Genomic DNA, 57671 nt, shown 5'->3' on the forward strand with positions numbered 1-57671 from the left:
CTTCGACACCGCCCTTCGACACCGCTCAGGACAGGCTCAGGACAGGCTCAGGACAGGCTCAGGACAGGCTCAGGACAGGCTCAGGACAGGCTCAGTACAAGTCGCTCAGTACAAGTCAAAATAGCTAAAACCCTTTACCTGTAAAGTTTTCGGATTTATATGGCTAACGCCACGCTACGCTATCAGCAAACCCTATTTACCTCCTGCCTCTTGCCTCGCTCATGATCATAATGTTGGCACAATTCTTTACTAGCTGTGCAGCAAGTTCAAATTGAGGAAATTTTTACTAATTCGTAATTCGTAATCAGTATTTAATAGGTTCAAGCCTACATAAATTGTAATTGCGAATTATGAATTATGAATTATGATGATATGTTTTTTATGATCAAATTGAATTTTACCTTGTTGTTGGAACTGACTCAGTAAGCGTGTAATTGTGACTCTGGTAGTACCACAGATATTGGCAATATCTTCATGAGTGAGGCGAAAACAAAGGCGTGTTCCTTCAGGTACTGGTTCTCCAATTTGCTGTTTTAAAAGTTCTAATAAATGCTGTAATCTTGCTGGTACTTTTCGCTGACCAGCAATAAATAAAAAAGATTGTGTTTGTTGTAATCGCTGTTGAATTTTAGGTAATAGGATTTTATTGAGGTTGGGTGTAGCTGCAATTTCTGAAAGGTAAATTGGTACTACTTCGACATCTGCAATGGCTGTGGCTTGGTAAATGGGTAAAGATGTCATACTAGAGCCAAAAATCATGCCTGGTTTTGCTAACCCTGTGATTATTTCTGCACCTGTTTCACTAAATGCAGTGAGTTTAACTAAACCATGACGAACAAACCAAATTAATAAAGGAATGAGGGTAATAATTTCTCCTTTGGAATGTTTATGTATAGGACGATTTTCAATTAGGTCGGTGAAATTTTTAACATCTGTTGATTCTACTGGCTGATAAGCAACACTTTTATGTATTAACCAGTGTAATTTCGTCTGTTGCTGATTGGCAACAGATTTGACTTTCAAAGAGGCATCAAATGAATCATCATGACGTGGCTGTAATCGTAATAATATTTCTCGGATTTGCTCAGATTTAGATATCTGATTAATTGTGCTGAAAAAGTAGGAGTGTTGTTCTTGTGAAATGAAATTTGTTATTGGTTTTCCAACTAGAACATTTTGGTCAATGTTTAGTAATTGTGATGCTAATCGGTTGGCTTCTTGGATAATACCCTGTTGATCAGTTACTAAATAAGCTGCTGGTGCAAATTCAAATAATTCTTGGTAATGTTGGCGTTGTGTTTCCAGCAAGGTGCAATTTTGCATGAGTTCTTCGTTTTGCTGGTAAAGTTCCTCAGCTGCTAATTGCAACATTTTTGAGGTGCTATGTAGTTCTTTAAATGCTTGGGGTAGTAGATCAGAGGGAATCCAGGGTAATAAGGTAGCAGTTTGGTATAAATCTGCTAAATACTGGTGTAATGCTTCTGATCGTTGGATAAATAGTTGTATGTTCACTTTTAATTCCCGCCTTTATATGGATATTGAGTCAAAAATTCCATTACTTTAAATTTGGGAAACTTTTTTTATACTCTTTTTAAGGTGTTAAAAAATGAAAATTTATTATATTTTAAGTTTTACTTAATCATTTGGTAATTTGTTTTAACGTTTTATTATTCATATATATATATATATATATATATGAATAATAAGTTTATTGTATTAAAACTGTTTATTTTTTAGCTTTTCTATGTTTACTTGTAGTTTACATTATAATGCTTAATTGATGCAAATAACCAGATTGTTGATATCTGACGCACCCTATTAATGTGCCAGTTGCGTAAGTCGTCCACTGATAACTATATTTGTCTATAGATTGTGCAAATTTGTGGGATACTGAGATTGGCGATCGCCTGATTTTTTGTGAGCTTTGTTGCCATTTTGCTGATCATGCTGGGTTTGTATCTCATACCATTCACTCATGCAATATTCTGACCAACAAAAGCAGTATTCATACCAACAAAAATCACATAAGTTGGAATCTGCTATTTGCTCTCCGTTGGATACAGGTTTGACGCTATTATGAGGACAGTGAATATAATTACTCATTGGTGTTAACTCCTTTTTTGAATGAAAACAACAGCTTTATTAAGTTATTTGTATTACTCAGTTTCTAGACAAATTTGCTTATGAAGCTTTCCAGCAATTTCCCAAGTAAAGTTAGTTTCTATAAATTATCTGGCATTATGAGAGAGTTGATTTATAAGTTGTGAATCTTCAAAAATTTGACTAATAGCTTTTATGTATTCTGCGGGTTATTTTGCTTTTAATGCTCGTCGTGGTGTGTTGATACTATCTACAGCAAGTCCTTCTAACCCGCGATCGCTTCCCACCACTGGAATACCTGCGGACATCGCTTCTAGTACCGCTTCGCAGAAGTCAAAAGTCAAAATTCAAAACCAAGACAGCATAGGATTGTCGGAGATTGAGAATGGTTGGTTTATTTACGCCGTGCTGTACTAGATTTACTAAGAGATTGACCAAAATATCATAGCACCATGTTCCTTTAGAGACTAAAATAAATACAACAACCAAAGCTAACTTTTAATAGCTTATTCAGGAAGCAATGACTAGAAATTTTCATAATAGTTTAGTGTTTAGTGAAAAATGGTACAGATTAGGGTTAACATAATAAAAGTGTGTCAATTTTTCTCTTTTTAACCTAGATTAGTCATAGTTCGCAGCCAGCAACATTAAGCACATGGATACTAACCAGTTAAAATTTGTATTAAAACTATTGGGATGTCCCAACTACCGCGCTGGGTTAAGTTCCAGTGTTTTTGACGCTTTTAAAAAAGATAAAAACAAAATTTGCAGAGATTTGAAAGCACTAGAACTGGTAGACTATTCCCAAGAGATTGCCACAGTAAAAATCAAGGATGCTGGACAGGCTTTGTTAAAATTAGATTCCAGTCAATTACCCATCAGTGATAAAGAACTGAAAGTATTGGAAAAGATCGGTAAAAGTTCTAAAAAAATCGCCCCCAGTGAAATTAAAGTTTCTGGTTTGAAATCAGATGAACGAGAGACGATATTAAACGTATTAACTGGAAGGGGTTTGATTGAAATAGAAATCAAGATGAAAAGAGTTAAAGCTGAAGTGTGGTTAACTCCAAGGGGAATAGAATATTTGCGGGATGAATTTATTACCAATCAGGGTAATAAGCCCACTATTAGTTTAGACTTATTGGGTAATTATATCCGGTTTTTGCGGAAAAATTTACGTCATTCAGAACCAGTTGCTTCTGTAGTATCTATCAGTGAAAATTCGGAAATAGAAACTATCAGTAAACCTAGTGATCAACAGGTTTTAGAGACTATTAAAAAATTAGATTATGAACTGGGAACAGAGAATTATTTACCTATTTTTCATTTACGAGAAAAGTTACAACCACCTTTATCAAGGGATGAATTAGATCAAGCTTTGTATAGGTTGCAAAGAAATGATCTAATTGATTTGAGTTCTTTACAAGAACCTATTGCTTACACCCCAGAACAAATTGATGCTGGTATTCCTCAAAATCTTGGTGTTTCACTGTTTTTCATAATAGTGAATTAACACATTTTCATATTATTTCATTTTTTCATTAGTTCATCCTCTCACCAAATTTTATTTATGACAGACATAAACAATATTATTAAACGTGAAGTCAATCCTTTTGACCGGCTAAATTTGGCAGTTACTAATTTTTGGGCTGACAAGCAAGATTCATCACTAATGGTCGAATCAATTCATCAAGATGCTATAATTCAGATTGAAGATTTACTCAAGTTATTAACTATAGATAATCTTAGTCGTACAATTTTACTAAAAGGTGAACCTGGTTCTGGTAAAAGTTATTTATTAAGTCGGCTTAAACGTAATCTAAATAACAAAGCATTTTTCGTATATATTTTATGTAACTGGGTTGATAGTAATAATATTTGGCGGCATATTTTACGCTATACGGTGGATAGTTTGATTCAAGTTCCTGAAGGTGAGAAAGAATCACAATTGATGTTATGGCTAAAAAGTTTATCAGCCTTTACAAGAAGTGATATCAAAAAAAGAATATTTAATGATAATTTTTGGGAAGTCTTACAAAGTGATCGCCAAAAATTTATTAAACATCTCAGGAAGACCTATAAAACAGCAGGTATTTATAACCCTGAAATCTTTTTTGGTGTGCTGCACGATTTAGCAAATCCCGAATTATATGATATAGCTTGTGAATGGTTGCGAGGAGATGATTTAAGTGAAGAATCAATGAAAGCAATCAAAGTTAGAAACTGTATTGATACAGAAGATGCAGCTAAAAATATTTTAACAAATTTTGGCAGAATTTCCACACAGACGCAACCAATTGTTCTATGTTTTGATAACTTTGACAATATGCCACTTTCATCTGAAGGTTTTTTAGATGTACAACCTTTCTTTAATGTTAATACAAGTTTTCATGCTGATAATCTAAAAAATTTTTTAATTATTATAAGTGTAATCACCCAAATGTGGAATCGCAATTTTGATCGAATTTTCAGAGCTGATCAAGCTCGAATAGACAGAGAGATTAAGTTAAAAGATATTACTATAGAACAAGCAGAAGCACTTTGGGATTATCATCTCAAACCATTACATCACTTAGCAAATCCTCAACCTGAATCTCCTATTTTTCCCCTAAATCGGCAAATTTTAGAAACCAATTACCCTGGTGGTAAAACCACGCCGAGAAATACATTAACTCTGGGACGTGACGAATATCAAAAATATAAAATTGATATCATCAGTGGTCATATCAAACCTGAACCTGTAGCACAAACAAAAGTTACCATACCCCAACAAAAAGTTACTCCTGATCCCATAATTACTATTTCTTTATCTGTAAGTGATCCAGAAACAACTCAAGCAGAATTTGAATTACTATGGCAAAAAGAATATAAGAAAATTCAGGGTAAAATTACAAAATTATCTCTGTTATCATCATCTGACTTAATGCAGATGTTACAACAAGCTTTATCAGCTTTACAAATCCAGGGAATTAAGCCTAAACTTTTAACTGGAAAATATGCTACTTATTCATTGAGTTATCAGCAGTCTCAAAAACAAGAAAGAGTAGGAATAGTCTGGACAGAAGATTCAAACATGACTACTTTTTTTCATGTTATGAATGCTTGCAAAAATGTAATTCATAACAATAGCTGTAAAACTCTTTATTTAGTCCGTGCTGGAAATGTAGGAAAACCAAATCTTGCAGGAAATCAACTTTATAGAGAACTTTTTACACACACTCATCACCAACACATCAAACCAAGTCTAACAGCAGTTCATTATTTAGCAACATACCAAAGTTTTGTCAATTCTGCCAAATCTCAAGAATTAGTCATTGGTGGGAAAACGATTAATTTACAAGGACTAGAATCTTTAATGCGTGAATCTCAAATCTTGCATAACAAATGTACTTTGTTACATGATTTAGGTCTTGTTGCTACAACAGAACAAGATACAAATGGTAAAGTTAGAAGAGATTACAGACCTGTAAAAGATTTTATCTTAAATCTCATCAAAACTCAAGGATTTATGGGAGTAAATACGTTAATTTTCCAAACAGCTAGTCAATTTGCTGATGTTCAAGAAACAGAAATTAAAATGTTAATTGATCTATCATGTCAGGAAAAGAAAGCTAAAATTATGAACCCAAAAGCTAAATTACAAGATCAATTAATTTCTTGGAATCCTCAACTATAATATATATATCAACTAATGCACTACCTAACCAAAGATGCGGAAATATATCAGCAAATTTCCCAAATATCCCGACATAAAACTCTATGGATAGATACAGAAATTGCTGATTGGAATACTCCCTACCCCAGATTATCATTAATTCAAATATTGGCTGATCCTACAGACTTAACTGGTGAGTCTGCTTTAATTTTCGATGTTTTAGATAAACCTGATTTGACCGATTATTTTATCAATCAAATCATGGTAAAATCAGAAATTGCTAAGGTTTTTCATAACTCTGGATTTGATGTTAAATATTTAGGTAAAAACCTAGCCCAAAATATTATCTGTACATACCAATTATCTAGAAAAATTACCCGTGAAAAACTACAAGTAAGTAATTTAAAACTCAAAACCTTAGCTGTAGAACTTTGTCAATTTTCTGATGTAGATGTAGAAGAAGGAACAAGTGACTGGGGAAAACGTCCTCTCACTCAAAAACAGCTAAACTATGCAGCAATGGATACAGTCTATTTAGCTGCTGTCCATCGTCGCTTACTACAAATATATCAACCTGAAGCTATTAATGAGATTTTTAATATGGTAAATAATACATCTGAAAATTCATCTTTAACACCGACTAAAGTTAGAGTAGCGTTTGAATGTCCGCGGTTATTTTATCTCAATCATCATTTTGATCATAAAGCAATATTTTTTCCTAAAAATTCCATTTCCGGTATTGGTAATGTTTTTCATAAATTAGCCGATGATTTGATAGAATTAATCAAGATTAATCCCCAAATTAAATCTTTATTAATTGCCGATGTAAGTAGATTAAATTTAGAACAAATATCATCGGAAATTCAACAAATATTTTATACAAATCAATTATTCCCTTATTTACAAAATATTATCAGTCAAGATGACAGTAAAGCACCTGCTTTATTACAAATTTGGCAAGGAATACAAGGACTGATTAAAAAACTCACAGAGTTATTAATTATCAATCGGCATTATTGTAGTGCTGAGACAGTAATTAAAAATACTTTTATTCAGGAAGAAAGAACTTTAGAATATTATTTTAATTTACCTGATGGTACACAACAATTAGTTAGAGGTGAATTTGATTGTTTAGTTTTTAATTTTGAAGTTAAACGCCTGTGTATGATAGAGTTTAAAACCTATCACCCTGTAGATCCAGCAGCACAGTTAGCACAGGTTTCTCTGTATAGTTATATGTTATTTCACAAGAAAAAAGCGGCGGTAGATTCTGCGGTTTATTGTGTTTTACCTGAATTTAAAGATTACCAATATTCCTGGGAACAATTAGAAAATACAGTTCATCAATTAATTCCCTACAAACTATTACAAATGCAGGAATGGTTAAAATGGGAATCTCCCAACCCCAACCCACCACCTGCGACGACTCAACCTCATTTGTGTGAAATTTGTCCTCAACAACAAAAGTGTCAGACATTTTTTAATCCTAATGTTCTTAAAGAATGTCTAGAGATGATGATAGATTTATGTGATCGATTAACAATTAAGTCAACTATTAATGCTGATGAAATAGGGGAATCTGATCCCCCCCAACCCCCCTTAAAAAGGGGGGAGAGTTTACCTATTATTAACTATGATGAAATTGGAGAATTTGATACCCCTCACTTAAAAAGGGGGGAGAGTTTACCAAATATTAATGCTGATGAAATTGGGCAATCTTTAGTTACAACTTTGGCATCTTTTAAGGTTAATGTAGATTATTATGGTGCTGATGTAAGTCCGGCATTTATTCGGGTGAAAATTAAACCCCATTTAGGTATAAAAGTGCCTTCAATTTTAAAATTATCTGCTGATTTACAAGTGCAATTAGGGTTAGAATATCCTCCTTTAATTGCGCCCCAAGCTGGTTATGTCAGTGTTGATTTACCACGCAAAGATAGACAAATTGCTAAATTTGAAGATTATATTCAAAAACAGTTTTTACCAGCAAATACACCTGTAAAAATTGCTGTAGGAATAGGTATTGATGGTAATTTATTGGAAGCTGATTTATCTGATCCGAATACTTGCCATTTTTTAGTAGGAGGAACAACAGGAAGCGGTAAAAGTGAATTTTTAAGATCCCTACTTCTCAGTTTATTGTATCGTCATTCTCCCCAACATCTGAAAATTGCCTTAGTTGATCCGAAAAGAGTGACATTTCCCGAATTTGAACAAATTCCCTGGTTATATTCACCAGTTGTTAAAGATAGCGATCGCGCTATAGAATTAATGGAAGAATTATTGATAGAAATGGAATCTCGCTATCAAAAATTTGAAAAAGCTAAATGTAAAGATTTAACAGATTATAATCACAAATTTTCCCCACCTTTACCCCGGATAGTATGTATTTTTGATGAATATGCCGATTTTATGGCAGAAAAAGAAATTCGTACTGCATTAGAACAAAGTATCAAACGTTTAGGTGCAATGGCAAGAGCAGCAGGAATACATTTAATTATTGCTACCCAACGTCCAGAAGCGGGGATAGTCACCCCTATTATTCGCTCAAATTTACCGGGAAGAATTGCTTTAAGAACCTCCAGCGAAGCGGATTCTAAAATTGTTCTTGGTGGAACACAAACAGCAGCAGCATATCTGTTAGGTAAAGGTGATTTACTTTATCAAGTTGGTTCTCAGTTACATCGTTTACAAAGTTTATTAGTAAAAAATATGAAACTACCTTAAAAAAGTCCTTAACTTTTTTCGGGGTATAACCGCATAAAGGAGAAAAGATAGCCCAAAGCAAATTTTCGCATCTACCAAAAGACTAAATTAACCAAAGTTAAAATCTATTAGATAATATGTACGCTACATTAATGGGAATGCGTCAGCAGAGGAAATAAAAATGGGATATGTAATTGCAACTGCAAACATGAAAGGTGGAGTGGGTAAAACTACGGTTACTGTTAATTTGGCCACTTGTTTAGCAAAAAATCACGGAAAAAAGGTATTGGTTCTCGATTTAGATAGTCAAATTAGTGCTACCCTCAGTTTAATGTCACCGATGGAGTTTGCTAAACGTCGCAAACAAAGAAAGACTTTTAGATATTTGATAGATGAAGTTATTAACCCATATCCCAATGCTGAATACAAGATTCAGGATATCATTCAAGGTGAATTATGTAAGCTGCCGGGATTGGATTTATTGCCAGGAGATATCGACTTATATGATGAATTTGTCGTTTCAGAAATGCTGCATAATCAAGCATTAGCCTTGGGTGAACAAGATTTTGAAACTATTTGGAATCGTTTTGAAAGAGTCTTAATTAGAGACATTTTAAAACCAGTTCGGGATGAATATGATTTTATTCTTTTAGACTGCGCTCCTGGTTATAATCTCATGACTCGTAGTGCTTTAGCAACTAGCGATTTTTATCTTTTACCTGCTAAACCAGAACCTTTATCTGTGGTGGGTATTCAATTATTAGAAAGACGCATTGCTAAGTTAAAAGATAGTCATGAACAGGAAGCAAAAATCAATATCAAAATGTTGGGAATTGTCTTTAGTATGTGCAATACTAATTTATTGACTGGCAGATATTATAAACAAGTAATGCACCGAGTTGTGGAAGATTTTGGTGTAGAAACTATTTGTCAAGCACAAATTCCCGTTGATGTCAATGTAGCGAAAGCTGTTGATAGTTTTATGCCGGTAACGTTAATGAGTCCGGGTTCTGCTGGTGCGAAGTCATTTATGCAGTTGACTGAGGAATTATTGCGGAAGTTGTAAAGGCTATATAATAGATCCTCGATTGATTAAAAAAGTCGGGGATCTTGGTATGCTCACATTATGATTAAATTTGCTATAATATATTCTGAAATTTCATGCACATTATTTCTCGTAAAGCTTTTCGTCAATTTTGTGAACAGTATCCTGATAGTGAAAGTGCATTGACTCGCTGGTTTAAACTTAGAATGGGGCTAATTTTGAAACTTTTGATGAATTGCGCTCTGTTTTTCCTAGTGCTGATATGGTAGGTGATTTAATTGTATTTAATATTGGTGGTAATAAATATCGTTTAATTACTTCAATTCATTTTAATCGCCAAAAAGTGTATATTCGCAAGATATTAACTCATTCAGAATACGACAAAAATCTATGGAAAAATTAACTACATTGCCCCCTGATATTAATATCCATTGGACTGCTATTGCTCCTTTGCTTACAATTCGTAATGAAGAAGAATATGATCAAGCTATCGAAAGATTAAATAATTTACTTGATGAAATCGGTACTAGTGAACAGCATCCTCTTTATAATTTACTGGATACGTTAGGAACAGTAATTGAGGCTTATGAAAAAGAACATTATGCTATTCCTAATTGTCATGGAAATGATATATTAGCTTATTTAATTGAAGAACACAAATTGAGTTTATCAGATTTACCTGAAATTGGTACAGCAGAAACAATAAAGGCTATTTTGAACAAAGAACAAGCATTAACTTTTAATCAAATTCAACAGTTAGCACAACGTTTTCATGTTCCCATTCAAGTATTTATCAGTTAAACTCTAATTTATTGGTACTTATTTTTTACCAAATTTCTCTTAAATCTAAAACAAATCCTGGTAAGATATCTTCACCATTTAATGTTTGAGGATGATCTAATTCTTCCACAGGTTGACTAGGACGATAAATATATACTTTCTGTTGTTTCCTGTCAATTAACCAAGCTAATTTCACACCATTTTCTATATATTCTTCCATTTTTTCTTGTAGTGTTTTCAAGCTATCTGTTTCAGAACGCAACTCTACTACAAAATCAGGACAAATTGGCGCAAATTTCTTTCTTTGTTCTGTGGGTATTGCTTCCCATCTTTCCTTTTTTATCCATGCTGCATCAGGAGAACGCACAGCACCATTAGGTAACGTAAAACCACCACTAGAACCAAAACCTACTCCTGTACCATCTTTTTTTGTCCAAATACCTAATTGCACAATTAAATTAAAATTACGTTCATCTGTTTCTGATCCGGTAGGTGACATAATCAATAAATCTCCAAATTGGTTACGTTCAATTCTAAAATCACGGTTTAATTGACAGAAATCGAAAAATTGATCATCAGTCATGATGATATCTGGCTGCATTTTTATCACCATTGGCAAGATTTCTGTAACTGTGGGTGTTTGTGTGTTCATAGGTTTATTTTTGGATGTGGAAAATGAGGATGCAGATCCGTTGATTGATTAATCATTAATTGATTACCAAATCTCTGTTAAATCTAAAATAAATCCTGGTAAAATATCCTCTCCATTTAATGTTTGGTGATGATCTAATTCTTCCACAGGTTGACTAGGACGATAAATATATACTTTCTGTTGTTTTCTATCAATCAACCAAGCTAATCTTACACCATTTTCTAGATATTCTACCATCTTTTCTTGTAATTTTTTTAAACTATCATTTGGTGAACGTAGTTCAATTACAAAGTCAGGTGCAATGGGAGCAAATTTTTCTTGTTGTTCAGGTGTTAAACTTTCCCAGCGTTCTTTTTTTACCCAAGCAACATCAGGAGAAACATCTTTTCCATTAGGTAATTTAAAACCCGTGGAAGAATCAAAACCTTTACCTAATTTGGTTTTTTTATTCCAAATTCCTAATTCTACAACAATATCAAAATTACAATTTCCTGTATCGCTACCTGTTGGTGGCATAATTATTAATTCCCCTGATGCTGTGCGCTCAAATCTTAAATCTCGGTTATTGCGACAAAGTTCTAAAAATTGATCATCTGTTAAATTGAGGTTTAATGTTAGTCTAGGAGGTAAAGTTGTTATAGCAGTGTTCATGATGTTTACCTCAATATGTTAGGTTTTGATTGATCCAGTTGATAATCTTGTGAAAAATGAGGATGCAGATCCCCGACTTCTGATGTGAATTTATCATTTGTTTACAAGATTAAAAAAGAAGTCGGGGATCTTAACCACCTACATTATATGATACTAAAATTCACCAGCTAAGGCAGGAACACAGCGTTCACAAAGTAAAGGATGTGCTTCTGATTCTCCTACATGAGTAGAATAATTCCAACAGCGATCGCATTTCTCACCGTCTGCATTTACTACCCCAATAGTCCAATCTTCTGTGGTTGCTGTATATTTCACATCAGCAATTTTGGCAGCATCATCTACTATTTCTACCTGAGATGCTAATAATAAATATCGCAACTCATCCACACCATTACCCTTTTCAGGATTGAAACCTTTGATAGCTTTACATAACTGTTTGTGAGGGATATTTAATAACACCTTTGCTTCCAAAGATGAACCGATCATTTTTTCTATCCGCGCTTGTTCCATCACTTTATTAACATCAGTGCGGAGTGAACGCAGAGTATTCCAAAATTCTGCTAATTCTGCATTGTCCCATTCATCCTTAACCTTAATCCAACCAGCTTCAAACACTGATTTATAAGGAGTTTGATAGGGGATAAATTGCCAAATATCTTCCGCAGTATGACACAAAACGGGTGCGATCGCTCTTGCTAAATTTTCCAATGCAATCTGCAAAACCGTTTGACAACTGCGACGACGGAAACTATCAGCAGCACTGATATATAATCTATCTTTGGCAATGTCTAAATAAAAGTTCGACAAATCAACAACACAGAAATTCTGCACTGTTTGGAAAAAGCGGAAGAATTGGAAGTTATCAAAAGCAGTTGTCACCTCATTAAATACCTCACGGATACGGTGCAACATATAACGATCCAAATCAGGTAATTCTTCAAAATCAACTGCATCTTTTTGAGGATCAAAATCATGCAAACTTCCCAACAAAAACCGTGCAGTATTGCGGATTTTATTTCTCACATCAGCTAATTGTTTAATGATGTTACCACCCAAACGCACATCACCAGAATAATCAACTGAAGAAACCCACAACCGCAAAACATCTGCACCATAAGCAGGTTCTTTTTTCTGATCTTTTCCACCATTAATAATGATTTGTGGATCAACCACATTACCCACAGATTTACTCATTTTCCGGCCTTGTTCATCTAACACAAAACCATGAGTTAAAACTGTTTTATAAGGTGCAATTCCATTTACCGCAACACTGGTTAACAGCGAAGATTGAAACCATCCCCGATGTTGATCAGAACCTTCCAAATACATATCCACAGGATAACCTAATTCTGGTCTTTGCTTCGCCACAGCCGCCCAAGACGAACCAGAATCAAACCACACATCCATCGTATCTGTACCCCGGCGGTAATTGCGCCCATTACTGCGGTAAGGTTCGGGTAACAACTCCTCAACAGACAACTCCCACCAAGCATCAGAACCCTTCTCTGCAATGATAGCTTGGATGTGGTTAATGGTATCTGCATTCAGCAACGCTTCCCCAGTTTCCTCATCATAGAACACAGGAATGGGAACACCCCAGGAACGCTGACGAGAGATACACCAGTCAGAACGTTCTGCAACCATCGGTGTAATTCTATTCTCACCTTGTGCGGGAATCCAACGCACAGATGCGATCGCCTTTAAAGCATCTTCCCTAAATCCTGCCACAGAAGCAAACCATTGTTCAGTAGCGCGGAAAATCGTCGGTTTCTTGGTTCTCCAATCATAAGGATATTTATGAGAGTATGCTTCCTCTTTCAACAAAGAACCCGCTTCTGTCAGCGCGTCAATAATTGCTTGATTACCATCACCCAACACATTCAAGCCAGCAAACTTACCAGCCTCATCCGTGAAATTACCATTATCATCCACCGGTGCAAGAATCGGCAGACCATAACGCTGACCCACAATGTAATCTTCTTGACCATGACCAGGGGCAGTATGCACCAAACCAGTACCAGAATCAGTAGTGATATAATCACCACCAACCACCACCGGACTTTCACGGTCAAAAAGCGGATGACGATAAGTGCAGTGTTCCAAATCCTGACCCGCAAAAGTCGCCTTCACAGTCAACTCAACATCCAAAGTTGCAGTCAACCTTTCTACCAACTCCGCCGCCACGATCAGATACTTGCATCCTCTCTGCGCCTCTGCGTCTCTGCGTGCCACCTCAACAACCGCATAATTCAACGCCCCATTCACAGCCACCGCCAAATTACCCGGTATCGTCCAGGGAGTAGTTGTCCACACAGCTACGCCCAAATCAGGCAAGAACGGCTCTAAAACAGATTTTAGCTTTTCGGACACCTTCACCACCGGGAAAGCGGCGTAAATACTCCTAGAAACGTGACCTTCAGGATATTCTAACTCAGCTTCTGCTAAAGCGGTTTTAGAGCTAGGACTCCAGTGTACAGGCTTTAAACCACGATAGATATATCCTTTTAAGTACATTGCCCCAAAAACGCCAATTTGCGCGGCTTCGTATTCTGGTTTTAAGGTCAGATAAGGATTATCCCAATCACCCCACACCCCATAGCGTTTAAAGCTTTCTCTTTGTTCATCTACGGTTTTAAGGGCGAACTCTTTCGCTTTTTGGCGCAATTGCAAAGGTGTAAGATTTTGCCGTTCTGCTTGTTTCATATTTTGCAGAACTTTTAACTCAATGGGTAATCCGTGACAATCCCATCCTGCAATGTAACGAACTTGACGACCTTGTAGGAGGTGGTAACGGTTAATAATATCTTTGAGAATCTTATTTAAGGCATGACCAATATGCAACTGACCGTTAGCGTAGGGTGGTCCATCGTGCAGTATAAATATTTCGCCTGGGTTTTCTTGGGAGAGGCGAGAATAAATGTTGTTTTCTTCCCAGAATTTTTGAATTTCGGGTTCGCGCTTGATTGCGTTTGCCCGCATATCAAAGTTAGTCTTAGGGAGGTTAACGGTATCTTTGTATTTTCCAGTTTCGGTCACAGTTTCATGCCTAAGATATGTTTGCAGTTATTTGATCAATTATAAGAGATGGTATGATTGTGGGATGAGGTGAGCGATCGCTTATTGCTGAACTGAGGAAAGATTAATGACAAAAAATTTAGATATTATTAAAGATACAAGAGTGGATTGTTACTCTGTAATTGTACAGTTCACGGTAGGAGATTATCTGAATATGGTACAAAAAGCCTTTCATAATAGAAAAGGAGGCTTAGAAGGACAAAGAGATACATTAAAAACAAGAACCGCAATTCGTATTCGTAAGAGGATGGAGAAAGATATAGCATTGGGAGCAGTATTACCTCCAATTGTAATTGGGGCTATTGTTTCTACAAAAGAATTAACAACAATAGAAACAATAGAAGATAAAGACGAGTTTTTGCAGTTTGTTTACCAAATACCACCAGATAATATATCTATTATAGATGGTATGCAAAGAACCACAGCTTTAAATGACGCATTTAATAAAGCATTAAAAGATAATTATGAAATTGCAACTCGTAAAATTCGGATAGAATTTTGGATTGCTTCACAAATTAATAGTTTAACTTATAGAATGTTGGTACTAAATACCGGTCAAGTTCCTTGGAATTTAAGAAGACAAATCGAAACCGTATTTCAAGTCATAATTAAAGAAATACAGCAAAAATATCCAGATATAGAAATAATCACAATTAATGATGAAGGAAGACGTACTAAACCTGGACAATTTCACGCCAATAATGTAATTGAATTATTTCTGGTATTCGGGGCTAGAACCGAAAAAATTAATCTTCCAGAAAGACTAGCGGACGAATTTACAAAACTAGATTTTATAGAATCAACTTCTAATGAGAACTTTACAAATATTTTTTATGAAGTTATGTCTTATCTGTGTAAATTTGATAATGCTTTCGACCGTGCTGAATACTGTCAAATTCCAAATACAGAAGAATATTTTAATTTTAAACAAGGTAAAGACTTATTTAGCAGTCAACCAGTTTGTATTGGTTTTGTAACTGCTATAGCTTCAGCAACATTAGGTAGACCTGGAAATGAATACACACCAGAAAAGCAAAATCAAAAATGGCAGGATATAAAAACAAATGCTGATAAGCTATTGGAAAAATTAGGAAGTTTCAATAGTAACCAAATGCAAGAATTTTTGTGTTTTGATACTTTGAATGAAGTTGTTAGCAAGAAAATAACAAAATCGAATGAAAGAGAATTTTTTCGAGGAGCTTTTAAGGTGCTAATTGATGAAAATTTTGAAGTTGAAAATATGAATCCATGCTGGAGTTACTAATATTATTATGTCCAGAAGTATGAAAGAGGCTAATAAATATATATTTGAAGTATTAGCTAAATTTGTTGAAGATAAAAATGTTGAGCGTCCTATATTTGCTGATGCTATACGATATATTACAACAAATGAACGTGAAAAAGAATGGTTGCAGAAATTAAAAATTCAAGATACACAAAGAATTTTGCCGACATTTAGAACGGCATATTTTGAATTTGAAAAACAAAAATACTTTGTTACCATTGGTTCGACAACTCAGTTATTAACAGAACGAGAAATAATACAGGAAGAACAATTAAATGGAGGAATATTTACAGCCTTAATATCTGAACTCAAAATTCCCGTTAAACAAACTGCTGATGTGAGTTATATTGAAAATGAAATTTTTTATGAAACTGAAGAAGAAAAAATTGAATATAAACTTAGTCAAGTACAAGAGTTTTTTGAACCTATTTTTGTTTATAAAATTCAATATGACTGTCTGTTTATTGATATTGATACAAAGAATAAAACTAGTGTTAATATTCTAAATCTAAAATTATCTGGTTTTTATATTACTCATAATCCTCAAATCATGTCTCTAGAATTTGACGAAGAAACTCTTATAATTTTCAGAAGATTGTTTCTTGAAGGTGCGAAAAATATACCTTATGATAATCTAGTTTTTAGTTTAGTATCTGTTTATTGGAGATATTCTTTTCTGGATGTGTACAGATGTATAGAAAGATTATTTTCATTATCATTTTTAGAAGAATTGCATCAAGATTTAGGAATAGATAATTCATTATCGTTGCTCCAATTTTCAGCCAAGATTGAAAAATATATTGGTTGGAGAGCAGAGGAAAGTAAAGCTATTAATAAATTGATACATAATTCACCTCAAGATGCTATTGATATTTTACAGGAAGTTAAGAGCTTTATTGACTCTCGGCAAGCTAATACACTACCCAGTAAACTTGGTGAGGTAATTTATACAATTCGTAATTCTATAGTTCATTTTAGACCTGCAACTCAGTTAGAAATAATAAATGTAATTGATAATGAATATTGGAATAAACTGATCAGAGCATCTTTATTAATTATTAAGGATTGGTATCATAAATATGATGATCAATTAAATATATAAATACATTTACCTTCTAACATAGAAGTTAACCACAATTTTTATTATTGTTCATTCTGTTCCTGATTTTTCAATATTTCAGCTTGAATAGTTCGCGCTTTCGCAATCGTGCGACAATGATTAATTAACTGATAAGCTGGGTTTTTTCCTCTATCAACTATTTCCTGTAATAAATCTTCAACTGCTTTATTCCAAGTTCCTCTTTCCGCAGCTTCATACAACGCTTTCAATAAATATTTATGTGCTTTTTTCCCAGTCTTAACTTGATCAATATGTTGCGGTATCTGATATTTATTTTCAACTATTTGACTATTGATGTTATTATTAACTATGGGTAATTCTTTTTTAAACTCCACATCAAATAATTGAGCAAATTGTTTTGCCATTGCATCTATTGATGAAGCGAAATTTGTCCAGACTATCGCAGGAAGAAATGGAATTTTTCTGTCTAACCATAATTCCTTGTATATTTGCCAATCTTCTTTCGCTTGTATTTCACTAGATTTAATTTGTAATGGATAATGTTTATCATTAACTTTAACAATTAAATCCCATTTAAACTTAATATCAGCAATACTATTTTCACCTGTGGGATATGCTGTGATATTTTCTAATTTTTCTAAAGCTAACATCACTCTTTTCACTGAAGCATCACCAATTTCATATTCAGGTGTATCTGTAGAATATAAAGTATCAGCACTATAATCTTTACAAACAACATCTAATATTCTTTTGGGTATAGGATAAAGTTGATCATTTCCATAAAAACCAAAATTACCTTCTGGATCTTCATATCTGGGAAATTGTAAAGGTTCTGGGAAATTGTAAAGGTTTTCCTGCTTCTGGAAGCCAATAAATTTCTTTCTTTAGTTCAAAGAAAATCGGATTAATAACTATGTTTAAATAGGATTCTTCTTTGATTTGAATAACTTGGTAATTACTGCTGTTAATTCTTGATATATCAAAATATAAACTCAGCGTTAATTTTTCATCCATGTTTTCTAGTTTTGATACTAGATTACGCCATTGCGAATAATTACTATCAATTTTATATCTAATTTTAGTAGGTAAATAGGTTTGATGATTATAAACTATTGGCTGACTTAAATCTAAGACTTTACCATTTTGTAAAGCCAGTAAATTATTAATGATTGGTTTATCAATATATTCATTATCAATAATTTTCTGAAAAGGAATAATTCCACTATAAGTAGTATCTCCTACTCGATTTTCTAATGTGGAAATACTACCACCTGCTCCTTTAAATGTGCAAATAATGTTTCTTTTACCTCCATTGACAGTATTACGACTTTGATTTGAGTTGGGTTTAATTCCTAATCTCAGTTCAACAATGTTATCTAGCATAAGTTAGTTAAGCGAATGAAATTATATACAATCCTTATTATACCATAAAATAAACAAGTAATTTATATGTCAGAACAACCGAGATTGACTCACAGTGAGCAAGAAAGCAAAAGTATGATCATTGATTTGTCTAAGATCACAGAAAAAACACAAATACAGAATATTCATCTAGCCTTAAAATTTTTAGCCTATCTCCCAACAGAAGCTTATACAGCATTGCAAAATATAGAAGAAATAGCTTCATCTGAAGATTGGCAAAAACTCAGTTATCTAATAGCACGTACTTTAGTAGATGCACAATATGAAATTACTCATCGTCAAATTATAGAACATATAAAAGTGGATAATTTGGATGACATGGAATCTGATGATGATATTTTAGCTGCTGCTGTGAAAATTACGAGTTGTAGATTGGGTTAAGCAAAGCGCAACCCAACACCACATCTTGAATATTATTATCAATGTTGGGTTTCACTTCATTCAACCCAACCTACATTTTTTGATTTTCCAGGTTTACAGGTATTTAGATTTTCATGGTAATTTATTGCGATCAAAATACTTAAACCCGCCATAAGTCTCACACTAATAGATCAAGTGTTGAGATTAATGACGGGTTTCTCTATCGGCTTCAAGGTACTGGTAATAACTACAAAAAAACCTAAACCTTAACTGGCTGTTTGACGGTTTCTGTCGCCTGATAAGGATGAGAATTGTTAATAGGTTGTGGTCCTAAGAAAGCTTCCTTACCTGTAATCAATCGAGAACGACGATTACGAGTAATATAATTCCATGCCCACTGAATTACCACTACCATCTTAGTATCAAACTCAATTAAGAAATAGATGTGAATTACTAGCCAAAATACCCAAGCAATAAAACCTGTAAGTTTCAGAAAACCTAAATCTACTACCGCTAAATTTTGCCCAATCATTGCTAAACTACCAACATCGGTGTAATGGAATGGTGGCAAAGTATGACCATGAAGCCGTAGTAAAATCAACCCAGCAACATATTCTCCTTGTTGTTTAGCTACAGGTGCAACACCGGGTAAAGGTTTACCAGTTTGATGGGAGAAATTAGCTAAATCTCCAATCACAAAAATGTTTTTGTAACCCTTAACAGTTAAGTCTGGTTCTACAACTACTCTACCAGAGCGATCGCATTCTACACCAGTACGATCTGCTAAAACTTTCGCCATTCCAGAAGCTTCAACACCAGCAGCCCATAATACAGTTTTGGCGCTAACTTGTTGTACTTTATCACCTTGTTTGAAAGTAACAACATCATTTTCAATATTTGTCACCCTGGTTTGGGTTTGAACCATCACACCCAATTTTTGTAAAGATTCTGTTGCTGATTGCGATAATTCTGGTGAAATATGAGGAAGAATGCGATCGCCACCTTGCAATAATAAAATTTTCGCTTCTGAAGTGTCGATATTGCGGAAATCTTCTTGCAGGGTTTTATATGCCAACTCAGCGATCGCACCCGCTAATTCTACCCCAGTAGGACCACCACCCACAATCACAAAAGTCAACAAAGCACGGCGTTTTTCAGGATCAGTTTCATTTTCTGCTGCTTCAAATGCAGAAAAAATCCGCCGACGCATTTCTATCGCATCTTCTACAGTTTTCAAACCAGGAGCTAAGTCTTTCCAATTATCTTTCCCAAAATAAGAATGGTTAGCACCTGTAGCCACAATTAAAGTATCATAAGGTACGATTTTATCACCCACAAATACCTTTTGTGTCTTCGGATCAATATTATTTACTTCTCCCAGCAAAACTTTTGTATTTTTACTTTTTCTGAGAACAGCACGCAAAGGAGAAGAAATATCAGCAGGTGATAACGTACCAGTGGCAACTTGATATAAAAGAGGCTGAAATAAGTGAAAGTTCCGTTTATCAATGAGAGTAACCTTTACATTTCTATTAGCAAGAGATTTTGCCGCATACAGTCCACCAAAACCACCACCAATGATGACAACCTCATGTTGTTTATTCTTTTCAAGTGAAACAACCATAAGAAAATATTCCCTTTTGTTAAGAAGCGTGTAACTTTTCTTAACAAATATGTAACAAAGTTATAAGATAGTTTGCCGTTTCTTAGAAAACACTTGACAAAATAATAAAAGTAGTTAAAGTAACTAAATTTGTAATAATTCAGTATTCAGGAGTTTTTTATTTTGGATTTTGGATTTTGGATTTTGGATTGTTTTTGTTAAGTCCAATCTAAAATCTAAAATCTAAAATCTAAAATCTAAAATTTTCTTCCCCAGTCCCCACTCCCTGCCAATACCTAACTACCAATTCCTTCACTGGGTGGTAATTTTTCCGGTGGTGCTTCTGCTGGGGGAGCAAGTACAGCATCTGGGGCGACTTCCTCAACAGAAATATGTGGTTTTTCCTCGGTTTCCTCTTGCGCTTGTGCGACTAACTCAGGAGTCGGAGGAGTTGGATGTGTCACTTCTGAAACAGTTTCAATTTTGGCTTCAGTTTTGGTTTCAGTTTGACTAACTTCCTCACTGACTTCTGCTGTTGGTGTAGCCGTTTCAGATGCAGGAACAGTTACCACTTCCATTGGAGATGTTGTTTGGCTTGGTTGTTCTGCAACAAGAGTAGTCTGATCAACAATTGTCACAACAGGTTTTTCTGGAGGTGCTACTGGTTGTTTATTCCCTACTTGTTGTACCTTACCTTTAACACCACTAAAAACATTAGCAATTAACGATGATAACTGTCCCAGCTTTTCCTGTAAAGAAAACTTAGATACCTGTTCTTGAATACTCACTTTAACTAACTCAGGACTGGGAATAGGCGTTTGTTGTACCTCTGGTGTAAGTTGACGACGCAGAGAAAGAGTTTGCCAACCAAACCACACCAAAAGCGCCACACTAGCTATATGACCCAGTAATAAACCCCCAGTAATGCGTGATGCAAAAATCCATAACACCAAAGCGTAAAATAAACCTACACCACTCCAGATAAAATCATTCTTGCGGTGAATTTCCGGGAAAAAGAAAGCAGCTATGTAAATAGCTACACTGCCAATTCCCACTACTAACGCTAGGATATAGGCGAGCATTTTTTTAACTCCTTACAGTTTCTCATCTGCCGTATTTCCATTTTGCGAATTTTGTTATTGATTTGTCATTGAATTGTTGACTCAGATACAAATCAAAACCAATTCTTGGTGTTAGATGTGATTTTTGCCATTTACCTCAACTCTTAATGTCTTCTTTAGGAGTGAAGCCAAAATCTCGGATTACCCTTAAAGATGAAAGCATCTGCAAGAGTTAGCCAAACCCAAAAAACATTTGAACTATGACACTACAAAGCTTTGGTGTGATTGGATTAGCCGTTATGGGCGAAAATATCGCTCTAAACGTTGAGCGTAATGGCTTCCCAATTGCAGTTTACAACCGCTCTCGTGAAAAAACCGATGCCTTCATGGCCAACCGCGCTGGAGGACGGAATGTTAAAGCAGCTTATACCCTGGAAGAATTTGTCGCTTCATTAGAACGTCCCCGCAAAATCTTAGTCATGGTGCAAGCTGGTAAACCTGTTGATGCGGTAATTCAACAGCTTAAACCCTTACTGCAAGAAGGTGACATCATTATTGATGGTGGTAACTCTTGGTTTGAAGATACCGAAAGACGCACTCAAGAATTAGAACCCACTGGTTTACGCTATATCGGTATGGGTGTGAGTGGTGGTGAAGAAGGCGCGTTAAATGGTCCTTCTCTCATGCCCGGTGGTACAAAAAGTTCCTATGAGTATCTATCCCCCATTTTCAACAGAATCGCTGCACAAGTTGATGATGGTCCCTGTGTAACCTATATTGGACCCGGTGGATCTGGTCACTATGTAAAAATGGTTCACAACGGCATTGAGTACGGCGATATGCAGTTAATTGCAGAAGCCTACGATTTGCTGAAAAATGTCGGTGGTTTGAATGCTGCACAGCTACATCAAGTATTTGCAGAGTGGAATAAAACCGACGAACTCAATTCATTTTTGATTGAGATTACCGCGAATATTTTCCCCTACGTTGATCCAGAAACGAAGATACCTTTGGTTGATTTAATTGTTGACGCTGCGGGACAAAAAGGAACTGGTCGTTGGACCGTACAAACTGCTTTGGAATTAGGCGTTGCTATTCCTACAATTACTGCTGCTGTTAATTCCCGGATTCTCTCTTCTATTAGAGAAGAACGGATTGCCGCATCTCAACAATTAACTGGTCCTGCTCCCACAATCTTTAAAGATACAAGAACTTTTGTGAACATGGTGCGGGATGCACTTTATTGTTCCAAAATCTGCTCTTATGCTCAAGGTATGGCGTTAATTTCTACCGCTTCTCAAGCCTATAATTGGGGTCTGAATTTGGGTGAAATGGCTCGAATTTGGAAAGGTGGTTGTATTATTCGCGCTGGTTTCTTGAATAAGATTAAGAAAGCATTTGACGAAAATCCAGCATTACCTAACTTATTGTTAGCACCTGAATTTAAGCAAACAATTCTGGATAGACAAGCTGCTTGGCGGGAAATAATTGTTACTGCTGCTAAAATGGGAATTCCTGTTCCTGCTTTTAGTGCTTCTCTCGATTATTTCGATAGCTACCGTCGCGCTCGTTTACCTCAAAACTTGACTCAAGCACAACGGGACTACTTCGGCGCTCATACTTACAAACGTATTGATAAGGAAGGAACTTTCCATACTGAGTGGGTTCCCATTGCTGAAGCTAAGAAGTAAGTTGTTTTTATTTAGTTACGATTGATGTTAGGGGCGGTAAAACCGCCCTTAGTTGTTAGATTTGTATTGAGTATGATGTATAATAAGTTAATTACTGGGTTATTGCTACTGCAAGCGATCGCCTCTAAATAAAGATTTTCTAATCTAATAAAATAATCACAAATTAGGAAATAGTAAAATGCACATTAGTTATAGATTGAATGCTAAAGAACTGAATAACAATTTTCTGGATAGTTTATAAAAATTTATTAATGATAATCAAATAATAAGCAAATTAAATTAACGTAAAATTACTGATATAAATTCAACGCAAAATTTAGGAATTACTTAGTATTTCCTCTGATTGCTACTGTCGGAAATGATCACTAAGCCAAAAAATCAATATATTTTTAATCTTTAAGCTTGATAAATTGTAAATTTACTTAAATTTTAAAAACACAATTAAACAAATTGGACAGTATTTATAACTAGATTGCAGCAATCAACACTTCGGTTTTTACTGAAATAAACTTAAAAAGCAACTAAAAAATTACCTCAAGAATCAGCTATGATGTGCTTGCAATTATGGTGAAATGTGATTATCATGACATTAGATAGGTGAATTGCGACATCAAGCAATAAAACACATATCAGTTATAGCAGGAGTCAGGAGTCAGGAGTCAGGAGTAAAAACCTCTTGTGGTCAAAGTTTGATAATAATAGACCTCTCCGAAAATAATGGTAGGGACAATTCATGAATTGTCCCTACAAGGATTTCAGGTGATGCAGATTTAATTAACGGAGATGTCTAATGATAATAAATTGATGTCCTAACTACTCTGTATACAGCTATAAAAGACCATTGGCGAAAACAGGATAAATCATATCTTGCAGTATTCCCAATCATGAAAGAGCAAATAAGTTCACAGTCAAGATCACATTAATACGATGAATAATCCAACATCCAAACCCATAATCAAACGTCAAGAAGAGACTGTATTTGAACGTCCCAAGAAAAAAGGGGATAAAAGCAATTTTCGCTCTTTAAAGGAAGCATTTGATCTAGAAACTTTAGAAAAGAATCCTTGGGGACAATTTTTATTATTTATAGAAGAAAAATATAAAGATTTTACACCCCGACCTTATGAAGAATTGGCACAGAAAGCGAAAATCATCCAAAACGCTATTCGCATCTTGATCGAACATCATCAAGAGTCTTGGGGTGAAATATTAAGTATAATTCCCCAATCAGAAAAAGCGGAAGCAGATGAATTTTATCAGGAGATTTCCAGATATAAAAGACTCACCCCCCAGGAAGTTTATCAAGCATCACAGACAGCTATTCAAGTTATACTTAATCACGATAAATATGGTTTTGTAGATGGCAAGATAGATGCTGAGAGAATTAATCGTAAGACTCAACTGAATGAAGCGATAGATTACTTTCATAACAATCAAGATAAAACTTATTTTATTATTGCCCAACTACCAGAATTAGTTCCTGAAGATGCTAAACCAATGTTTGCAGCATCAAAAGCTTTTCAGCAAATAATTGCCGCCGGTCTAAATATTAAACTTGAAGAGTTTAGCATGGCTTTGATGAGGCGTTTTCGATTAACCCGTGCTGACATAAAAGATGACTATGCTCAATTTAAGGATCAAGAGAAGGATCAAATTGAGAGAGACTTGAGAACTCAAATTAATATTTTACAACAAGAAAAATTAGCACTAGAGGAGGAGTTAGAACAAACTCGTAACCAAGCACGTCAAAAAGCTGTAATTGAAATCGCTAATTCTCTACAAAATGGTAGACAACCTGCTTTAAATCAAATACAGCAGATGATTAGTTTATTAGAATCACAAGTTGAAGAAACTGGAGAACCGGAACTTGATTCTGATCAAGCTTTGACTGTTTTTATTATCCTCCGTAACCTGATGAAAATATTTCAGGAATTAGGAATTGAAAGTTATCCTAAATCATTAAAAGCTAAATTACAAATTTCTCAAAATCAGCTTTCAGAATATGCCTATATCGAAGGAAAGCCTTTTGCTAATGAGGAGGAAATTAAACAAGTAGAGTGTACTCAACCAGGATGGAAAGTAGGAGAAACAGTCATCACACCAGCAAAAGTTAGAGAGTTAAATAGCGATCAATAAAGGAAATTTTATCTTCAATATCCTAAAATCTAGAACACGGATTCATTAATCGTAAGGGCGAAGCATTCGGGTGATAACCTATCGCTGAAACCAATTGATATTCTGTCCGAATGCTTCGCCCCTACTGTCAACGTTCTAGTCGGTTTTAACCGACTTTAGCTATCAGACAGGGAATTTATTTCCTGGCTTGCTTCCATAACATATAATTCTGGAACTTCTGGAACATATACAGATTTTCAATCACCAAATTACCCATAAATACAAGGGAGAAAAAAAGATGTCTAATGTAGCTATCTTACTTGATCTTGATAATATTAAACCCGAACTGCAAGAAATAGAAGATATTTGTAGACAGTATGGCAATATCAAAGAACGGCGGGCATTTTCCAATACCCCAGCGTTACGAGCCGTCTATGGTAGTAGATTACGTGCTTTAGAATACCGCTTTGAATTAACTCCAGGAGTTGATATTGTTCGTCAAGAAGTTGATAATTTAATTTTCCGTACTGCGGAAGAATTAATTAATAATTCTCTTTTAAATATTAAAATCATTGCTGTAGTTAGCAATGATAATGACTATGCAAATTTATTTGCATCTTTGAAAAAAAAGGGAATTAAAACTGTAGCTATTGGTAATAACCAGATTGGAAATAGACTGCGAGAAACCGCAGACTATATTGAATTTCTGACTAATGTCCTAAAACCTACCTATTTGGGTATTGATTTAGGAACTACTAATACAGTGATAGCACAGGCAAAGCAAGCACTAATACAAAAATTAGCAGTCAATGCTATTGGTGTTTCTGTGAGAGGTGAAAATGGTGCATTACAACAAACACAATTGATTCCTTCTTCTGTGCGGTTTTCTAAATTAGATAATTCAGAAATTGGTAAGCACGTCCGTAGTCAATACTATGCTTTTAGAGATCAAACAATTTTGGCTTGGAAACATGATATTGGTACTCTCAAAGATGGTAAACCTTTTGAATATGAATTGACTATTGGTAAAATTAAACCAGAACAAGCAGCCAGCGAAGTTTTAAAATTTTGTCGTAAGAAGTTACTTGACTTTCAAGTTGATCTGGGGGGTGGTGTAGTAATTACTCATCCTGCATCTTATGAACCTGATGCGATCAAAGCCACAAGAGAAGCGGCTAAATTAGCTGGTTGGAAAGAAGATGATATTGTCTTATTACCAGAACCAAAAGCAGCTTTATATGATTTTCTTCACGGATTGCTAAATGGAGATATTTTTGCTGATTTAGATACCAGTCGCCCTTTAAATATTCTTGTCTATGACTTAGGAGGAGGAACATTAGATACTTCCTTACATAAAGTGGAATGGAATAGTCAGATTTCTCAGTTTTTAATTGATGATATTGCTATTGGATCTCGCACCAGAGTTGGTGGTGATCAGGTTGATGAAAGAATTGTGGATTATTTATTTGCTAAAAATAGCAAAATTCAGAAATTATCTGCACCTGATCAGAAAAAACTCTGGCATGAATTAAGAATTTATGCCGAGAAATTTAAGCAAGTTTGGGGGGCAGAATATCTTTCTTATCCAGATAAAGAAGAGTTTAGCTTGCCATTTGATTATATTGCTTTAGATGGTAATTTTTCTATATTCTATAAGATCAACTATCGGCAGATGCAAGAGGCATTGAAAGACCTTTTGTGTTTAGATATTAAACCTGAGCTAATTGAAAAATTAGATCCAAAAACAGCTTTTGATGAATCTCCATTTACAGATCGGCGTGATACTTTTGTTGTTCCTGTTTTGGATGTGCTATTAAAAGCGAAAGATCGGTTAGGAAGTTTACCAAAAGTAGATGCTATTTTGCTCAATGGGGGGATGACTTATTTTCCCTTAATTCGGGAACGTTTAGAAAGACTTTTACCAGGAACTCTGATTTTATCACAAGGAAATCCAGATTTAGCTGTTGCTCGTGGTGCGTCACTTTACGCTTCTGGGACAATCAAAGGTGAAAATATTAATCCTACAAGTATTTGGCTGGAAGTACAAGATCCCAATAGTCAAGAATCAAAACTGGAATTATTAATTCCTCATGGTCAAAAATATCCTTATCATGCAAATTTAAGTGGATTTCGTTTACCAGAGGAAACAGGTTTGATTGAATTTAAAGTTTGGGTAGGTGAAGGTTCAAAACCAAACCAAAATACAACTTTACAACGCAGACGCTACGTTAATACCGATGAAATTAGGGCTGCTAATATTCAACCTGGAGATTATTTAAATCTGGAAGTTGAATATACATTTGATGAGCAATTGTTACTAACATTGGTACATCGTGATCGTCCAGATTGTCGGTTTAAATTAGTAGTTGCGGATGAAATAGAAAGTATAGACACAGAAAAATCTACTCCCACAGAGGGAAATGATAAACCTGTTATAGGTATAGATATCCCCAAGATTCTCCGCGCACGTATTGGTATTGAGATAGATCCTAGTATTCAGGTACAATTTACTCAATGGGGTAGAGTGTCATTAAGCCTTTCTCAAAATCCAGGTGGGAATGTTTATGATCAAATAAATGACCTAGAAAAGCAAACTCTTAAAGCTGCAAATCGTCTATCAATTGTTCAAAGTTTGTTGCAATGGTTGGAAATAGGAAATAATAATACTGACTTACAAAAAACAAGGCAAACATTGGCAGTCAGGGCTTTATCTAATATTATTCAAGCTCTACCTTCTGATGCTAACTTTGAAAGTAGAGAGTTGGAGCAAAAATATCATAGTTGGATTTTGCGAAAATTTGAGTCTGGGTTATCTCAATTTCTATCTAATGATGAACTATATTCAGCGATCGCCCACACTCCTGGTAAACTTTTGTGGTCAGATTTTGGCGAGTTAATTTACCAACAATTCTCAGAAATATCAAACCAAGCCCGCGCTGTTTATTTACTTAACTCTTTTGGCATTTGTGCTGAACCTTCTAGCAGAAATATCATTAGATTACAGTCTATTATCCAAGCTAATCAACATTTAGCGTTACGTCAAAAAGCTTTTTGGGCTTTAGCGAGAATTATCAGTCTTGGTCAACCCAAGGAATGGCGAGCTACAATACATGATGTGGAAAAAGTAGCATATTTTGTTTTAGATCAGCTAAAAAATCGCATCACTGAACCACAAGTTGCTATTGATGCTTTAGTTTGTTTGAGTCAATGTTTGTTGTGGCATCTTAAAGGACATTTATTACATGAGAGAATTGTCAATGATATTTCATCACTAGGAAAAATTTATCTACCTTGTAAAAGTAAGATGATAGATTTTCCCCAAATTGGAAAGAACTTTCATAAATATTTGGTTCTGATAGAGAAAATGACGAATATCGAAACAGTTACGGAGGAAGATGGACCGGAAATAAAACGTTTTTTAGAATTGGTAAATAAAACATAATCTCAATAAAGTTTGCTTTTTATACCCCCGAATATCTTGGGAAAAAGGGACTAAATTTCTCAAAGTCACTATTTTCCCAGGGTATAAATAAAGGTATTCCCTCAAGAGATATGTTTCCTATTGTCTGAATTATGCATCGCTTTCCAAGCTCTTTTCAAAACTTTCTTAGTAGATAGTGAAAAATCTCCTTTGTTTATCATCCAGTCATAATAACCGGGATCTTTGAAAAAAACTTCTAACAAACTTTGACCTTTATATTTACCAAAGTTAAACAAAATAGCTTGCTTCTGTTCATCATAAATCAATTTATTACTAGGATCTAAAAAATTAAATGTAGTCAACTGACTTAAAACTTTAATATCATTAGTAATTGGTACAGGAACAGGAGAACCATCATTACTATATTCTACATTTTCATAACGTTCAATTTGTGCTTTAAAAACTTGATAGGTAGCACAAATATCAATTGCTGCATTATGCGCTCCCTCTAAATCTTGACCACAATAAAACCTATAAGCTGCTCTTAAATTGCGTCGTTCCATGATGTGAAAGATAGTTTGCACATCTACTAAATTTCTCCCTGATAATTTTAAACAAAGTCCTGCACGTAAAAATTCTTCTACCAGCAGAGGAATATCAAATTTATTGGAATTAAAACCAGCTAAGTCACTATCATCAAGAAAATTTAAATAGTCAACAGCAATTTCTGAAAATGTCGGTGCATCTTTTACATCTTCATCATAAATTCCATGTACTAATGAAACAGTAGGAGGAATAGGAATTGTGGGATTAATTATCTGGTTTTTCAGTTCTTCCCTTCCATCGGGAAATACTTTGAGGATAGCAATTTGTACAATTCTATCTTTGATTATATCTACTCCTGTGGTTTCTAAATCAATAAACGCCAGTGGTTTTAATAAGTTAAGTTTCATAAGGATTTGGGATTATATAGAATTGATGTGTAATAATTGGTGTTTAACTTGACAAATAGATTATACGCAATTTGCACTTCCACTAGAACGTCGATTCAGTAATGCTAGGTAATCTGTTTTTACCTTGTAGGGGCGAAGCATTCGGGTGATAACCTATCGCTGAAACCAGTTCATATTCTGTCTGAATGCTTCGCCCTTACGGTTATTCGCCCTTACGATTAATGAATCGGTGTTCTAGGAAACTAATTAGAAAATAATTATATCACATTCCGTTATAATCAAGATCATACTTTACCAGGTTGTGAAGTTTTAAAAATATGAGTAATGAAGATAAAGCAAGGATGGATAAAATGGAAAATCAGCTTATTGATATGCGATTAGCGGTAAGTGCTTTATTGGAAACTGCTACTCATCATCAGCGTAATTTTGATACGATTCAGCGTAATTTTGAAACTATGCAGCGTAACTTTGATACTTTGGTCTTGGAAATTAGAGATATGCGTTCTGATATGATGCAGATGCAGTCTGAGATTAGAGAAATACAGATGGATGTGCGGGGTTTGCAAACTGAAAATCGGCGGATTCTTGATATTTTGCAAAATCGTCCTCCTGAACAGGAATCTTAATTTTTAGTGAATTTTAAATTAGTGAATTTTAAATTAGTGAATTTTAAATTAGTGACTTTTAAATATGTATTTTTAGATCCCTGACTCCTTTAAAAAGTTGGGGATATTTTTAATCACAAATCATATAACTCTTTAAACCAATTGATAAACCCCTGCACTTTAGGATTGTTGGGATTTAAAATATTATACTTTATAGCTTGATGTATTTGTCTCCCTGGTTCTATGAGATCAGAAGTAATATTTTCATAACCTCCACATTCTTGAATTGATATAATTGCTTCTTCTTTCTTATTACCCCAGAAAATCCCATTTTTTTCAATTAATTCTGGTATCACTCGTAAATCATCTTGACCTTCAACTAATAATTTTTTAGGTTTATCATTTTTTGCCATTGCTAACGTACCTCCAATTCTCTTTCCGCAGCAATGACCATTTGAGATTCATTGAAAACTATACTTTTTGATTTATCTTTCTCAATTCTATGAATCCTAATACCATCATCAGTGACATTTTCTTGTTCTGCAATTTCAGCTAAACTTTTCCAACAATCACTATTATGGGTAGTTGCAAAAACCTGGACATTTAATTTTTTCGCTGTATCCCAAATCATTTTCCACATACCGGACATTGTAGTAAAATGAAGTCCGGTATCTATTTCATCTACAAATAAATAACCATCTTTAGCTGATACTATAGATAATGCAAGTCCTAATATTCGCCACACACCATCACCCATACTTCCAATTGGTACACGCTGTTTTTTATCACTAAGACGGACAAAAAAACCAGTATGTGAGTCAGCAACCGCAGGACGTAATCTCGCTATCTTATTAGTTTTTTGGACATTTGCTGTAGCAATACGTTCAATTTTTGGATCAATTATTTTCAATGCTTCTGTTGCTAGTTCTTCTTCAGGAGTTAATACAACTTCCTCAAATAATTCTTTCATATTTGTAGTATTTAGAGAGGAAGCATTGACAAATATTGTCTTATTCAATTGATTTTTTTTGTCTCGGCTAGAACGTTTAATCAGTCTCAAGGATAAGCAATTATTATCTAACAGAGGCATATTTACAATTTCTTTAGCTTCATTTTCTCTATTCCAAATTACTCGGAAGTTTAGGCTTTTGAAATTACTTGATAATTCTTCAATAAGTTCTCTTTTTTTTTCTTCGTCTAACTCTTCTAACTCCTCTAAATCAGCATCAATATGTAACTTTATACTTCCTATATTGACAGAAAACTCTTCTTTAACATCGTCGTTAATTCCTGAAATAGAAAATTGACTATCAATATCAAATTGATGGTCATAAAATAAATGACAGACATCAAGTTCACGCTCTTCTCTTGGATCATCACTCCAAAAATACTCACCACGGTTAATCATTATTTCACCGAGTGGTTCAAGATTAGTTCGTGAACATAAAAGCTGAATAGCTTCTAATATAGACGTTTTACCGCTATTGTTTTCACCCACTAGCAGATTAATTCTACCTAGTTGTTGAAGTTCAAAAGATTTAAAGCAGCGAAAGTTCTCTATTTTTATACTTTTGAGCATAGTTTTTAATATGAAGATAATAGAGAAATAATGACTAAGTTGATTATATATCAAATCCCTGACTTATTAAATAAGTTGACCATATAAATGGAAAGTTTAGTGAAAGTTCTATATCATTTTATTGATCCCGCAAAGCCGCATAGAACAATGCTTCATAAATATCGGCTTCTTCCAAGTAGGGATAAGCTTTGATAATGTCATTTAAACTGTGCCCAGATGCCATTAAACCAACGATAGTACCAACGGTCATGCACATTCCTCGGATGCAGGGTTTAAGCTGTTGTGCATTTAATTTGTATAAGTGGAACAGGCATCTTGCCTGTTAAACAAGAGTTCAGAATATTAGGATTATACAATTTAGCTGTGTAACAGCTTACCACCCATTACTTCAGGGTTACGGGTAATTCTTGTAAGTTTTTGCATGGTTGATTAGATTGGTAAATTTTCTAATAAAGTTATAATTATGATTATGATTAAAGAAGCTATAGAATTGTATTTGGAAGTATTGAAAGAAGATGGAAAACTTATACCAGAACCTTCTACAATTTTTGGTAAAGTTGCAGTGAATATATAAGTCTAATTACTTTATACTTACTGCTGAATTTGATATGATATTTATTGATAGTTAGGAAAAGGTAAAAATCCAATGACAATTAGAGAACAAATTACGCAGGAGTTAGAAAGACTACCTGAACCTGTGTTACAAGAGGTTTTAGATTTTGTGCAGTTTTTAAAAACTAAACAACAACAAAAAGAGATGTTAAAAATTACGATTATGAGTGAATTTTCGCTGGCACAAGATTGGTTAAAACCAGAGGAAGATGCAGCATGGCAGAATTTATAAAAGGTGATGTTTTAAAATATTTTTAACTATTAGATTCATAAATACTTTGTAAATGTGGCGGTAAATCTATGTCCTGATAATTATCAACTGGAGCAGTCGAAAGACCACTTAATTCAGATAAATCTCTTATTTTTCTAGTTAATACTTCAATCAAAGAACCATTTTTAGTTAATTCAAGTAAATCCTCTTTTTCTAAAACAACTATTATCTTATTGGTTTTAGCATGAAAAACTACTTGTGTAAGTCTACAATCACTAGCTTTCCTCTGACGTGAATCACCTCTTTTTGGAAAGCCTGAAGCTCCATTTAATGTAACAAAAATTCCCAACCCAGCACCTCTTAAATGATGTTCCATTATGCTACATAGTCGAGCAAATTGTTTATGAGGTAAAGGTTCTCTTGTAGCTTTTGCTTCAACTACTATGTCTCTCTGTTCCCATTCAAGATATAAAGTCTTGCATACTCCTTTCCAAGCAATATCATCACCACTGACTAATAAATCATATTGAGGTCCAGCAGATTGAAAACTTTTAATACTTTGTACACCTTTTAGACCTTTAAATAATAAAAGTACAATTTGTTCGAGAAGTTTACCTGCTTCCTGTGTTTGCGAGCGTGTGGGGTTTTCTAATTCTGTATATATTTTAAGTTTGTCTAAAAATTCAGGTAGTTTATCATCTGCTTTATATAAATAAGAAGCTAATTTATTTAATGCTGGATTTCCTGATTCTAGAGAATCCATAGCATTAATTATTAATTCCACAAGCTCATCTTGACTTGGCATAATTCAATTAAACAATTTCAGGTGTTTGTTTGGATTTTGCCATCAGATCAAAAGATAGCTCATCATAACTTTCTACAGTGTTTTCACAATGAGGACAAGTCCACGGTAAATCAGGAAATCCAGTACCGTAAGGAATTGCATCTACTGGGATATCTGGATCACAATTATGATATATGAGAAGTTTCATGTCACAAATCCCTCTAGCTTCAAGGTCTGCTAAGATGGCAAGAGCTTCAGAGTATTCTATACCTAACTGCACAGCAAGTTGATGCGGCATTACATCACTGGTTGATGCCGTCATAAAATGCTTACTTAGTTCAGCCTTCTGATTTTCAGATAAGATGTCCACAGGACTCTTGTGGATGAAGCTAGTCATGGCTTTAGCCTTAAAATCCAAGCTCTTTTAGCAGAAATTCAAGAACAGAGGTACTACTACCATAGCATTTTAGATGTAGAAAAGAGTCTTGGGTTTTGGAATTTGGTTTAAGTCCAAAATAGCAGTGTGTTTTAATGAGAGGTTTTCTTGTAACTTTTTTTAATGTTTCTGCCTCTAGTTCGCTTGGTGTTAGTTCTCTATCCAACTCAAATTCATAGGATTTAGTACCCCACTCTTTAATCAAGGTTAACAAAATTGCATCTTCAGCATTACTCATTTTTTCAGGATCACCTACCAAACCCAGTTTTTGTAAAACCGAATTAGCTAGTCTTTCTGACAAAGCTTGTAATCCTCTCACATCAATCTCTGAAACTCCAGCACTGCGAGCATTTATGGCCAATCCTGATGCTTCTGCCCTAATGCGTAAGTGTTTCCATTTATAAGCAATGCCATCTATTGATTTATTAAGATATTTATCCCACATATCATGGAGAACAAGTTTATGAAGATTAGGAAGTTTCCAGTCTGCTTGACAATGATTAGCTAATTCATCAATAAATTCAGGAATATAATGCCAAAATGGAAATTGAATAGCTTCTATACGTTCACTAATTGTTGAACTCAAACTAAATCCATTCCAAAATAAAGCTACATAATCTTTTGCTACTTCTGCAATAACAGACCAACGAATATCACGTTTATCTGCTCGATTACTTGAATCATCAATTTTATGAGTTCGGATATACCATTTTTTATGGGGTTGATTTGCTTCCTGAATTGGTCCGTACCAACCATCATCCCCAAACTCTTTTAAAAATAATGCAGCAGGTTTTAGATTTGGTGTAAGAACATGAGTACCCAATTTCAAGCTCAACCATGTTTTTCGCTGTTTCACATATTCCAGTAATATTGTTTCTGGAGTAACCTTACCTTGTTCAAGTGCATTGGCTATCTCGGCTGCTAATTCAGCTTTTTTGAGCCGACTAGAACCTAATAAAATAGGTTGGAGGCTTTGAAGAGTAAATTCAGGACTTAACAGAAATTGCTCACAAAATTCTCTACCTGGAGCATACCCATTATCAACAAAAGCGTCAATAGTCATAAAATATTGGTCAAGATGTTGCGTTGATGCACTAGAAAGAATGTAATAAAACAGCATAACAAAAATTTGGGTAGGCAATATACCTACCCCATAAAATCCTATTTCAACCCTGCTAATAAATCATTTTTCGCAGTTTCCAAAGCTTGCGGTAACTTACTTGCATCCCTTCCCCCAGCTTGCGCGAGATTGGGTTTTCCACCACCACCACCACCGCAAATTTTCGCTACAGCACCTACAAATTTTCCTGCTTGGATTCCTTTTTTATTCACTTCCGAACTAAAAGCAGCAACGATACTTACTTTTCCCTCTTCAGGAATAGAACCTAAAACCACAGCACCATTACCAATTTTTTGCAGTAATCTTTCTGCAGCAGCTTTTAATGATTCTGCATCTACATCTTCCAGTTGAGAAACAATTATTTGATGTTCTCCTACGGTTTCCGCAGTTTGCAATAAACTGTCAGATTTCACTATTGCAAGTTGTGATTTTAGGGTTTGAATTGTTTTTTCACTGTTGCGAAGTTCGGTTTGTAAAGTTGTGATTCTGTCGGGTATTTCTTCCGGTTTAATTTTAAAGCGAAAACACAAATCTTTAGTTACTTGATCTCGCACGTTCAAATAATCTAAAACCGATGCACCAGAAACCGCTTCTATTCTTCTCACTCCTGAAGAAACTCCCGCTTCAGAAATAATTTTGAAAACGCCAATTTCCGCAGTATTATTAACGTGAGTTCCCCCACATAATTCCATGGAAACACCGGGGAAATCAATTACTCGTACTTCCTCACCGTATTTTTCACCAAACATTGCCACTGCACCTCTAGCTTTTGCTTCTGCTAAAGGTAATACTTCAATTTTAGCAGCATGGGCTTCAGAAATCCAAGTATTTACTAATTCTTCAACTTGTTGAACTTCATCCGCAGTTAAAGCGCGAGGACAGTTAAAATCAAACCGCAAGCTATCAAAAGAAACTAAAGATCCTGCTTGGGAAATTCCTTCATCAACAACTTTCTTTAATGCTGCTTGTAATAAGTGGGTTGCTGTATGGTTAGCTTGAGATCGACGACGACAAAAAGTATCAATTTGGGCGGTAATTTGATCACCGATTCTAATTGTACCTCGTTCTATTTTACCAAAGTGAACAAAGAAATCAGATTCTTTTTTCACATCTTCAATTCTGATTAAAATTCCATCACCGGAAATATATCCTTTATCTCCAATTTGTCCCCCTGATTCCGCATAAAATGGGGTTTTATCCAGGACAATTTGTACTTCTGTACCTGCTTCTGCTTCTTCTTGGGAAATACCAGCAACTAACAAAACTTCTATTTTTGCGGTTGCTGCTGATTGATTATATCCTAAAAATTCGGTAGAGTGGATATGTTCTGCTAGTTTATCCAAAGAACCTTGTACAGTTAAATCAATGGTTTCATGTGCTGCTTTTGCACGTTCTATCTGTTTCTGCATTTCTGCTTTGAAACCATCAACATCAACTGTTAAATTCTGTTCTTCAGCAATTTCTTGAGTTAGTTCTAAGGGGAATCCGTAGGTATCATATAAGGTAAATGCACTTTCTCCGCTAAGGTCAGTTAAACCTTTTTGTTTTACCTCTTGGATGATTTCTGCTAACAGCTTCTCACCTCTTTCTAAGGTTTTCAAGAAATTAGCTTCTTCTCTGGCTAATTCTGCTTTAATAGCTGCTTCCCTTTGGCGCAAATTGGGGTAAACTGATTCAGAAAGAGAAATTGCAGTTTCTGCAACTTGGTTAATAAATTCCCCAGAAATTCCGATTAATCTACCATGTCTAACCACGCGACGAATGAGACGACGTAAAATGTAACCTCTACCAACATTAGAAGCACGAATTTGATCAGCAATCATGTGAACTACGGAACGAACATGATCACCAATTACTTTTAAAGAAACTTTGGTTTTTTCATCACTTTGATGATAGTCAATTTTAGCAATATTCGCCGCAGTTTCAATAATCGGGAAAATCAAATCTGTTTCATAATTATTAGGAACTTTTTGGAGAATTTGCGCCATTCTCTCTAAACCCATTCCGGTGTCAATGTTCTTATTTTGTAATGGGGTGAGGTTTCCTTCTGCGTCCCGATTATATTGCATAAATACCAAGTTATAAAACTCGATAAATCGGGTATCATCTTCTAAATCAATGTGATCATCTCCCTTTTCTGGGTGAAAATCATAATAAATTTCTGAACAAGGACCGCAGGGACCGGTGGGACCAGAAACCCAGAAGTTATCATCTTCTCCCATGCGTTTAATGCGTTTTTCTGGAACTCCAATTTTATCCTTCCAGATGTTAAATGCTTCGTCGTCTTCTTCAAATACACTAACTACTAAACGTTCAGGAGGTAAACCAAAAACTTGTGTGGAAATTTCCCAACCCCAGGCGATCGCTTGTTCTTTAAAATAATCACCAAAGCTAAAATTACCCAACATCTCAAAAAATGTATGGTGGCGTTTTGTCCGTCCCACATTTTCGATATCATTGGTACGGATACACTTTTGAGAAGTGGTAGCGCGTTTAAATTCCGGTGTGCGCTGTCCTAAAAATATGGGTTTAAATGGTAGCATCCCCGCTATAGTTAGCAGTACGGTGGGATCTTCCGGTACGAGGGATGCACTGGGGAGGGGTTGGTGTTCCCGTTGGGTGTAGAAGTCGAGGAATAAAGCGCGAATATCGTTACCGCTAAGATACTGGGGAGTTGAAGACATGAGTGTTTACGAAATCAATTTTAATTAGTTGGTCAGTTCTGCAAAAAGCATCATTACTATTTATTAGTTATGCCATAAAATTAGAGCTATGGTTAGCTTTCACCATCTTTTGTATAGAGTGTTCTATTGCTCCTTGGTATCAAATTAACATCCATTGAGATACCTTGATAATATTTATGTTCAAAAAATGCCTAAAAAAATCAGAGAATTAAAAAGTCTACTTAAAAAAGCTGGGTTTATTTACCGTTCAGCAAAAGGAAGTCATACTGGTTGGTATCATCCTTTATTACCAGAAGATCCTATTACTATTTCTGGAAAAGATGGAGATGATGCTAAACTGTATATAGAAAAAGAAGTTAAAGAAAAATTAGCGAAATTAAAATCAATTCAAAAAGAGGAGTCAGAACAATGAATTTACCCTATACTATCATTATTCACTGGAGTAATGAAGATCAATGTTATTTAGTTCATTTACCTGAATTTCCTACTCAAAAATATCATACTCATGGTAACACTTATGAAGAAGCTGTGAAAAATGCTCAGGAAGTAATAGAAATGTTGGTCTCTGAATATCAAGAAGATGGAAAACCTTTACCTATTGCTAAATCTTTAGAACAATTAATTAATGTGGCTTAATTTATGCAATTAGAAAAACTTTCTTCTATTGATGCAGCTATCATTTTAGAACATTTACCAGAAAGAATTAGAACTGCTTTAATTAACCATGCAACAGAAATTGAATATCCAGTTGAAGCTGTTTTAGAAATGGCTATAGCCGGTTTTTTGGATACAGAAGCTTTAGGTTTTGCAGACTGTAAACCAGGACGCGGACAATAAAAATCGTGATATCCAAGATCCCCGACTTCTTAATTTAATCATCTCAATAAATTATGATTTCTTGGTAGAAGTCGGGGATCTGAATTTTTAATCTATATCAGGTTCAACACCTAAAGCACGTAATTGGGCAATTAATCTTTCTGTTTTTTGTCTCTCCTGTTCTGCTCTTTGTCTTTCTTGATCTGCGCGTTGTCTTTCAAATTCTGTGGGAGTTAATACCCAATTACCATCTTTATCATACCACCGCAACCAAGGCATATTGACATTTTTATAACTACCTTCCCAAACTCCCAAACCTAATTCTATGCTGGGGATCCAAAAACGATTATCAGTTAAGGTTGCTTCGGTATAGCGATTCTCTTTCAGAGACACTTCGTGAACGCCATTTAATTGAAACATCCTAAATTCAGATTGATAACGATCAAAAATGGCGTAATAAGGTACTCTTAAAATCTGCTCGTAAATTTCCCATTTACCAGGTGGTTTTTCCACATCTCGCAGTGTTTGACCTAAATCTTCTTTTTCTGTTCCTGGTGATAGTAATTCTACCACAATATAAGGATTAACTCCTTCTTGCCAAACTACATAACTTAATCTTAAATCTTTTTGATCACCATATAAATATGGTACACCCAAAACCGCAAACCAATCAGGACGTTTATAACACAATGGATGACGAGAATCATAATACAGATTCATTTCACTAGCTGTAAATATTTCCTCCATATTATAATTACCAGGAGTAAAAGTTTCTGATAATAATTGTGGTTGTAATAAATGAAATTGATCTGGCAAACCTTTCTCCTCTGGATCTTCGCTGGGTAGATCATACATTGTGGGTAATGTTTCTTTGGGGGAAAGTGGCGGATCTGTTTGATACATTTTTCCCTGTCCTCAATAGATAGTTTCTATTTCTATATTTCTATTATGTCGCAATTTCACCAATTACCTTTTTGCATTCTTCAACAGCAACCCCTTTTCTCATTGCTTCCACTAAACTTTGATAACTATCCCAATTTTCCTGAATCAAATTTTTAGCTTGCAATAAATGAAATCTTTGTTTCTGTTCAAAAATTCTCTCCTCAAAACCCAAAGCTGTTAAAAATTGATTTAACTTAGCTTTATCATCTCCACCACCTTCAGCAGACTTAAAAACTAACATTTCCGCAGCAATTCCCGCCATCCAAATATTACAATATCTTTCTACCATTGAAACGCCAATTTTGCCCCGTTCCAACTGTTGAGCAATTTCATTATCTTCTAATATTATTCCCCCTTGTCCCGGTTGTCCAATTTTCCAAGCTTCCCACGCACTGAGAGTATAACCAGTAACGCTAATTCCTAATAAATGGGCAACTAAAAAATGTCCTGCTTCATGATGTAGAATGCGTTCTTTATAAGTAGGAGAAAATCGCGCCAACCAATCTAAAACTATCGTTCCTCCTTTTCCTTGAAAACTGAAATTATCTAAAGTCGCAATACCTAAAAATCCAATTATAGTTAAAGCGGGGATAGTTGGGGAAAGATTGATTAATGGACCTAATAAAGTAGAAAGCGTCATCAGGAAAACAGAGATAGCAATAAGATTGATAGCGGTTTGATTCATGGTAGGTTTTTGTTAAAAAAATTGTGTTAAAGTGATATTACAAAGAGTATAATAATAAAATTATATCACATATATCACATATATCACATTTTATTTATATCCTACCCACTGCGTGACTTGAGCCATCCCTTTCCAACCTAAAAATTTACCAATAGGTTCTGCACGTTGAATAGATATCCTGGTAAAATTTCCCCCTACTTTTTCATACCATTCAAATAAGGTTTTTTCCCCTTCCAAAGTCACAACATTAGCTACCATTCTTCCCCCTCTTTTTAAAGCATCCCAACATATATCAAATAATCCTGGTGCTGTAACTCCCCCACCGATAAATATAGCATCAGGTGTGGGTAAATTTTGGATAACTTCTGGTGATTTTCCAGCAATAATTTGTAAATTGGGTGTACCTAAAGCAGCAGCATTATCAGCAATATAATTTAGTCTATTCTGATTTTGTTCAATAGCGATCGCCCCACATCTAATATTACTTCGCATCCATTCTATAGAAATAGAACCACAACCCGCCCCAATATCCCAAAGTAATTCACCGGGTAAAGGTGCTAATGTTGATAATGTCACCGCCCTTACTTCTCGTTTTGTTAATTGTCCATCATGGTGAAAAGCACTATCAGGTAAACCGGGAAATCTTGATAAACCAGTTATTCCTAAATCTGCAATACATTCCACGGCAATTGTATTTAAAGATGCGATATCTTGATGATTCCAATTATTGACAAATCCTGTTAAAATCCGTTCATTAACACTACCCATTCTTTCTAAAACTGTGATTTTACTATTCCCATAACCCCGGTTTTTTAAGATTTCAGCAACAGTTTCCGGTGTGTTTTTACCTGCACTTAAAATTAAGAATTTAGCACCAGGATAAATATAAGATTGCAAGAGAGAAACAGGACGACCGCATAAACTTAAAGTTTCTGTTTCTGTAAAGTTCCAACCTAACCGAGAACAAGCTAAACTAAAAGCGGAAGGTGAGGGAATAATAGTAAGTTCATCAATAGGAATATGTTTAATAATAGTAGCACCCACACCATAACACATTGGATCGCCACTAGCTAAAATACAAATTGATTTGCCTGTATCACGTAGGTTGATAATTTCTTGAATAGAATTATTAAAAGGAGATTTCCAAGTAATTTTTTCCCTATTATCTTCAGGTGGTAACATTGCTAAATGACGTTCCCCACCGATGATAATTTGAGCTTGGTTAAGAATAGAAAGAGCGATCGCACTTAATCCCTGAATTCCATCTTCACCGATGCCGATAATTGATAACCACTTTTGCATAATTCGTCATTATTAATAGTATTCTGTCAAGATAATTTAGATGCGTTTCCCCTGAAGTGCCAAGATTGCTAACCCAAAAAACAAAAATTCGTTTGACCACCTAACCAAAATTTTGCTCAAAAAAAATATTACTAGAAACTTATTCTTTATAATCACATATTTTGAATTTCATTTAATCAATACTCCAGAGACTTTTTTTATGCTTCGAGTATGCCTTCACCTGAAGAGCCTTAATCGACAGCACCACTGGCATCATGTCATACCAGCGAGTATGAATCAGGGGTATGGCAACGATTCAAGAAAAATTCCGCCATATTGCTTGAAACACTTATCCAGAGGTAATTGTAGTGATTCCAGAAGTCCTCTTATTTAACATCTAAAACTTTGCCTAGTTTACGTTATCATGGTAAGATTTCTTCGTGCAAAATTATTTACTTTTAAATTTACCAGATGTCTATTCCTGAAATTACGCAAACTTTATTAGAGGCAAAGAAAGAGAAAGGTTTAAGCTTTGCTGATTTAGAAAAAATTCTGGGACTGGATGAAGTATACATTGCGGCTATATTCTACCGTCAAGCTAGTGCATCACCTGAAGAAGCTAAGTTATTAGTAGAAGCATTGGATTTAGCCCCCATCTATATCCAAGAATTGACCAAATATCCAGTCAAGGGATTGGGGCCTGTTGTCCCAACAGACCCACTGATTTACCGCTTCTATGAAATTATGCAGGTCTATGGCTTCCCGATCAAGGAAGTAATTCAAGAAAAGTTTGGTGATGGGATTATGAGTGCAATTGACTTTACCTTAGATGTGGAAAAAGAGGTAGACCCCAAAGGCGATCGCGTTAAAATTACCATGTCTGGTAAATTCCTACCGTACAAAAAGTGGTAGAGATTTACTTGACGCTCCCCGCCTTAAAAGAACGCCAGTCGCCTCAAGTCGGGAGACCCGCCCACGGCGCTGGCTCCCCAGCCCCCCTCCTTCTTCTGTCACCTGTCACCTATCACGTTAAAAATTCCTCCAGTTCCACAATACCCTTAGAACCATCAATGCGTACTTGTTGACCATCCTGAAGGAGATAGGTAGCACCGCGCACATCCATAACTGCGGGAATACCGTATTCACGAGCGACGATCGCCCCATGAGAAAGTTTACCACCAGCTTCGGCGATGACTCCTCCCGCCCTGACTAAAATAGTCGCCCAACCAGAATCGGTATAAGGTACAACTAGAATTGTCTGTTTATTAATTTCTCCTGCTTCTTGTAAATTTCGCACTACCTTAACTTGTCCGGCGGCCTGTCCTTGACTGGCGGGAATACCTAGTAAAATATGGTCAGAGGTATCAATGGGTGCAGCGATAGGATGGGGGGGATTGTTACCGTAAACTAGAGGGGGAATTTGAGTAATTTGGCTATCTTCGAGAAATTGCGATCGCCGCTTTTGCAATAACTCAGCAACTTGATCTCTCAGTTCTGGATCAGCGTTTGCTGCTAAACGTCGCACTTCTCCTAATTTCAAAAAGAAGATATCCCCTGTTTGCTTTAATAAACTTTCTTTGAGCCACATCTTTTCTAAAGCTAAAAATGTCCAGCGTAATTCCGCCAATAAGCGAGAATAAACTTCTGTGACTCTACCTTTGAGATCCACCCGTCTTTGCACAAAACCTTGGTGACGCTGTTTAGATTCATCCGTATTTGCTGCTTCATGTCCTTGGATGAACTGAACAAACATTTGTCTGACTAGGTGAGGTTGTTCTTTCCATCTGGGAACAGAAATATCTGTTGCTACCTCACTCAAATAACCGTAATCTTCCAATATTTCGGCAAATTCATCTAAAATTCGCTGCCCTTCTGGAATTTGTGCCAGTTGTTCAAAAACTCTTTCTGGGTCAATCTCCGGTAAAATTGCCTGAACATCTGCGGCTAAAATTCGCAGCGATCGCAATGATGCTACTTCAGGAGTAATACTGTGATCAATTTGCTCTTCCTTCACCCCAGAAACCGCTTGCCGGATGGCAGCACTCAAGGGAGATAAAATACTGTAGTAAGTACCCTGGTTGAGCAAATCAAGAATTAAGTCCACTCTGGTTAACAAATGCGGTGCTGATAATTCCTCAATCGGTTCATTTGCTAATTTTGTCAACCCCGGAATAAATCTTTGACGATAATCCCGCTTAAATTCCTGTTCTAAGCTGATTTCTCGCTGTAACAGCTTTGTCAATCCTGGTAAATTCTCCAAGGTGGAAGCTAGAGGCGGTTTACTCATTTTTGCGCCTCTGGTTAAAAAATCCAAACTTTCTGGTGGTAAACCCATCTCCAGAAACACTTCACCTAAAAAGGAAGCATTAAAGTAAGCTCTAGAATAATGCAGCGTCGCCATTTTGGTGAAATCTAACTCGCGGGTTTTGTCACCTAAGACTATGGTGAACAGTTCTCCCCACATCCCACAAGTTAAGGGTAAATTAATTGACCAGGTTAAGGGATGAATCACACCGGGAATGACTTCAGCGGCGATTTTCCTTGTCCAGATTGGTAGTAGGGTGGTAATTGGTCGTGCTTGCAATACCCAGAGAGTTTGTCCATCATAACTCCACTCTACATCTTGGGGAACGCCATGATAACGTTTTTCTAATCTTCGGGCTAAATATGCTACTTGTTTGATTAATGGTTGGGGAATTTTTCCTTCTCCCTCAAATTTTACTGTAGATAATTTATCTTCACCGACGACAAACACCCGATATTGTTCTGGTGTGATTTTCCCGGAAACAACTTGTGCGGGACTTCCTGATACTGCTTCAATGATGACTGCATCACCTTGTTGGGCAATGGGATCACGACTAAAGGCCACACCAGAATATACACTTTGGACTTGGGGTTGAATCAATACGGCCATGGCCGCATCTTTCGCACCAAGATTGCGCCGATACTCTACAGCAGTAGGATGATTATAAGAGGCTTGAACTTGGGCGATCGCTAGTTCTAACTCTTGTTTATTAGTAACATTCAATACTGTTTCGTATTGTCCCGCCGCAGAAGCTTGTTGTGAGTCTTCCCCAATCGCAGAAGAACGCACTATCAAGGGTGACAGGGATGATGGTTGCAGAAAATCAATCAACAAACCAGGATCATCAAAGGGCGCTAAAATCCAGCCTTTTGGCACGGGATAACCCCAGCGTTTGATTTGTGATAATGTAGCTGCCTTAGCTCCAAATACCTCTGGTTCTAAGTCATCATCTAAAGTGATAATCGTTTGCTCACCACCGCTTAAATATTGCATCATCGGTTGTGATTCTGTGTCTGCTTCTGCCACTGGCAGATCCATGTCATCGGGCATTTGTTGATAAATCCAACCGACTAACCCCGCTAATGCAAAGGCAGCGAGAATTTTTGGGAAATCATTAAAATGTAAGACTGCTACAAATACGGGAAATAAAATTAAAACCCCATATTTAATCGCTTGTTTAGAGCGCAGAATGACAAAGCCAATGGCAGCTACTAAACTCACAAATCCAGCAATTAGGGGATCGTGCATCAAAAATCCCCAAACTACGTTTGTTGTTCCTGCTCCTTTCCCTAAAGCATATCTCCCTATCACTAAGGCGATCAAAGCTATTAATTCCCAAAATGAGCCTTGAGGAAAGAAAATACGGGCGATTGATACTGCTGCAATTCCTTTAAAAGCTTCCGACAGCACTGCCAGAATCCCCACCAGTTTACCACCGTGATAGAAAGCAGCAGAGACGCTAATATTTCCTGTACCCATTTGTGCTAATCGCTGACGCTTGAGAGCGTAAGTAATCCAAGCAATTAGCGGCATTGCCCCTAAGAGTGGGCAAGTAATTAAAATAACTAATAAACCCCAAAGCTGAAACATTTATTGTTGTTTTTGTATTTTAGATTTATATTGCATCTAAAGTTGCAAATCGCAAATCTAAATTTTAATTATTTCTCACTATTTTTTTTAGATTGTTTAATTTATGCCTTGATGGACACTGAGCAGCTAGGTTAACCTTCGTTGTTCAGTGTCCTTTGAGCTTATCAATGATCCTAGTTTAACGCATAGGCAGATTGCAACGCCCACAGGATGAGTGCTGCTATAGATCCCAGAACTAGCACAGTAGAGATTGTGACTACTTTTGGTGAATCCGCACCTTCAAATTTCATAATTCCGCGATTTAAGTCGGACATACTTTTGTAAGCCTCCTTTGTTACATTCCCAGTCTGTCCGATTTGATTGTAGTCTTTCTATTCACCTAATGATGTTAAGTTCACATTATTATTTTGGGAATAGGTGATTGGTGACTGGGGACTGGGGACTGGGGACTGGTGATTGGGGAATTGCTTTAGCGAAGCTTACCGAAGGTATCGCTGTTTGGTTTTGGTAATCCTCTCATTTACATTGGTGATGAACAAATTGGTTATTTATTATCACCTAATCAAAGCACCTGTCGTATGGGCAACCGCATTGAAATTAATGAATATTCTGTGCGAAGTGCGACAATACAAAAAACACCTCAACCATTGACACTGCGAATTTTGCTTTTAGGTGATTCTATTGCTAATGGCGGTTGGTGGACAGTTCAACAAAATACTATTTCTAGTTTAATTGAAACTTCTTTAAAATCTCAAAAATATCAGAATAATTACCAACAAGTGAAAGTTTTAAATACTTCTGCTAACTCCTGGGGACCAAGAAACGAATTAGCTTATTTACAGCGTTTCGGCAATTTTCAAGCTCAGGTGATAGTGTTATTAATTAACACTGATGATTTATTTGCTACTGCTCCCACCTCCCTACCTGTGGGACGCGATCGCAACTAACCAGATCATAAACCGCCTTTAGCAATTATAGAATTTTTACAGCGTTATTTAATTAAACAAAAACCCATACCCGAACTAGAAGCAGTACAAAAAGAACCAGGCGATCGCGTGGGAATTAATTTAGAAACTATTGGTAAAATTCAAAATTTCGCTCAAGAAAACAACAGTAAATTTATTTTAGCCATGACTCCCTTATTCAGAGAAATTGGTGAACCAAGACCCCGTGATTATGAAATTGTTGCTCGTCAACGTTTATCTGATTTTACCAAAGAACAGCCAATTAATTATATAGATTTTTTACCACAATTCAACTCAATTTATAACCCCGAAAGCTTATATGACGATAGTATTCATCTTAATCTTAAAGGTAATCACTTTGTGAGTGAAATTATCGAGAAATTACTCTTGTATAATTTTGGTAATGGGTAATGGGTAATGGGTAATGGGTAATTGGTTTATTAACTTCCCCCTGCTCCCTGCTATCGTGCCTATTTACTGTCACCTGTCACCTAAATTTTTTCTCGAATCCAAATAGCTAAACCCCCACCTCTACCGCGAGCAGCGATAAAATCTTCCGTTGCTAAGAAGAAAGCAAAAAAAGGTAATTTAGCAATAGGTTGACTATAAAAATCCTCAGATTCCACCTTACCAGAACGAATCCGCTGATGATAAACAACACGGTTAAATAAACTAACTTGCATCTGGGTAAAATCAAACGCCAAGAGATTTTTCTTACCTAGATATTGCGCTGATCCCGTCAGTTTTAACACCATAGATCCCAGTTGAACTTGATTAGAGATTTCACATTTACCAGCCGCTGTTTGTGAATTTGTGTGTAAACTTGTTTGTAAACTGGCATCATCTAAACTGGGACTAAAAGAAATATAAACTGCGGCAAATTTTGGTAAATAAAAACCCTTACCCAAAATAATTCCCCCACGCTGTCTAACTTTCTTAGTACCAGTAGCAAAACAAAGCCGCCATTTACCCATCAAAGACTCAAACGGATAATTTAGGCGTTGCTGCTTGGCAGATTTTTCTGCTGCTAGTAAAGCATTGACAACTATTTCCGCAACGGGAGGTTTATTTCCCTCTCGATAGGCGATCGCAGTTTGAGTTAAGATACTGAGAAAATTAAGCGTGGTAGTAGATGTCAAATCAGCCGTCATGTTAATAGTTGTTTTTTCTATGTCTAAATAGATTTTAACCTTGATCAACAAGCTACCCAACTTTTCCCAGAATTGGTAATCTGTCTGATAGCTGATGGCATGAATACAGCAGATTGCAGATTATAGCAGTTTTCATGTCTTTAGACCACAATAAGGGCGAAGCATTCGGACGACCAATTATCAATTTTTGTCCCAGGTTATTTTCCGAATGCTTCGCCCCTACTTCGCCCCTACGACTCCTGACTTCTGCTATCTTTCTACTCAGGAAAGATTCCAAATCTAAAAATCTTTAGCACAATAGAATAACCCAATCGTCTTTTCTGTGGTTTGAGGAGTTGAACTTATCTAAAGACACAGAGAGGTAAAATTATGGACGCTAATAGCTTCCTGAGTCAATATACATCAGGAAAACGGAATTTTAAGGGAGCAATTCTGCATCAGGCACAGTTAACTCAAGCTGAATTAACTGGTGTTAATTTATCTGAAGCTGACTTGAGTGGTGCTGATTTAAGTGAAGCCAACTTGAGTAAATGTAATCTATCTAGAGCAAATTTGACCAATGCCGATCTCAATGGCGCAAATTTGCAAGGTGCAAACTTGAGTGAAGTAAATTTGATTGGTGCTGATTTGACAAGAGTTAATTTCCAGGAAACTAACCTCAGTCGTGCAGACTTGCGAGCCGCAAATTTAACGTCAGCTAATCTACTGGGTGCAAACCTCAGTGAAGCAGATATCAGTGGTGCTGATTTCAGCAGTGCTAATCTTCAAAAAGCCAATTTGATTGGTAGCAATATCGAAGAATCAGAACTCTATGATGCAGATTTAACTGGTGCAATCATTTCTGAACCAGAGATGATTGAGGAAGTTCTGCATATAGGTTTATCCCATACATGGATCACATGGGCTGGAAGTTATTGATTTTTCAAGGGGAAATGGGAAATGGGGAATAGGAAATGGGGAATAGGAGTCATGGATTTTGGATTGTTTTTGTCATCTCCAATCTAAAATCTAAAATCTAAAATCTAAAATTTTCTTCCCCACTCACCAGTCACCACTCCTTAATAAACTAAAGGTGTTACACCACGCATTGCTCGTAAAGAATTTATACAAGCTGGGCAATCACAGCCAAATAAATCCACGGCCATATTGCTTTCTTCAATATTGAACTCTAGCATCTGAATATCAGCAGGAGTATCAAAATCTTCTGCTTGGGGTTGATAATCTGGAATTTGAGCTAATACAGAAGCTCTAGCACATACTAAACCAACTTTATGTTTATTGCGAATACAGGACAAATTATCTTTACTTTGGGCTGTATTCTGGGATGTATTTTTAACTGTTGGTTCTATCGCTTGGGCTTGCTTGAGCATCACTCCCATAGTCAACCAGGAGCTAATCAATACAGGAGAAGAAAAGAGGCTTAGTATAAATTTGTTCATCATCTTGCTTGATATAATGTTCTTGACTGCTAAGGATACACGATTAAATCTTTCAATTCAAGAGAACAGCTATCAGGAATAATAATAGTTGATTCCGGTGCTATAGAGTGTCAGTATTAGTCACTGACCAGTTATTTAATTTTTTGGACATAATTGTAGTAGTTATGTCTTTTGACTTTGACAATTTTTTCAATCCTCTTCCTTTCAGAGAGAGGTCATTGTCAATTGTCCATTGTTAATTGTCCATTATTGAAGTGTGTAGGCAGGAAACAGCAAGGATCAGGAAACAGGAAAGACGGGTTTTAGTTATTCAATCAATTTAGATATTGACTGAAAATTAACTATTAAAAAATGAATAATAAAATGTCCGCAAGAGCGGACATATATCAGGGCTTCTGTCACTTTTATTGGCTACAATCATGTATGAAACATGATGCTTTTATTGTTGATGATAAAAACCAAAAAATCAAGGGTTTACAAGCATTAGACTAGACATAACTACTTGAATTTTATCTTTTTATATAAGCCTTGATGAGTGATTAGAGACGTTGACCGGAATGTTTGTACGGAATTATTGTCAAATTTGTAATTACAGAGAACCAATTTTGTAGATAAATTATCAAGTCTGACTCCAACAGCGATGATGATTTTGACTTTTGTTAGCACAACTTTGGTTAAGGATATTCTATATTCTGAATCTTGGCAATTTTCTAGGAAATATCAACAGGAAAATCACCTCATAAACCTCATAAATATTTGGATGTTTTATATAAAACAATTTGTCTAATAGCATAGCAAAAATTACTAAAATCGGACATTTATTTTTAGACATAATTCCGATATTTATGTCTTTAAGTTCTGAAGATTTATGGTATTTTTAAATTAAATTAAATTAAAAAGGTAAAGGTGGTCAGGTATGACAAGCCCTGAGAATAATTTGTTATTCTTGGGGCTTTATTTAGGATCACGAATTTACAATAATCGACAATTAAAAATGAACCTGGAATGAAACAATTGTCAATTATCAATTGTCAATTATCAATTGATAACGACGTGGTGTATAAACTCTTGTATCTTTTTCACTGGTTTCAATTTTCCGAGTTTGGGAAGAACCAATAATAATCAAGGTTCGCATATCAGCATCCTTTGGTTTTAATTGTTCCAAATTAATGACTTTTACCGTTTGTCCTGGTCTGCCAAGATTCCACCCTAATATTACCGGGGTATCTGGTTTTCTGTACTTTAGTAAGATATTTTTCGCTTCTTCTAATTGCCAAGTTCTTTCTTTGGAAATAGGATTATAAAATGCAATTACAAAATCACCTTGGGCTGCGTTTGTAATACGTTGGGTGATAATTTCCCAAGGTTTTAAAATGTCAGAAAGAGAAATTACACAAAAGTCATGTCCCAAAGGTGCGCCAATAGCTGCTGCGGTGGCTTGCATGGCGGAAATACCAGGAGCTACTTGAATATCAATTGTTTGCCATTCTGGTTGTTGATATTTATCTATGACTTCAAAAACTGCGGTGGCCATTGCATAAATACCGGGATCTCCTGAAGAAACTACTGCTACATATTTACCTGTTGCGGCTAAGTCTAAGGCCATTTTTGCCCTTGCTTCTTCTTCTCTATTATCCGATTCATGAATTTTTTTACCTTCAGCTAAAGCACCAATTAAATTAATATAAGTCTTATAACCAACTAAATCTGTAGCATGATTGAGAATTTCTTTAACTTCGGGTGACATCCATTTTGATGCACCAGGTCCAGTACCAATAATGGCTAATTTTCCCTGTGGTTGTCCGATGGTTTCGGGGTTGATAATTTCTGGAGAAATACTCAGAGTAATCTGGGAAAATGGAGAACACAAAGATTTGTTATTTGGTTCTGTACCTGCACAAACAACTGCTTCATGAAAACAGTATCCTTGGGTGGTAAATTTTGTCAGTTGACTCACTGCAAAAAACCGAATGGGTACTTGAAAAATGTGGGCGATATTTTCCAGTATGCAATCAGCAGCTAGGTAAAGAGGTGCAAGAATAACAGCGACTGCTTTGGATGAAACCTGTGCGTCTTCTAGTAGTTCGTAAATGTGGCTAAGTGTTCCTGAGTTGGGGGAAGTAATGGCGATCGCTACTTTTTTGGGATGATAAACTAAACAGTCAGGTTGAGGAATTACGTTTTTTTCTGTCACCTCAATAGTTAACTCCCCATTTTCATCAATAGGTAAGTTACTTTCACTCAACCAAGGTGCTGTTCCTACTAATTTAACTTTTGCCCCTGCTAATAAGTCAGATATAAATTTTTTCGCATTCTCTGGGTTAGCTAAATGATATCCAAAAGGAGGAGATAACAACGCTGTCCGAAAACGCAAATCTCCTGTAGTGGTAATGGCAGCTTGTACTTTTAAAGCTGCTGCTATTTGCCGTGCTAATTCGTTTACTCCACTTAGTCCACCCAAAAGCGGGACAACTGCACTCCCATCTTCAGCTACAGCTAATACTGGTGGTTCTTGACTTTTATCTGTAATCAGTGGTGCTAAAGTTCTAATCAGAATCCCGGCTGCACATATACCAATTATCGGTGTGCCAGCGGCGAACAACTCGCGCAGTGTATCGCCAAAGTTTGTAAAGCTTACATCAACATCACAGGTGCGACTTGCTAACCCGTATAATTTTGCACCTGGTAAAATACTTGTAATTTGTCTGGCTACTGTGATACTATTTTGGCCTAGTATGACGACGGCAGATGTCAACCTTGTTTTCATTTAAAATTTATATTTATTTACTTATTTTAAGATAGTTCTTCCTTATCAGGAGATATTATATCAGGTTTTTAGATGGGTGTCAATAGTCTTAACTTACTATTGCGCGGTGACTGGGGACTGGGGACTGGTGACTGGTGACTGGTGACTGGTGACTGGTGATTGGTGACTGGGGACTGGGGACTGGTGACTGGTGACTGGGGACTGGGGACTGGTGACTGGTGACTGGTGACTGGTGATTGGTGACTGCTTAAAGTCTTTGCTTAGTGGGTATAACTATCATCGAGAAATAAGGAACTTGTTCGGGATCTACTTCATCTAAAGGTACAATTCTTTGCTGTGTGGTTGTTGCCCGTTCAATATATTTTGCCCGTGAAGCTAGTCCTAATTGATGCAGGATATCACGCACTTTAGCAAAGTGACGACCGAGTTTCATGATTGCTGCTGCATCTGTGGCTAAAAGCTGGGCAGTTAGCATTTCTGTGGGCAGGGTAGCGGGTAGAACTGTGAGAATATCGTTGTAGTAGGTGAAGGGTACACCCAAGGATACTGGACAGGCCATTAAGGAAGAAATGCCAGGAACAACTTCTGTCTGATACTGGTTAGATAAACGAGTAAAGATATACATGAAAGAACCGTAAAAAAACGGATCGCCTTCACACAATACAACGACATCCCGACCGGCGGCTAGATGTTCACCTATGGGTTCAACTTCTTTGTCATAAATGGCTTTGGCTTTTTCTGGTTCTAGGGCGCGGGGAAGATGATATAAAACTTCAATTTGATTACCGGGTAAGTATGGCGACACGATTTTTCTGGCGATACTTTCCCGATCTATTGCTGACTGATAGGCAATAACAGAGGCCGAACGTATTAAGCGTAATGCTTTTAATGTCAATAGTTCTGGATCTCCAGGACCAACACCAACTCCATACAGACGACCTTTTGAGTTCATATTTCTTCCTCGGTTGCTATGGCGTTAACGGCAGCAGAAGCGATCGCACTGCCTCCTCTTCGTCCATGTAAAGTCATAAATGGCACACCACGACTATCTTCTGCTAAAGCGACTTTTGATTCGGCCGCACCGACAAACCCCACGGGAAAGCCTAAAATTAATGCCGGACGTGGTACTCCCTCATCTAGCATTTCCAATAATCTAAATAAGGCTGTGGGTGCATTACCAATGGCCACAACTGCCCCATCTAAATGAAAACGCCACAGTTCTAAAGCTGCTGCTGATCGAGTATTTCCCAGGCGTTTGGCTATTGTTGGTACTTCTGGATCATTCAAAGAACAAATAATTGCGTTATTGGTGGGTAATCTTTTTCTGGTAATGCCTTGTGCAACCATGTGACAGTCACATAAAATTGGTGCGCCAGATGCTAAGGCTTTTCTACCTGCATCCACGGCATTGAGTGAATATGCTAACTCTGGAACTATATCCGGCATTCCACAGGCATGAATTAAACGAACAGCAATTTGCGCTACATCATCCGGTAGGGTATCTAATTTAGCTTCTGAGCGAATAATGGCAAAAGATTTTCTGTATATTTCCTCAGCATCGCGTATATAATTATACATAGTTTCGATATTTGGAATTTGAGACTTAAATGGATTGAACAGTGAACAATTGTTTGAGTTCAGATATATCATAACGATTGGCAAATTCTCTAAATGATTCTTGAGAACTAACCCGTTTCATTTGATACACTTTTAACATTCGTTCCATGAGTTGAGGTAATTCGGCAAAAGTCACATTTTCATAAATTGGACGACCAAATTGTTGTAAGGTATCGTCACCAAGATACACTTGATATCCTTCCCTGGATTCATTTTCTGCCTCAATTTTCACTCCTAGCAATGTAATATCACTTTGATGATGTTGAGCGCAAGATTTAACACACCCACTAAAATGAATATTAATAGCAGAATCTAAGGTGATGTGAGTTTCTAAATATTCTCCTAATGTTAAAGCGTGAGTTTTGGTGTCTGTTGCAGCAGCAGCACAACCCCGCTTTCCTGAACAGGAAACTAACCCGCTTTTAATGTTGGTAGCTGAATAACTCAGTTCTAGATGGGCAATTTCTCTTTGCACTTGTGCAATGTGTTCTTGGGCAATATCTGTGATTAGTAAATTCTGCCAAGGTGTGAGTCTGAGATTACTATTACCATATTTGGCGGCTAAATCAGCTAAACCCCGCATTTGCCAAGTTTGCAACCGTCCCAAGGGTAAAACAACACCGATATAATATAATCCTGATTGTTTCTGTTCATGTATGCCAATATGGTACATTTCTTGATTATTTTGATTATTATGTTTAGCTTCATCATGTAAATTTGCGAGTTTGCTTATTTGTGTGAGATTTTGAGATGCTATTTCTTTGGCTACCTGTAAATTATTTGCAGTTAAATACTCTGTAGCTTGTTGTAAATAATTTTCCCAGCCCAAATTATCAATAACCTCCCGCAAGCGTGGTTTACGCCGGCTACTAGGATCTGTATGCTGTAAGTAAACCTCTGCTAAAGCACCTAAAAATGGTATACATTGTGCGGGCGTTAATAAAATTCCTGTATTTATAAAAAATTTTTCTTTTTCACCACCACAAAAATGCAAAATGAGATATACTAGTTTATGTCCCCATTTCCCCGTAGGAAAGAACTTCGGTTCTTTCCTACCCCCCTGATCAATATCAACAGCCGCTAAAGTGATATCATTGGGGAAGTGTTTGAGAGAAAGTTTTCCACCACCATCGAAGCCAACGCTAAATTTTGCCGAAAGTCCGCCTAAATGGGAATTTTCTGTGATGTATTCATCCCAAGCTTTCACCAGAGGATGAGTATATATTAATTCTTGAGAGTCTATACCCGTAATGGGACTCGTCATAATATTGCGAATATGGTCTACAGCAGGATTAATAGAACCTAATCCCATTTTTTGTAATTGCTGGAGAATATCAATATTTATTTCTTGTTTAATTTCTCTGATTTGTAAATTAGCGCGATTGGTAACATCAACATAGCCGCCTCCATAATTATCCGCTATATTGGCGATCGCGTGTAGCTGTTCACTATTCAAAATGCCACCGGGTATTCTTAGGCGAGATAAGATGCCATCTTGGGCTGGTGTGGTGTAAAATAAACCTGGACAAGCTGTAAATGGACTTAACAAAATGGTCACTCCTTCCCCGTGCGACGCGGAGACAGAACAGGGATAAATTTCCTAGAGTTGGCATTCTGACTTGTTCAATTTAGGATTTTAGATTTTGGATTTTGGATTTTGGATTTTCTGATTACCCTTATTTTGTTACAATGTTTTTCTCAGTATCAATTATCTAAAATCAGCAATCTAAAATCTGACATTGCTTTACAGCTGCGGCACAGTCCCGGAATTTAACCGGAGTTTCCCAAATCTAAGATTTTGAATTATACCACAAGAAAGAATTTTTGGAAAGGTAATAGGTAATGGGTAATGGGTAATGGGTAATTAGGTTATTCATCTTCCCCCAGTCACCAGTCACCAGTCACCAGTCACCAGTCACCAGTCACCAGTCACCAGTCACCAGTCACCAGTCACCAGTCCCCAGTCACCAGTCACCAGTCCCCAGTCACCAGTCACCAGTCCCCAGAAGGATAGGCGATTTGATTCCAAAGTACCTCAATTTCTACACCTGTTAAAGCTTTAGTAATTTCTGTTTGGGAGTGAGTATAATAAAGGATAAATAAAACCAGTACCAATAAAACCAGGATAAATCCGCCAATGAGACAGATTATGTACCAAATTAAGTTTGATTTCAAATGCAATAGTTGACCTATTTTAACAACAAATTTTAGTATAAATATAATTTTATTATAAATAAAATTATTGGCTGTTGACCAGTCAAATCTTACTTTTGGTATATACTTATTTTAAAAATCTCTAGCCTTGGGTTGAAGAAAAATAATTATTTTCTTGTTTAGAATTGATTAATGTATTATAAATATAAAAAGATAAGTAAATCAAGCTTAAGGAAAGGAACTTAATATCCAGACACCGGGCTTCTTTAAGAAGTCCGGGATCTATCCACTATCCACTGTAAGTTGCGCCATTTTTGTATTTGGTTTGTATTTTGATGAGAGTATTTGGATTAGAAATGTATGAAAATTCAACCAGAAATTACCTATCGTAATGTAGAGAAATCAGAGGCAATTGATAATTTAGTTCATGAAAAAATTGCCAAACTAGAGAATATTTGTAATTACATCAATAGCTGTCACATTGCTATTGAAAAAATCCATGATCGTCCCCGTAGCGGTTCTCCTTATCGAGTGAGAATTGATCTGACTGTTCCGCCTGGCCATGAACTAGCAGCGGAAAAAAATCCGGGTGAGGGTGTTCAATATCAACCGTTAGATGCAGTAGTGAGAGAAACTTTTGATGCTATGCGTCAGCAGTTAGTTAAACTGACTCAACTGCAACGTGCAAGTGAACAAGCTGGCAGATATGAGGAAGCGCAAGAAAGCACAGGTTTGGTAACAAAATTATTTCGAGAAGATGGCTATGGTTTCCTAAAAACTTTAGATGGAAGGGAAATATATTTTCACCAAAATAGTGTTTTACATCACGACTTTGACCGTTTAGAAATTGGTACTGGTGTGCATTTTTCCTTAGAGGATGGGGAAGAAGGACCGCAAGCAAGCACTGTAAAAATAGTTGATAAACCTGGTGTGCGTGCTGGTAAATCTTCAGAAAAATTAGTTGAAACTCCTTTAGATTGGTAGGATTTAATAATGGACAATTGACAATGAACAATTGATAATTAATTATTACCTCTCCCTGTAAGAGAATAAAAACAGCAGATTTTTTGATTTTTTCACCTTCAAAGGAGAGGTTTTTAAGTTTGAATACAATAGTCAATTATCAACTGTTAATATCAATTATCAATTGATCACTTATTGGCTGGAAAGGATATGAATACACAAATTGATGAATTGAAAAAAACAGCATCTCAATTACTGGCAGCAATGCTATCTAATCCTCACATTTACCCTCAAGTTAGTGATGAGGGAGGTTATGGAAATTTGGAACAGAAATTAATGATTGCATCTGTAGAAATGGCAGAGAAATTAATTGAGCAGATTGACAAGAATAGCTCAAGAAAATGATCAATTTTTCTCCAAGGGCGAAGCATTCGGGCGAACAATGATCAATTTTTATCCCAGGCTATTTTCCGAAGGCTTCGCCCCTAATAGATTCTACCTTAACGGTGAGAGAGTTCTAAAAAACTAATTTTTTGTGGTATAAAACTTGATGAACTTTCCCAATAATCTGCTTTGTTAATATTGACTTTTAGCAAGGCAATATTCGGTTCATCTATTCCTTGGGGAAACCAAGTTTGTAATTCTGGTTTCCATTTCTCTTGTAATTTATTTCTATCTTTCACCAGTTCTGCTGTACCGGAAATAGAAATATATCGCTGTTGATCAGGTGAAGAAAAACTCACATTTACTTGTTGACGACGTTGAATTTCTAAGACTTTATGAGAATCAGCAAAGGTAAAGAACCAAAGTTTACCATCTGCATCAATGTCGCTAAAAATAGACATAGGACGACTATGCAAACTACCATCATCATCGACTGTAGTTAACATAGCATTGTCAATGTCTTTAATCAGTGTACGCAACTGCTGAGTTTTTTGATTGTGTTCTTGTGAATTTGCCATTTAGGTATTTTTTTATTTAGTAATGGGTAGCTCATATCTTTTTTAGTATTAATGTTTTTAGATTGCTATTACATGAGTCTATAGGTGTAATTCTCACCTTAGTAATTAAGTTGCTTAGTGTATAACTAAAGGAATATTTTGAGAAAAAAATTAGAGAAAAATGATAATTTTGTTTAGGAATTACAAATAATTATGTAACTTGAGGATGATGGCAATAGCTAGTAATTTTTATAATATTTTTTTATACTATTTTAGTGATTGACTGGATCAAGTGATAATAGGAGAGATGTAAAAATGGCATCTACATTAGACACAATTATTGAAGGTTTGACAGCAATTGTCTTTTC

The 57671-nt window shown here is 35.9% G+C and carries 53 protein-coding genes and 3 pseudogenes (1 of these 56 running past the window's edge); 25 read left to right on the top strand and 31 right to left on the bottom strand.

What is annotated here, in order from left to right; all coding sequences use genetic code 11:
- Positions 1-348 precede the first annotated feature (348 nt).
- The 3 genes and pseudogenes from H6F47_RS08435 to H6F47_RS27835 all read right to left on the bottom strand — a co-directional run.
- The gene (locus tag H6F47_RS08435; RefSeq protein WP_190648560.1) at positions 349-1512 is read right to left on the bottom strand and encodes a helix-turn-helix domain-containing protein; all 1164 of its coding nucleotides are present in this window, start codon (positions 1510-1512) and stop codon (positions 349-351) included.
- Positions 1513-1863: 351 nt separating this feature from the next.
- On the bottom strand, positions 1864-2103 hold the full coding sequence (locus tag H6F47_RS08440) for a hypothetical protein (RefSeq protein WP_190347654.1): 240 nt from the start codon (positions 2101-2103) through the stop codon (positions 1864-1866).
- A 53-nt stretch (positions 2104-2156) separates the two neighbouring features.
- Positions 2157-2417, bottom strand: a pseudogene (locus H6F47_RS27835) (glycosyl transferase family 1); the annotation flags it as partial.
- A 338-nt stretch (positions 2418-2755) separates the two neighbouring features.
- On the opposite strand from H6F47_RS27835, the gene H6F47_RS08445 reads away from it, so the two are divergent.
- From H6F47_RS08445 to H6F47_RS08470, 6 genes are all read left to right on the top strand, one after another.
- Positions 2756-3613, top strand: a complete 858-nt coding sequence (locus H6F47_RS08445; RefSeq protein ID WP_190648563.1) for a transcription factor RcaD — start codon at positions 2756-2758, stop codon at positions 3611-3613.
- 57 nt (positions 3614-3670) lie between these two features.
- Positions 3671-5776, top strand: coding sequence for an ATP-binding protein (locus tag H6F47_RS08450; protein WP_190648566.1), 2106 nt, complete (start codon positions 3671-3673; stop codon positions 5774-5776).
- 15 nt (positions 5777-5791) lie between these two features.
- Positions 5792-8482, top strand: coding sequence for a DNA translocase FtsK (locus H6F47_RS08455; RefSeq protein WP_190648569.1), 2691 nt, complete (start codon positions 5792-5794; stop codon positions 8480-8482).
- A gap of 160 nt (positions 8483-8642) precedes the next feature.
- Entirely contained in the window at positions 8643-9527 is an 885-nt protein-coding gene (locus tag H6F47_RS08460) for a ParA family protein (RefSeq protein WP_096568089.1), read from the top strand.
- A gap of 214 nt (positions 9528-9741) precedes the next feature.
- Positions 9742-9909, top strand: a complete 168-nt coding sequence (locus H6F47_RS28835; protein WP_347237738.1) for a type II toxin-antitoxin system HigB family toxin — start codon at positions 9742-9744, stop codon at positions 9907-9909.
- Positions 9897-10307, top strand: a complete 411-nt coding sequence (locus H6F47_RS08470; protein WP_096568091.1) for a transcriptional regulator — start codon at positions 9897-9899, stop codon at positions 10305-10307. The genes H6F47_RS28835 and H6F47_RS08470 overlap by 13 nt, the downstream gene beginning before the upstream one ends.
- Positions 10308-10332: 25 nt before the next feature.
- Here H6F47_RS08470 and H6F47_RS08475 read toward each other — a convergent pair whose 3' ends face one another.
- The 3 genes from H6F47_RS08475 to ileS all read right to left on the bottom strand — a co-directional run bounded on the left by H6F47_RS08475 (position 10333) and on the right by ileS (position 14625).
- A complete protein-coding gene (locus tag H6F47_RS08475) occupies positions 10333-10938 on the bottom strand; it encodes a Uma2 family endonuclease (RefSeq protein ID WP_096568093.1) in 606 nt (201 codons plus the stop codon).
- A 63-nt stretch (positions 10939-11001) separates the two neighbouring features.
- Positions 11002-11589: a Uma2 family endonuclease gene (locus tag H6F47_RS08480; RefSeq protein ID WP_190648571.1), complete on the bottom strand. Its 588-nt coding sequence runs from the start codon at positions 11587-11589 to the stop codon at positions 11002-11004.
- Positions 11590-11742: 153 nt separating this feature from the next.
- Entirely contained in the window at positions 11743-14625 is a 2883-nt protein-coding gene (gene ileS / locus H6F47_RS08485) for an isoleucine--tRNA ligase (protein ID WP_190648575.1), read from the bottom strand.
- A 106-nt stretch (positions 14626-14731) separates the two neighbouring features.
- On the opposite strand from ileS, the gene H6F47_RS08490 reads away from it, so the two are divergent.
- Together H6F47_RS08490 and H6F47_RS08495 are read left to right on the top strand one after the other, a co-directional pair.
- Positions 14732-15928, top strand: a complete 1197-nt coding sequence (locus H6F47_RS08490) for a hypothetical protein (RefSeq protein WP_190648578.1) — start codon at positions 14732-14734, stop codon at positions 15926-15928.
- A gap of 7 nt (positions 15929-15935) precedes the next feature.
- The gene (locus H6F47_RS08495) at positions 15936-17051 is read left to right on the top strand and encodes a hypothetical protein (protein ID WP_206755140.1); all 1116 of its coding nucleotides are present in this window, start codon (positions 15936-15938) and stop codon (positions 17049-17051) included.
- A gap of 41 nt (positions 17052-17092) precedes the next feature.
- Here H6F47_RS08495 and H6F47_RS08500 read toward each other — a convergent pair whose 3' ends face one another.
- Together H6F47_RS08500 and H6F47_RS08505 are read right to left on the bottom strand one after the other, a co-directional pair.
- Positions 17093-17692 (bottom strand): hypothetical protein, encoded by a 600-nt coding sequence (locus tag H6F47_RS08500; RefSeq protein ID WP_190648584.1) that lies wholly within the window; start codon positions 17690-17692, stop codon positions 17093-17095.
- 145 nt (positions 17693-17837) lie between these two features.
- A complete protein-coding gene (locus tag H6F47_RS08505; protein WP_190648585.1) occupies positions 17838-18413 on the bottom strand; it encodes a hypothetical protein in 576 nt (191 codons plus the stop codon).
- Positions 18414-18479: 66 nt separating this feature from the next.
- Here H6F47_RS08505 and H6F47_RS08510 point away from each other — a divergent pair, with 66 nt between their 5' ends.
- Positions 18480-18833, top strand: coding sequence for a hypothetical protein (locus H6F47_RS08510; protein WP_190648588.1), 354 nt, complete (start codon positions 18480-18482; stop codon positions 18831-18833).
- A 238-nt stretch (positions 18834-19071) separates the two neighbouring features.
- Here H6F47_RS08510 and H6F47_RS08515 read toward each other — a convergent pair whose 3' ends face one another.
- Together H6F47_RS08515 and H6F47_RS08520 are read right to left on the bottom strand one after the other, a co-directional pair.
- Positions 19072-20436 carry an NAD(P)/FAD-dependent oxidoreductase gene (locus H6F47_RS08515; RefSeq protein WP_190347643.1) on the bottom strand — a complete coding sequence of 455 codons (1365 nt, stop codon included), beginning with the start codon at positions 20434-20436 and terminating at the stop codon, positions 19072-19074.
- A gap of 275 nt (positions 20437-20711) precedes the next feature.
- Positions 20712-21497 (bottom strand): Ycf66 family protein, encoded by a 786-nt coding sequence (locus H6F47_RS08520; protein ID WP_190347642.1) that lies wholly within the window; start codon positions 21495-21497, stop codon positions 20712-20714.
- A gap of 239 nt (positions 21498-21736) precedes the next feature.
- On the opposite strand from H6F47_RS08520, the gene gndA reads away from it, so the two are divergent.
- The 3 genes from gndA (at position 21737) to H6F47_RS08535 (ending at position 28724) form a co-directional block, all read left to right on the top strand.
- Entirely contained in the window at positions 21737-23167 is a 1431-nt protein-coding gene (gene gndA, locus H6F47_RS08525; protein ID WP_096568110.1) for an NADP-dependent phosphogluconate dehydrogenase, read from the top strand.
- A 927-nt stretch (positions 23168-24094) separates the two neighbouring features.
- A complete protein-coding gene (locus tag H6F47_RS08530; protein WP_190648591.1) occupies positions 24095-25303 on the top strand; it encodes a hypothetical protein in 1209 nt (402 codons plus the stop codon).
- 277 nt (positions 25304-25580) lie between these two features.
- A complete protein-coding gene (locus H6F47_RS08535; protein ID WP_190648594.1) occupies positions 25581-28724 on the top strand; it encodes an Hsp70 family protein in 3144 nt (1047 codons plus the stop codon).
- 101 nt (positions 28725-28825) lie between these two features.
- Here the strand turns inward: H6F47_RS08535 and H6F47_RS08540 are convergent, their stop codons facing one another.
- A complete protein-coding gene (locus H6F47_RS08540) occupies positions 28826-29656 on the bottom strand; it encodes a 3'-5' exonuclease (protein WP_190347639.1) in 831 nt (276 codons plus the stop codon).
- 317 nt (positions 29657-29973) lie between these two features.
- Here H6F47_RS08540 and H6F47_RS08545 point away from each other — a divergent pair, with 317 nt between their 5' ends.
- Positions 29974-30282, top strand: coding sequence for a hypothetical protein (locus H6F47_RS08545; protein WP_096568114.1), 309 nt, complete (start codon positions 29974-29976; stop codon positions 30280-30282).
- 113 nt (positions 30283-30395) lie between these two features.
- Here H6F47_RS08545 and H6F47_RS08550 read toward each other — a convergent pair whose 3' ends face one another.
- The 3 genes from H6F47_RS08550 to H6F47_RS27840 all read right to left on the bottom strand — a co-directional run bounded on the left by H6F47_RS08550 (position 30396) and on the right by H6F47_RS27840 (position 32090).
- Positions 30396-30674 (bottom strand): DUF3226 domain-containing protein, encoded by a 279-nt coding sequence (locus H6F47_RS08550; RefSeq protein ID WP_190347638.1) that lies wholly within the window; start codon positions 30672-30674, stop codon positions 30396-30398.
- A 2-nt stretch (positions 30675-30676) separates the two neighbouring features.
- Positions 30677-31840, bottom strand: coding sequence for an AAA family ATPase (locus H6F47_RS08555; protein WP_190648597.1), 1164 nt, complete (start codon positions 31838-31840; stop codon positions 30677-30679).
- A 118-nt stretch (positions 31841-31958) separates the two neighbouring features.
- Entirely contained in the window at positions 31959-32090 is a 132-nt protein-coding gene (locus H6F47_RS27840; RefSeq protein ID WP_242027360.1) for a DUF433 domain-containing protein, read from the bottom strand.
- Positions 32091-32309: 219 nt separating this feature from the next.
- On the opposite strand from H6F47_RS27840, the gene H6F47_RS08565 reads away from it, so the two are divergent.
- Both H6F47_RS08565 and H6F47_RS08570 read left to right on the top strand, forming a co-directional pair.
- Positions 32310-32414 carry a type II toxin-antitoxin system HicB family antitoxin gene (locus H6F47_RS08565; protein ID WP_242027361.1) on the top strand — a complete coding sequence of 35 codons (105 nt, stop codon included), beginning with the start codon at positions 32310-32312 and terminating at the stop codon, positions 32412-32414.
- A 72-nt stretch (positions 32415-32486) separates the two neighbouring features.
- Entirely contained in the window at positions 32487-32684 is a 198-nt protein-coding gene (locus H6F47_RS08570) for a DUF2281 domain-containing protein (protein ID WP_137668276.1), read from the top strand.
- A gap of 22 nt (positions 32685-32706) precedes the next feature.
- Here the strand turns inward: H6F47_RS08570 and H6F47_RS08575 are convergent, their stop codons facing one another.
- Genes H6F47_RS08575 through alaS form a run of 4 tightly spaced genes read right to left on the bottom strand, consistent with a single transcriptional unit; the run spans position 32707 to position 37687 of the window.
- A complete protein-coding gene (locus H6F47_RS08575) occupies positions 32707-33468 on the bottom strand; it encodes a hypothetical protein (protein WP_137668277.1) in 762 nt (253 codons plus the stop codon).
- 7 nt (positions 33469-33475) lie between these two features.
- On the bottom strand, positions 33476-33844 hold the full coding sequence (locus H6F47_RS08580) for a rubredoxin (RefSeq protein WP_137668278.1): 369 nt from the start codon (positions 33842-33844) through the stop codon (positions 33476-33478).
- Between the two features lie 10 nt (positions 33845-33854).
- Entirely contained in the window at positions 33855-35003 is a 1149-nt protein-coding gene (locus H6F47_RS08585) for a hypothetical protein (protein WP_236104100.1), read from the bottom strand.
- A 41-nt stretch (positions 35004-35044) separates the two neighbouring features.
- The gene (gene alaS / locus H6F47_RS08590) at positions 35045-37687 is read right to left on the bottom strand and encodes an alanine--tRNA ligase (RefSeq protein WP_190648601.1); all 2643 of its coding nucleotides are present in this window, start codon (positions 37685-37687) and stop codon (positions 35045-35047) included.
- A 187-nt stretch (positions 37688-37874) separates the two neighbouring features.
- Here alaS and H6F47_RS08595 point away from each other — a divergent pair, with 187 nt between their 5' ends.
- From H6F47_RS08595 to H6F47_RS08605, 3 genes are read left to right on the top strand one after another with little or no spacing between them, the layout of a single operon-like run.
- Positions 37875-38099 carry a type II toxin-antitoxin system HicA family toxin gene (locus tag H6F47_RS08595; RefSeq protein WP_190648604.1) on the top strand — a complete coding sequence of 75 codons (225 nt, stop codon included), beginning with the start codon at positions 37875-37877 and terminating at the stop codon, positions 38097-38099.
- Positions 38096-38323 (top strand): type II toxin-antitoxin system HicB family antitoxin, encoded by a 228-nt coding sequence (locus tag H6F47_RS08600; RefSeq protein WP_137668281.1) that lies wholly within the window; start codon positions 38096-38098, stop codon positions 38321-38323. The genes H6F47_RS08595 and H6F47_RS08600 overlap by 4 nt, the downstream gene beginning before the upstream one ends.
- A gap of 3 nt (positions 38324-38326) precedes the next feature.
- A complete protein-coding gene (locus H6F47_RS08605; RefSeq protein ID WP_190648607.1) occupies positions 38327-38524 on the top strand; it encodes a hypothetical protein in 198 nt (65 codons plus the stop codon).
- An 87-nt stretch (positions 38525-38611) separates the two neighbouring features.
- Here H6F47_RS08605 and H6F47_RS08610 read toward each other — a convergent pair whose 3' ends face one another.
- The 3 genes from H6F47_RS08610 to cbiE form a co-directional block, all read right to left on the bottom strand.
- On the bottom strand, positions 38612-39406 hold the full coding sequence (locus H6F47_RS08610; protein WP_190347633.1) for a Uma2 family endonuclease: 795 nt from the start codon (positions 39404-39406) through the stop codon (positions 38612-38614).
- Positions 39407-39449: 43 nt separating this feature from the next.
- Positions 39450-40130: an ATP-dependent Zn protease gene (locus H6F47_RS08615; protein ID WP_190648610.1), complete on the bottom strand. Its 681-nt coding sequence runs from the start codon at positions 40128-40130 to the stop codon at positions 39450-39452.
- Between the two features lie 90 nt (positions 40131-40220).
- Positions 40221-41432, bottom strand: coding sequence for a precorrin-6y C5,15-methyltransferase (decarboxylating) subunit CbiE (gene cbiE, locus H6F47_RS08620; RefSeq protein WP_187040044.1), 1212 nt, complete (start codon positions 41430-41432; stop codon positions 40221-40223).
- Between the two features lie 450 nt (positions 41433-41882).
- Here cbiE and cynS point away from each other — a divergent pair, with 450 nt between their 5' ends.
- On the top strand, positions 41883-42323 hold the full coding sequence (gene cynS / locus H6F47_RS08625; protein ID WP_015214273.1) for a cyanase: 441 nt from the start codon (positions 41883-41885) through the stop codon (positions 42321-42323).
- 112 nt (positions 42324-42435) lie between these two features.
- Here cynS and H6F47_RS08630 read toward each other — a convergent pair whose 3' ends face one another.
- Both H6F47_RS08630 and H6F47_RS08635 read right to left on the bottom strand, forming a co-directional pair.
- Entirely contained in the window at positions 42436-45306 is a 2871-nt protein-coding gene (locus tag H6F47_RS08630; RefSeq protein ID WP_190648612.1) for a glycerol-3-phosphate acyltransferase, read from the bottom strand.
- Positions 45307-45479: 173 nt separating this feature from the next.
- On the bottom strand, positions 45480-45620 hold the full coding sequence (locus tag H6F47_RS08635; protein ID WP_190347629.1) for a hypothetical protein: 141 nt from the start codon (positions 45618-45620) through the stop codon (positions 45480-45482).
- Between the two features lie 180 nt (positions 45621-45800).
- Between H6F47_RS08635 and H6F47_RS08640 the strand changes: the two are divergent.
- Positions 45801-46682: pseudogene (locus H6F47_RS08640) on the top strand (SGNH/GDSL hydrolase family protein).
- Positions 46683-46762: 80 nt separating this feature from the next.
- On the opposite strand, the gene H6F47_RS08645 reads toward H6F47_RS08640, so the two are convergent.
- A complete protein-coding gene (locus tag H6F47_RS08645) occupies positions 46763-47422 on the bottom strand; it encodes a hypothetical protein (RefSeq protein ID WP_190648615.1) in 660 nt (219 codons plus the stop codon).
- A 369-nt stretch (positions 47423-47791) separates the two neighbouring features.
- Here H6F47_RS08645 and H6F47_RS08650 point away from each other — a divergent pair, with 369 nt between their 5' ends.
- The gene (locus H6F47_RS08650) at positions 47792-48340 is read left to right on the top strand and encodes a pentapeptide repeat-containing protein (protein WP_190348683.1); all 549 of its coding nucleotides are present in this window, start codon (positions 47792-47794) and stop codon (positions 48338-48340) included.
- A 140-nt stretch (positions 48341-48480) separates the two neighbouring features.
- On the opposite strand, the gene H6F47_RS08655 is transcribed toward H6F47_RS08650, so the two are convergent.
- Positions 48481-48861 carry a hypothetical protein gene (locus H6F47_RS08655; protein WP_190648624.1) on the bottom strand — a complete coding sequence of 127 codons (381 nt, stop codon included), beginning with the start codon at positions 48859-48861 and terminating at the stop codon, positions 48481-48483.
- A 351-nt stretch (positions 48862-49212) separates the two neighbouring features.
- Between H6F47_RS08655 and H6F47_RS08660 the strand changes: the two genes are divergently transcribed.
- Complete coding sequence (locus tag H6F47_RS08660) at positions 49213-49353, top strand: hypothetical protein (RefSeq protein WP_190648620.1); 141 nt, start codon at positions 49213-49215, stop codon at positions 49351-49353.
- Between the two features lie 532 nt (positions 49354-49885).
- On the opposite strand, the gene cobJ is transcribed toward H6F47_RS08660, so the two are convergent.
- From cobJ to H6F47_RS27845, 5 genes and pseudogenes are all read right to left on the bottom strand, one after another.
- Positions 49886-51628: a precorrin-3B C(17)-methyltransferase gene (gene cobJ, locus H6F47_RS08665; RefSeq protein WP_190348684.1), complete on the bottom strand. Its 1743-nt coding sequence runs from the start codon at positions 51626-51628 to the stop codon at positions 49886-49888.
- Positions 51629-51875: 247 nt separating this feature from the next.
- Positions 51876-52580 carry a precorrin-2 C(20)-methyltransferase gene (locus H6F47_RS08670; protein WP_190648622.1) on the bottom strand — a complete coding sequence of 235 codons (705 nt, stop codon included), beginning with the start codon at positions 52578-52580 and terminating at the stop codon, positions 51876-51878.
- Positions 52577-53206: a precorrin-8X methylmutase gene (locus H6F47_RS08675; protein ID WP_096568155.1), complete on the bottom strand. Its 630-nt coding sequence runs from the start codon at positions 53204-53206 to the stop codon at positions 52577-52579. The genes H6F47_RS08670 and H6F47_RS08675 overlap by 4 nt, the downstream gene beginning before the upstream one ends.
- A gap of 25 nt (positions 53207-53231) precedes the next feature.
- Positions 53232-54803, bottom strand: coding sequence for a precorrin-3B synthase (cobG, locus tag H6F47_RS08680; RefSeq protein ID WP_236104113.1), 1572 nt, complete (start codon positions 54801-54803; stop codon positions 53232-53234).
- A gap of 440 nt (positions 54804-55243) precedes the next feature.
- Positions 55244-55339: pseudogene (locus tag H6F47_RS27845) on the bottom strand (metallophosphoesterase); the annotation flags it as partial.
- Positions 55340-55759: 420 nt separating this feature from the next.
- On the opposite strand from H6F47_RS27845, the gene H6F47_RS08685 reads away from it, so the two are divergent.
- Complete coding sequence (locus H6F47_RS08685) at positions 55760-56383, top strand: HPF/RaiA family ribosome-associated protein (RefSeq protein WP_096568157.1); 624 nt, start codon at positions 55760-55762, stop codon at positions 56381-56383.
- A gap of 189 nt (positions 56384-56572) precedes the next feature.
- On the top strand, positions 56573-56767 hold the full coding sequence (locus H6F47_RS08690; RefSeq protein WP_096568159.1) for a hypothetical protein: 195 nt from the start codon (positions 56573-56575) through the stop codon (positions 56765-56767).
- A 95-nt stretch (positions 56768-56862) separates the two neighbouring features.
- Here the strand turns inward: H6F47_RS08690 and H6F47_RS08695 are convergent, their stop codons facing one another.
- Complete coding sequence (locus H6F47_RS08695; RefSeq protein WP_096568161.1) at positions 56863-57324, bottom strand: pyridoxamine 5'-phosphate oxidase family protein; 462 nt, start codon at positions 57322-57324, stop codon at positions 56863-56865.
- A gap of 294 nt (positions 57325-57618) precedes the next feature.
- Here H6F47_RS08695 and H6F47_RS08700 point away from each other — a divergent pair, with 294 nt between their 5' ends.
- A protein-coding gene (locus H6F47_RS08700) for a DUF5132 domain-containing protein (protein WP_096568163.1) crosses the window boundary here: on the top strand, positions 57619-57671 show its beginning. The gene runs 568 nt beyond the window's last position; only the first 53 of its 621 coding nucleotides appear in the window; its start codon is at positions 57619-57621; the stop codon falls past the right edge of the window.

Source organism: Sphaerospermopsis sp. FACHB-1094 (genome assembly GCF_014696195.1).
Taxonomy (GTDB): Bacteria; Cyanobacteriota; Cyanobacteriia; order Cyanobacteriales; family Nostocaceae; genus Sphaerospermopsis; species Sphaerospermopsis kisseleviana.

Coding starts and splice junctions, on each gene's coding strand:
- H6F47_RS08550 (WP_190347638.1), bottom strand. CDS start 30,674: ATGGCAAAAAATGATAAACCTAAAAAATTATTAGTTGAAGGTCAAGAT.
- H6F47_RS08605 (WP_190648607.1), top strand. CDS start 38,327: ATGCAATTAGAAAAACTTTCTTCTATTGATGCAGCTATCATTTTAGAA.
- H6F47_RS08615 (WP_190648610.1), bottom strand. CDS start 40,130: ATGAATCAAACCGCTATCAATCTTATTGCTATCTCTGTTTTCCTGATG.
- H6F47_RS08685 (WP_096568157.1), top strand. CDS start 55,760: ATGAAAATTCAACCAGAAATTACCTATCGTAATGTAGAGAAATCAGAG.
- H6F47_RS08675 (WP_096568155.1), bottom strand. CDS start 53,206: ATGTATAATTATATACGCGATGCTGAGGAAATATACAGAAAATCTTTT.
- H6F47_RS08460 (WP_096568089.1), top strand. CDS start 8,643: ATGGGATATGTAATTGCAACTGCAAACATGAAAGGTGGAGTGGGTAAA.
- H6F47_RS08495 (WP_206755140.1), top strand. CDS start 15,936: ATGTCCAGAAGTATGAAAGAGGCTAATAAATATATATTTGAAGTATTA.
- H6F47_RS08650 (WP_190348683.1), top strand. CDS start 47,792: ATGGACGCTAATAGCTTCCTGAGTCAATATACATCAGGAAAACGGAAT.
- H6F47_RS08440 (WP_190347654.1), bottom strand. CDS start 2,103: ATGAGTAATTATATTCACTGTCCTCATAATAGCGTCAAACCTGTATCC.
- H6F47_RS27840 (WP_242027360.1), bottom strand. CDS start 32,090: ATGACCGTTGGTACTATCGTTGGTTTAATGGCATCTGGGCACAGTTTA.
- H6F47_RS08505 (WP_190648585.1), bottom strand. CDS start 18,413: ATGCTAGATAACATTGTTGAACTGAGATTAGGAATTAAACCCAACTCA.
- H6F47_RS08600 (WP_137668281.1), top strand. CDS start 38,096: ATGAATTTACCCTATACTATCATTATTCACTGGAGTAATGAAGATCAA.
- H6F47_RS08695 (WP_096568161.1), bottom strand. CDS start 57,324: ATGGCAAATTCACAAGAACACAATCAAAAAACTCAGCAGTTGCGTACA.
- cobJ (WP_190348684.1), bottom strand. CDS start 51,628: ATGAAAACAAGGTTGACATCTGCCGTCGTCATACTAGGCCAAAATAGT.
- H6F47_RS08655 (WP_190648624.1), bottom strand. CDS start 48,861: ATGAACAAATTTATACTAAGCCTCTTTTCTTCTCCTGTATTGATTAGC.
- H6F47_RS08520 (WP_190347642.1), bottom strand. CDS start 21,497: ATGCTCGCCTATATCCTAGCGTTAGTAGTGGGAATTGGCAGTGTAGCT.
- cbiE (WP_187040044.1), bottom strand. CDS start 41,432: ATGCAAAAGTGGTTATCAATTATCGGCATCGGTGAAGATGGAATTCAG.
- H6F47_RS08690 (WP_096568159.1), top strand. CDS start 56,573: ATGAATACACAAATTGATGAATTGAAAAAAACAGCATCTCAATTACTG.
- H6F47_RS08490 (WP_190648578.1), top strand. CDS start 14,732: ATGACAAAAAATTTAGATATTATTAAAGATACAAGAGTGGATTGTTAC.
- H6F47_RS08595 (WP_190648604.1), top strand. CDS start 37,875: ATGCCTAAAAAAATCAGAGAATTAAAAAGTCTACTTAAAAAAGCTGGG.
- H6F47_RS08610 (WP_190347633.1), bottom strand. CDS start 39,406: ATGTATCAAACAGATCCGCCACTTTCCCCCAAAGAAACATTACCCACA.
- H6F47_RS08535 (WP_190648594.1), top strand. CDS start 25,581: ATGTCTAATGTAGCTATCTTACTTGATCTTGATAATATTAAACCCGAA.
- H6F47_RS08510 (WP_190648588.1), top strand. CDS start 18,480: ATGTCAGAACAACCGAGATTGACTCACAGTGAGCAAGAAAGCAAAAGT.
- H6F47_RS08470 (WP_096568091.1), top strand. CDS start 9,897: ATGGAAAAATTAACTACATTGCCCCCTGATATTAATATCCATTGGACT.
- H6F47_RS08530 (WP_190648591.1), top strand. CDS start 24,095: ATGAATAATCCAACATCCAAACCCATAATCAAACGTCAAGAAGAGACT.
- H6F47_RS08540 (WP_190347639.1), bottom strand. CDS start 29,656: ATGAAACTTAACTTATTAAAACCACTGGCGTTTATTGATTTAGAAACC.
- H6F47_RS08670 (WP_190648622.1), bottom strand. CDS start 52,580: ATGAACTCAAAAGGTCGTCTGTATGGAGTTGGTGTTGGTCCTGGAGAT.
- H6F47_RS08630 (WP_190648612.1), bottom strand. CDS start 45,306: ATGTTTCAGCTTTGGGGTTTATTAGTTATTTTAATTACTTGCCCACTC.
- H6F47_RS08545 (WP_096568114.1), top strand. CDS start 29,974: ATGAGTAATGAAGATAAAGCAAGGATGGATAAAATGGAAAATCAGCTT.
- H6F47_RS08570 (WP_137668276.1), top strand. CDS start 32,487: ATGACAATTAGAGAACAAATTACGCAGGAGTTAGAAAGACTACCTGAA.
- H6F47_RS08515 (WP_190347643.1), bottom strand. CDS start 20,436: ATGGTTGTTTCACTTGAAAAGAATAAACAACATGAGGTTGTCATCATT.
- H6F47_RS08475 (WP_096568093.1), bottom strand. CDS start 10,938: ATGAACACACAAACACCCACAGTTACAGAAATCTTGCCAATGGTGATA.
- gndA (WP_096568110.1), top strand. CDS start 21,737: ATGACACTACAAAGCTTTGGTGTGATTGGATTAGCCGTTATGGGCGAA.
- alaS (WP_190648601.1), bottom strand. CDS start 37,687: ATGTCTTCAACTCCCCAGTATCTTAGCGGTAACGATATTCGCGCTTTA.
- H6F47_RS08575 (WP_137668277.1), bottom strand. CDS start 33,468: ATGCCAAGTCAAGATGAGCTTGTGGAATTAATAATTAATGCTATGGAT.
- H6F47_RS08450 (WP_190648566.1), top strand. CDS start 3,671: ATGACAGACATAAACAATATTATTAAACGTGAAGTCAATCCTTTTGAC.
- H6F47_RS08480 (WP_190648571.1), bottom strand. CDS start 11,589: ATGAACACTGCTATAACAACTTTACCTCCTAGACTAACATTAAACCTC.
- cynS (WP_015214273.1), top strand. CDS start 41,883: ATGTCTATTCCTGAAATTACGCAAACTTTATTAGAGGCAAAGAAAGAG.
- H6F47_RS08660 (WP_190648620.1), top strand. CDS start 49,213: ATGAATAATAAAATGTCCGCAAGAGCGGACATATATCAGGGCTTCTGT.
- H6F47_RS08635 (WP_190347629.1), bottom strand. CDS start 45,620: ATGTCCGACTTAAATCGCGGAATTATGAAATTTGAAGGTGCGGATTCA.
- H6F47_RS08445 (WP_190648563.1), top strand. CDS start 2,756: ATGGATACTAACCAGTTAAAATTTGTATTAAAACTATTGGGATGTCCC.
- H6F47_RS08580 (WP_137668278.1), bottom strand. CDS start 33,844: ATGACTAGCTTCATCCACAAGAGTCCTGTGGACATCTTATCTGAAAAT.
- H6F47_RS08565 (WP_242027361.1), top strand. CDS start 32,310: ATGATTAAAGAAGCTATAGAATTGTATTTGGAAGTATTGAAAGAAGAT.
- H6F47_RS08455 (WP_190648569.1), top strand. CDS start 5,792: ATGCACTACCTAACCAAAGATGCGGAAATATATCAGCAAATTTCCCAA.
- H6F47_RS08555 (WP_190648597.1), bottom strand. CDS start 31,840: ATGCTCAAAAGTATAAAAATAGAGAACTTTCGCTGCTTTAAATCTTTT.
- H6F47_RS08585 (WP_236104100.1), bottom strand. CDS start 35,003: ATGCTGTTTTATTACATTCTTTCTAGTGCATCAACGCAACATCTTGAC.
- H6F47_RS08645 (WP_190648615.1), bottom strand. CDS start 47,422: ATGACGGCTGATTTGACATCTACTACCACGCTTAATTTTCTCAGTATC.